Origin of the sequence: Anabaena sp. PCC 7108 (assembly GCF_000332135.1) — a bacterium.
Lineage (GTDB): Bacteria > Cyanobacteriota > Cyanobacteriia > Cyanobacteriales > Nostocaceae > Anabaena.
In genome coordinates, this window is the sequence record NZ_KB235896.1 from 1,147,136 (window position 1) to 1,204,806 (window position 57,671).

The 57,671-nt window shown below is 40.1% G+C and carries 47 protein-coding genes, 3 tRNA genes and 2 pseudogenes (2 of these 52 running past the window's edge); 19 read left to right on the plus strand and 33 right to left on the minus strand.

What is annotated here, in order from left to right; genetic code table 11:
* Both ANA7108_RS0105970 and ANA7108_RS0105975 read left to right on the plus strand, forming a co-directional pair.
* On the plus strand, positions 1-123 hold the end of the coding sequence (locus tag ANA7108_RS0105970) for a murein hydrolase activator EnvC (RefSeq protein WP_016949861.1). It extends 1,074 nt beyond the left edge of the window; only the last 123 of its 1,197 coding nucleotides appear in the window; the start codon falls outside the window, past its left edge; it ends in the stop codon at positions 121-123.
* Between the two features lie 42 nt (positions 124-165).
* Positions 166-238 (plus strand) — tRNA-Arg (locus ANA7108_RS0105975).
* An 87-nt stretch (positions 239-325) separates the two neighbouring features.
* On the opposite strand, the pseudogene ANA7108_RS28595 reads toward ANA7108_RS0105975, so the two are convergent.
* From ANA7108_RS28595 to ANA7108_RS0106000, 6 genes and pseudogenes are all read right to left on the minus strand, one after another.
* Positions 326-584, minus strand: a pseudogene (locus ANA7108_RS28595) (IS701 family transposase); the annotation flags it as partial.
* An 84-nt stretch (positions 585-668) separates the two neighbouring features.
* Entirely contained in the window at positions 669-965 is a 297-nt protein-coding gene (locus tag ANA7108_RS26910; protein ID WP_016949862.1) for a KGK domain-containing protein, read from the minus strand.
* Between the two features lie 186 nt (positions 966-1,151).
* A tRNA-Phe gene (locus tag ANA7108_RS0105985) sits at positions 1,152-1,224 on the minus strand.
* 79 nt (positions 1,225-1,303) lie between these two features.
* Positions 1,304-2,173, minus strand: a complete 870-nt coding sequence (locus tag ANA7108_RS0105990) for a metal ABC transporter permease (protein ID WP_016949863.1) — start codon at positions 2,171-2,173, stop codon at positions 1,304-1,306.
* Between the two features lie 292 nt (positions 2,174-2,465).
* Positions 2,466-3,218, minus strand: coding sequence for a metal ABC transporter ATP-binding protein (locus ANA7108_RS0105995; RefSeq protein WP_016949864.1), 753 nt, complete (start codon positions 3,216-3,218; stop codon positions 2,466-2,468).
* A gap of 129 nt (positions 3,219-3,347) precedes the next feature.
* Positions 3,348-4,340 carry a metal ABC transporter substrate-binding protein gene (locus ANA7108_RS0106000; RefSeq protein ID WP_026104007.1) on the minus strand — a complete coding sequence of 331 codons (993 nt, stop codon included), beginning with the start codon at positions 4,338-4,340 and terminating at the stop codon, positions 3,348-3,350.
* A 309-nt stretch (positions 4,341-4,649) separates the two neighbouring features.
* Between ANA7108_RS0106000 and ANA7108_RS0106005 the strand changes: the two genes are divergently transcribed.
* Positions 4,650-6,236, plus strand: coding sequence for an iron uptake porin (locus tag ANA7108_RS0106005; RefSeq protein ID WP_016949867.1), 1,587 nt, complete (start codon positions 4,650-4,652; stop codon positions 6,234-6,236).
* A gap of 454 nt (positions 6,237-6,690) precedes the next feature.
* On the opposite strand, the gene ANA7108_RS0106015 is transcribed toward ANA7108_RS0106005, so the two are convergent.
* The 8 genes from ANA7108_RS0106015 to ANA7108_RS0106055 form a co-directional block, all read right to left on the minus strand.
* Positions 6,691-8,418 (minus strand): NFACT family protein, encoded by a 1,728-nt coding sequence (locus ANA7108_RS0106015; protein ID WP_016949869.1) that lies wholly within the window; start codon positions 8,416-8,418, stop codon positions 6,691-6,693.
* Between the two features lie 447 nt (positions 8,419-8,865).
* The gene (locus ANA7108_RS0106025) at positions 8,866-9,651 is read right to left on the minus strand and encodes a choice-of-anchor W domain-containing protein (RefSeq protein ID WP_016949871.1); all 786 of its coding nucleotides are present in this window, start codon (positions 9,649-9,651) and stop codon (positions 8,866-8,868) included.
* A gap of 261 nt (positions 9,652-9,912) precedes the next feature.
* On the minus strand, positions 9,913-10,185 hold the full coding sequence (locus tag ANA7108_RS0106030) for a hypothetical protein (protein WP_016949872.1): 273 nt from the start codon (positions 10,183-10,185) through the stop codon (positions 9,913-9,915).
* A gap of 29 nt (positions 10,186-10,214) precedes the next feature.
* Positions 10,215-11,483, minus strand: coding sequence for a glycosyltransferase family 1 protein (locus tag ANA7108_RS0106035; protein WP_016949873.1), 1,269 nt, complete (start codon positions 11,481-11,483; stop codon positions 10,215-10,217).
* Positions 11,484-12,429: 946 nt separating this feature from the next.
* The gene (locus ANA7108_RS0106040) at positions 12,430-12,924 is read right to left on the minus strand and encodes an RNA-binding protein (RefSeq protein WP_016949874.1); all 495 of its coding nucleotides are present in this window, start codon (positions 12,922-12,924) and stop codon (positions 12,430-12,432) included.
* Positions 12,925-13,522: 598 nt separating this feature from the next.
* Positions 13,523-15,712 carry a M48 family metalloprotease gene (locus tag ANA7108_RS0106045; RefSeq protein ID WP_016949875.1) on the minus strand — a complete coding sequence of 730 codons (2,190 nt, stop codon included), beginning with the start codon at positions 15,710-15,712 and terminating at the stop codon, positions 13,523-13,525.
* 233 nt (positions 15,713-15,945) lie between these two features.
* The gene (prfC, locus tag ANA7108_RS0106050) at positions 15,946-17,571 is read right to left on the minus strand and encodes a peptide chain release factor 3 (RefSeq protein WP_016949876.1); all 1,626 of its coding nucleotides are present in this window, start codon (positions 17,569-17,571) and stop codon (positions 15,946-15,948) included.
* 646 nt (positions 17,572-18,217) lie between these two features.
* Positions 18,218-19,582 carry a serine/threonine-protein kinase gene (locus ANA7108_RS0106055; protein ID WP_016949877.1) on the minus strand — a complete coding sequence of 455 codons (1,365 nt, stop codon included), beginning with the start codon at positions 19,580-19,582 and terminating at the stop codon, positions 18,218-18,220.
* 181 nt (positions 19,583-19,763) lie between these two features.
* On the opposite strand from ANA7108_RS0106055, the gene ANA7108_RS0106060 reads away from it, so the two are divergent.
* A complete protein-coding gene (locus ANA7108_RS0106060; RefSeq protein ID WP_016949878.1) occupies positions 19,764-20,123 on the plus strand; it encodes a DUF4870 domain-containing protein in 360 nt (119 codons plus the stop codon).
* A 269-nt stretch (positions 20,124-20,392) separates the two neighbouring features.
* Positions 20,393-21,370, plus strand: coding sequence for a porphobilinogen synthase (gene hemB, locus ANA7108_RS0106065; RefSeq protein ID WP_016949879.1), 978 nt, complete (start codon positions 20,393-20,395; stop codon positions 21,368-21,370).
* 311 nt (positions 21,371-21,681) lie between these two features.
* On the opposite strand, the gene ANA7108_RS0106070 is transcribed toward hemB, so the two are convergent.
* Positions 21,682-22,944, minus strand: coding sequence for a proton extrusion protein PcxA (locus ANA7108_RS0106070; RefSeq protein ID WP_016949880.1), 1,263 nt, complete (start codon positions 22,942-22,944; stop codon positions 21,682-21,684).
* Positions 22,945-23,466: 522 nt separating this feature from the next.
* Between ANA7108_RS0106070 and ANA7108_RS0106075 the strand changes: the two genes are divergently transcribed.
* Positions 23,467-25,509: a tetratricopeptide repeat protein gene (locus ANA7108_RS0106075; protein ID WP_016949881.1), complete on the plus strand. Its 2,043-nt coding sequence runs from the start codon at positions 23,467-23,469 to the stop codon at positions 25,507-25,509.
* A 127-nt stretch (positions 25,510-25,636) separates the two neighbouring features.
* On the opposite strand, the pseudogene ANA7108_RS30845 reads toward ANA7108_RS0106075, so the two are convergent.
* Positions 25,637-25,795, minus strand: a pseudogene (locus ANA7108_RS30845) (nucleotidyltransferase family protein); the annotation flags it as partial.
* Positions 25,796-25,874: 79 nt separating this feature from the next.
* On the opposite strand from ANA7108_RS30845, the gene ANA7108_RS0106080 reads away from it, so the two are divergent.
* Complete coding sequence (locus ANA7108_RS0106080; protein ID WP_016949882.1) at positions 25,875-26,717, plus strand: lysophospholipid acyltransferase family protein; 843 nt, start codon at positions 25,875-25,877, stop codon at positions 26,715-26,717.
* A gap of 273 nt (positions 26,718-26,990) precedes the next feature.
* Here ANA7108_RS0106080 and miaB read toward each other — a convergent pair whose 3' ends face one another.
* The 5 genes from miaB to ANA7108_RS0106105 form a co-directional block, all read right to left on the minus strand.
* The gene (gene miaB, locus ANA7108_RS0106085) at positions 26,991-28,355 is read right to left on the minus strand and encodes a tRNA (N6-isopentenyl adenosine(37)-C2)-methylthiotransferase MiaB (protein ID WP_026104008.1); all 1,365 of its coding nucleotides are present in this window, start codon (positions 28,353-28,355) and stop codon (positions 26,991-26,993) included.
* A 152-nt stretch (positions 28,356-28,507) separates the two neighbouring features.
* Positions 28,508-29,425, minus strand: coding sequence for a peptide chain release factor N(5)-glutamine methyltransferase (prmC, locus tag ANA7108_RS0106090; RefSeq protein ID WP_016949884.1), 918 nt, complete (start codon positions 29,423-29,425; stop codon positions 28,508-28,510).
* 8 nt (positions 29,426-29,433) lie between these two features.
* Positions 29,434-30,231 carry a Tic22 family protein gene (locus ANA7108_RS0106095; RefSeq protein WP_016949885.1) on the minus strand — a complete coding sequence of 266 codons (798 nt, stop codon included), beginning with the start codon at positions 30,229-30,231 and terminating at the stop codon, positions 29,434-29,436.
* A gap of 535 nt (positions 30,232-30,766) precedes the next feature.
* A tRNA-Pro gene (locus ANA7108_RS0106100) sits at positions 30,767-30,840 on the minus strand.
* Positions 30,841-31,086: 246 nt separating this feature from the next.
* Positions 31,087-31,614, minus strand: a complete 528-nt coding sequence (locus ANA7108_RS0106105; protein WP_016949886.1) for a GNAT family N-acetyltransferase — start codon at positions 31,612-31,614, stop codon at positions 31,087-31,089.
* Between the two features lie 645 nt (positions 31,615-32,259).
* Here ANA7108_RS0106105 and ANA7108_RS0106115 point away from each other — a divergent pair.
* Positions 32,260-32,979, plus strand: a complete 720-nt coding sequence (locus ANA7108_RS0106115; RefSeq protein WP_016949888.1) for a hypothetical protein — start codon at positions 32,260-32,262, stop codon at positions 32,977-32,979.
* 96 nt (positions 32,980-33,075) lie between these two features.
* Positions 33,076-33,993 carry an alpha/beta fold hydrolase gene (locus tag ANA7108_RS0106120; protein ID WP_016949889.1) on the plus strand — a complete coding sequence of 306 codons (918 nt, stop codon included), beginning with the start codon at positions 33,076-33,078 and terminating at the stop codon, positions 33,991-33,993.
* A gap of 222 nt (positions 33,994-34,215) precedes the next feature.
* Here ANA7108_RS0106120 and tsaD read toward each other — a convergent pair whose 3' ends face one another.
* Positions 34,216-35,259 carry a tRNA (adenosine(37)-N6)-threonylcarbamoyltransferase complex transferase subunit TsaD gene (gene tsaD / locus ANA7108_RS0106130; protein WP_016949891.1) on the minus strand — a complete coding sequence of 348 codons (1,044 nt, stop codon included), beginning with the start codon at positions 35,257-35,259 and terminating at the stop codon, positions 34,216-34,218.
* Positions 35,260-35,483: 224 nt separating this feature from the next.
* Between tsaD and ANA7108_RS0106135 the strand changes: the two genes are divergently transcribed.
* The 3 genes from ANA7108_RS0106135 to ANA7108_RS0106145 all read left to right on the plus strand — a co-directional run bounded on the left by ANA7108_RS0106135 (position 35,484) and on the right by ANA7108_RS0106145 (position 36,806).
* The gene (locus ANA7108_RS0106135; protein WP_016949892.1) at positions 35,484-35,978 is read left to right on the plus strand and encodes a photosystem I reaction center subunit III; all 495 of its coding nucleotides are present in this window, start codon (positions 35,484-35,486) and stop codon (positions 35,976-35,978) included.
* A gap of 39 nt (positions 35,979-36,017) precedes the next feature.
* Positions 36,018-36,167, plus strand: a complete 150-nt coding sequence (psaJ, locus tag ANA7108_RS0106140; RefSeq protein WP_016949893.1) for a photosystem I reaction center subunit IX — start codon at positions 36,018-36,020, stop codon at positions 36,165-36,167.
* 117 nt (positions 36,168-36,284) lie between these two features.
* Positions 36,285-36,806, plus strand: a complete 522-nt coding sequence (locus ANA7108_RS0106145) for a photosystem I reaction center protein subunit XI (RefSeq protein ID WP_016949894.1) — start codon at positions 36,285-36,287, stop codon at positions 36,804-36,806.
* A gap of 250 nt (positions 36,807-37,056) precedes the next feature.
* Here the strand turns inward: ANA7108_RS0106145 and gmk are convergent, their stop codons facing one another.
* The 5 genes from gmk to hetZ form a co-directional block, all read right to left on the minus strand.
* A complete protein-coding gene (gmk, locus tag ANA7108_RS0106150) occupies positions 37,057-37,653 on the minus strand; it encodes a guanylate kinase (RefSeq protein ID WP_016949895.1) in 597 nt (198 codons plus the stop codon).
* 170 nt (positions 37,654-37,823) lie between these two features.
* Positions 37,824-38,090, minus strand: coding sequence for an extracellular matrix/biofilm regulator RemA (remA, locus tag ANA7108_RS0106155; RefSeq protein WP_016949896.1), 267 nt, complete (start codon positions 38,088-38,090; stop codon positions 37,824-37,826).
* A 363-nt stretch (positions 38,091-38,453) separates the two neighbouring features.
* Positions 38,454-40,769, minus strand: a complete 2,316-nt coding sequence (locus ANA7108_RS0106160) for a DUF3488 and DUF4129 domain-containing transglutaminase family protein (protein ID WP_016949897.1) — start codon at positions 40,767-40,769, stop codon at positions 38,454-38,456.
* 300 nt (positions 40,770-41,069) lie between these two features.
* On the minus strand, positions 41,070-41,891 hold the full coding sequence (locus ANA7108_RS0106170) for a hypothetical protein (RefSeq protein ID WP_016949899.1): 822 nt from the start codon (positions 41,889-41,891) through the stop codon (positions 41,070-41,072).
* A gap of 144 nt (positions 41,892-42,035) precedes the next feature.
* Entirely contained in the window at positions 42,036-43,229 is a 1,194-nt protein-coding gene (gene hetZ / locus ANA7108_RS0106175; RefSeq protein ID WP_016949900.1) for a heterocyst differentiation protein HetZ, read from the minus strand.
* Between the two features lie 155 nt (positions 43,230-43,384).
* On the opposite strand from hetZ, the gene ANA7108_RS0106180 reads away from it, so the two are divergent.
* A complete protein-coding gene (locus ANA7108_RS0106180; RefSeq protein WP_016949901.1) occupies positions 43,385-43,861 on the plus strand; it encodes a hypothetical protein in 477 nt (158 codons plus the stop codon).
* A 64-nt stretch (positions 43,862-43,925) separates the two neighbouring features.
* On the opposite strand, the gene sds is transcribed toward ANA7108_RS0106180, so the two are convergent.
* On the minus strand, positions 43,926-44,897 hold the full coding sequence (sds, locus tag ANA7108_RS0106185) for a solanesyl diphosphate synthase (RefSeq protein ID WP_016949902.1): 972 nt from the start codon (positions 44,895-44,897) through the stop codon (positions 43,926-43,928).
* Between the two features lie 1,003 nt (positions 44,898-45,900).
* On the opposite strand from sds, the gene ANA7108_RS0106190 reads away from it, so the two are divergent.
* Complete coding sequence (locus ANA7108_RS0106190) at positions 45,901-46,098, plus strand: hypothetical protein (protein ID WP_016949903.1); 198 nt, start codon at positions 45,901-45,903, stop codon at positions 46,096-46,098.
* Between the two features lie 35 nt (positions 46,099-46,133).
* Here ANA7108_RS0106190 and murI read toward each other — a convergent pair whose 3' ends face one another.
* Both murI and ANA7108_RS0106205 read right to left on the minus strand, forming a co-directional pair.
* Positions 46,134-46,991 carry a glutamate racemase gene (gene murI, locus ANA7108_RS0106195; RefSeq protein ID WP_016949904.1) on the minus strand — a complete coding sequence of 286 codons (858 nt, stop codon included), beginning with the start codon at positions 46,989-46,991 and terminating at the stop codon, positions 46,134-46,136.
* A gap of 468 nt (positions 46,992-47,459) precedes the next feature.
* A complete protein-coding gene (locus tag ANA7108_RS0106205; protein ID WP_026104010.1) occupies positions 47,460-49,364 on the minus strand; it encodes an N-acetylmuramoyl-L-alanine amidase in 1,905 nt (634 codons plus the stop codon).
* Between ANA7108_RS0106205 and ANA7108_RS30455 the strand changes: the two genes are divergently transcribed.
* Positions 49,318-49,491: a hypothetical protein gene (locus ANA7108_RS30455; protein WP_192815428.1), complete on the plus strand. Its 174-nt coding sequence runs from the start codon at positions 49,318-49,320 to the stop codon at positions 49,489-49,491. The genes ANA7108_RS0106205 and ANA7108_RS30455 overlap by 47 nt on opposite strands.
* A gap of 211 nt (positions 49,492-49,702) precedes the next feature.
* On the opposite strand, the gene ANA7108_RS0106210 is transcribed toward ANA7108_RS30455, so the two are convergent.
* Both ANA7108_RS0106210 and ANA7108_RS0106215 read right to left on the minus strand, forming a co-directional pair.
* Positions 49,703-51,580 (minus strand): N-acetylmuramoyl-L-alanine amidase, encoded by a 1,878-nt coding sequence (locus tag ANA7108_RS0106210; RefSeq protein WP_016949907.1) that lies wholly within the window; start codon positions 51,578-51,580, stop codon positions 49,703-49,705.
* A gap of 698 nt (positions 51,581-52,278) precedes the next feature.
* The gene (locus ANA7108_RS0106215; RefSeq protein ID WP_016949908.1) at positions 52,279-53,691 is read right to left on the minus strand and encodes a cation:proton antiporter; all 1,413 of its coding nucleotides are present in this window, start codon (positions 53,689-53,691) and stop codon (positions 52,279-52,281) included.
* Between the two features lie 418 nt (positions 53,692-54,109).
* Between ANA7108_RS0106215 and ANA7108_RS0106220 the strand changes: the two genes are divergently transcribed.
* Complete coding sequence (locus tag ANA7108_RS0106220) at positions 54,110-54,853, plus strand: SIMPL domain-containing protein (RefSeq protein WP_016949909.1); 744 nt, start codon at positions 54,110-54,112, stop codon at positions 54,851-54,853.
* Between the two features lie 61 nt (positions 54,854-54,914).
* On the opposite strand, the gene ANA7108_RS0106225 is transcribed toward ANA7108_RS0106220, so the two are convergent.
* On the minus strand, positions 54,915-55,277 hold the full coding sequence (locus ANA7108_RS0106225) for a single-stranded DNA-binding protein (protein ID WP_016949910.1): 363 nt from the start codon (positions 55,275-55,277) through the stop codon (positions 54,915-54,917).
* A gap of 372 nt (positions 55,278-55,649) precedes the next feature.
* Between ANA7108_RS0106225 and ANA7108_RS0106230 the strand changes: the two genes are divergently transcribed.
* The 3 genes from ANA7108_RS0106230 to mreD all read left to right on the plus strand — a co-directional run.
* A complete protein-coding gene (locus ANA7108_RS0106230; protein ID WP_016949911.1) occupies positions 55,650-56,657 on the plus strand; it encodes a rod shape-determining protein in 1,008 nt (335 codons plus the stop codon).
* Between the two features lie 89 nt (positions 56,658-56,746).
* Entirely contained in the window at positions 56,747-57,556 is an 810-nt protein-coding gene (mreC, locus tag ANA7108_RS0106235; protein WP_016949912.1) for a rod shape-determining protein MreC, read from the plus strand.
* A gap of 23 nt (positions 57,557-57,579) precedes the next feature.
* A protein-coding gene (gene mreD, locus ANA7108_RS0106240) for a rod shape-determining protein MreD (RefSeq protein WP_016949913.1) crosses the window boundary here: on the plus strand, positions 57,580-57,671 show its start. Its footprint extends 526 nt past the window's final position; the window shows 92 of its 618 coding nt (coding positions 1-92); its start codon is at positions 57,580-57,582; its stop codon lies beyond the right edge, outside the window.

Consider the following 57,671-nt stretch of genomic DNA (forward strand, 5'->3'; position numbering starts at 1 on the left):
CAAACTGTCCAAAAAGGACAAGCGATCGCTGCTGTCGGTTCTACAGGCTTCTCTACTGGTCCTCACCTACATTTTGAAGTCCGTCGTGATGGTACACCCGTTGACCCAGCAAATTACTTGTAATTAAATTTAAAAAGTATGTTATGATCTAAAATAGATTGTCAAGGGCGCGTGGCTCAGTGGATAGAGCAACAGGTTCCGGTCCTGTGGGTCGGGGGTTCAAATCCCTCCGCGCTCGTTTTTTAATATACTACAAAATCAACAGAAAATTAACTTTTTCTGGGTTTTTATTCACGTGAACCGACTAACGGTACTTGAGAAAAAATTAAGCCCAAACATACCCCAAACTCGCTTTGTAAGCGATAAATACGTCAATATTATGGTTGAGCCAAGCAACAAAGCGATAAGATACTGCTGTACGGAAAGCTGTCTTTTGCTTCCACAAATGTGTTTAATGGTTTATTTGCCCAACGTCTTCTAAAACCGCCCGTTAACCGATGCCATTGAATAAATGTATAAGCACAAAATACTAAAATAAAATGTCTCATCAAACTGTTTTTATCTCGGACTTGGTATTCCGATAATCTCACTAAGACGAATTTACCAAAATTGGTAAACCGGTCTTTTTTTTGGTGCTTATTTGATGTGCCACTAGCGTAACTGGAACATTAAATATTTAGGTCAGAGCGTAGGTCATCTAGCTGCGATTCTGGTTCATCGGGGACGAATTCAAGCTCCATTTTTAATTTCAGCTTACCTTTGCGCCATCCACCACCATTAATGGATAAAAACTCGCAAGCAGCGCCCTCTCTCACCAGATAAGCGGCTAGCTGACCACCGTCCCGATGATTTGCAGCAGTATCTTCTATCTCTTTCAGTACAGCTTTCACCTTGCCTGTGGACAAATCCCACCCGTTTATGTTTTCTGAAAAATTTATAACGTCATCGTCACTCGGTTTAACCATTTGCCTGTGTTTACTCCAATCAACAACAAGGCAGATTAGCTGCAACTAACATGCCCTTACCTAGATGCCTAAGTCAGGAGGGTGACTTCCTGGCTTAGGCATCCAATTAAGTAGGCAAAAATAATGCCTATATTTCTTGAGCCAATAGTCAAAATCTAGGCAATATTGTTTGTTTTGTAGACATGATGCCAGGAACGAGACTTGAACTCGTGACACGAGGATTTTCAGTCCTCTGCTCTACCAACTGAGCTATCCCGGCGGAGGTTTTTTATGACCACCACGATTACTTAATTTAGCAAAGGAAGAAAGATTTGTCAAGTAGCTTACAGAAGAAACTTTTATGCTGCCTTGATCCCTAACTTTACCCAAGTGAAAACGAGGAGGAAGATGAGGAACTGTACCAGAACAATACTAGGTCCAGAAGCCAAGTTAAACATCCCTGAAACCATTATTCCTCCAATACTACTGCTAGAACCGACCAGCACCGACAGAATGAGAAAGCGGCTAAAATGGTGACTCATCAGTTTAGCAGTGGCAGCGGGAATCACTAAAAAGGCATTCACAAGTAAAACGCCAACAGCTTTAATAGCTACAGCAACGGCTAAAGACAGCAAAACAACAAACCCATAACGGTACAATTGTACCGGAACGCCTTGTACTTGGGCAACATCAGGATTAAGAGTTAACAAAATTTGCGATCGCAGAGTTGATAATAAAAAAATGCTGCTACCGACAAGTATCACCAGCGTCAAAATTAAATCGGTGATATCAATCGCGAGAATATCGCCAAACAGTACAGCCATCAAATTGCCACGATATCCTTTAATCATACTGGTGAGGATGACACCTATTGCTAATGCTCCTGATAAAACTATACTGAGAACGCTATCACTACCTAAATCTGTTTTGTCAATTAAGTAGAGAACAACAATCCCGAAAATCAAGGTAAAAGGTAACAACATCCAAGTAGGATTTGTGTTTAATAATACCCCTAATGCTACGCCTACTAAGGCTGCATGACCAACAGCATGGCTGAAAAATGACAACTGGCGCAAAGTCACAAAACTGCCCAATAAACCGCCTAGTATTCCCATTAATACAGCACCAATAATGGCACGTTGCATGAAAGGGAATTGTAATAAATCCACTAATTCTTGATTATTAGCAATAACTAACAAGTTGTGTGGATGTAAAATCAATAGATGCATATTTTAGTTTTTTTCTCTACATAAATTGATTTAACCACAACTCATGATTCAGTCTTTGTCTGACTGTTACTGAACTGTTAAAATTTAGAATGTTGAATTTATGACTTACGCACTATACAAATGAAACATGATCTGTATCAACCCAAATTAGTTATTTCCGTCCGGCATATTTAGTAGGGTGCGTCAGATGGCAAAATTTTGTTAATTATGGGAAAATCATCGGATCTGACGCACCATAAAATCCACAATTAATATTTGATTAACTTTGTTAATGCGTAAGTTCTAGAATTGTTTAGTGATTGTGTTGGTAACGGCTAAAACCAGGTCCATAAGTTGCTAAAAGATTTTGTGGTGAAAGGGCAATTTCTGGTTTACCAGTACAGACAAGGGTTTGATTAAGACAAAGAACGCTATCGCAATGACGGCTGACCATATCAATATCATGGGAAACCTGTAAAATTGTCCAGCCCTCTTCTCTTTTTAATTCATTTAGTAAAACATAAAAATCAGCCGCACCTTGCACATCTACCCCAGCAAAAGCTTCATCAAGTACCAAAAATTTGCGTGGAGTTACTAAACAATAAGCCAACAAAACCCGCTTGAGTTGACCACCACTAAGAGTTCCAATTGCTTGATTTCTCAGATGATATGCGTCAGTTCGCTGTAAAGCTGCGGTTATAGCTGCTGATTTTTGTCTGTGATTTTGCCAAAACGATAAATGTTTTCTTTCACCTATTCCTAGTCCCACCAATTCACTAACAGAAATCGGAAAACTACGATCAAAAATAAAGTTTTGTGGCATATAGCCTAACAGGTGATGTAAACTCCCCAATCTAGATATTGGACGACCAAATATTTCAATTGTACCAGCATTTCTGGGAATTAAATCTAAAATAGCTTTTACCAAGGTACTCTTACCTGCACCATTCGGTCCAACTATAGCTGTGTCTGTTCCTGCTAACAATTCAAAAGAAACATCGCGTACAGCCAAATAACTGCTTTGATAGACAGTTAATCCCTCTACTTTTAATATTGGTAATGTCATTATTTTTTCGTCGTCATTCAAAAGTTTATTTTTTTACGTTTTTTAAATTACTAATTAGCCAAGGATTAATAATTCCACATCAACAGACTAATAAAAATTAAGAGTTTAGTAGCCTGAATTTGTAAAGAATTATTTACAAGCTGTTGCTAAAGTCTGTAAATTGGATTTCATTGCTTTAAAATAATACTGTGGATTTGTCTCACCAGTTTCTAAAGAATCCAGGGTTCGCAAAGTTAAATTTAAGTCTTTAGCAAGGCTGGTAAATAGTTTATTATCTACCCCTGGTTCACTAAATAAAGCTTTTACTTTGTATTTTTTTACAGCATTAACAACTTTTTGTATATCTGTGGGTGAAAGTTGATCTTCTGGAATTTCTACAACAGCTAATTGTTTGAGTTTATAGCGTTTAGCTATGTAAGGAAAGGCATCATGAAAGGTAATAAAGGTGCAATTTGGAGTCTGCTGTAAAGTCTGTTGAAATTCATTATTTAAATTCTCTAATTCTTGGATATATGCTGCCGCATTGGCTTCATAAGTTGGTTTATTCACAGCATCAACAGCAATTAATCCATCTCGAATATTTACTACTTGCTGTTTCGCTAAAACGGGATCTAGCCAAACATGAGGATTTCCATCTCCATGTTCGTGGTTGTGATCTTTTTCTTCCTTTGCTATTTCCTCTATGGGAGAAATTTCCTTGATAGGCTTAATACCCTTGCTGGCATCAATTTCAACTAATTTGGTGTTTTGGGCATTTTTGATGGTATCGTCCAGAAATTCTTCTAACCCCAGCCCATTTTTTACTAATACATTCGCTGTTGCGATCGCTTTCACATTAGCCGGTGTAGCCTGATATTCATGTATCTCCGTACCGGGCTGGACTAAAATTTCTACATCTGCGGCATCTCCCGCTACTGCCTTAGTAAATAAATACACTGGTAAAAATGTTGTGACTACTTGAGTTTTTCCTGGCTTTGCTGGTTCTGATTGTTCTGTGGTTGTCTGTGTCACCTCTTTTGTCTCGGTACAGCCAGAAACCATTGATAAAATTAGCAACGCCATAAAAGACAATATTCTACCTCTAAGTCTGCCTGTTCTCCTGCTGACATAAGTCTTCATCATCATGTTTCCTTTCCTTCAGAATACTGTACTTAATTTTCATTATTATAATATAATCATTATCATTATCATATTTTTTGACGAAAATATCTGGTATTTTACGGAAAATATACTGGTATTCAGTCACGACAGATGATTTGGTTGAGAGGATGCTGCTTTATAGTGGCTTTCCTCATTCATGAAGATTTCTTGACTTTTTTAGTTACAAAAAATGCTACTTACTGCTAGTATGTTGAGATCAGTTTTTAATAATCTCTCATTTCGTACAAGCACATAATGTGCGGAATGTTAGTAAATAGGTGTGAGTAAAAAATGCAAAAATCATGGAAGTACTTGCTGGCTAGTCCAGTAGTTAGCGGCGCAACACTGTTAATGAGTGTGTCTGCATGGGCTGGGGAAGCACCAGCAACAATAGAGGCTAGTGAAACACTTGTAAATAAACAAGTTGAGAATAATTATGAACAAGATAATGTAATCTCACAAGTTACATCAGTGTCTCAATTGTCCGACGTGCAACCTACAGATTGGGCATTCCAAGCTTTACAATCTTTAGTAGAACGTTATGGTTGTATTGCTGGATATCCTAACGGTACTTATCGTGGTAATCGTGCCATGACGAGGTATGAGTTTGCAGCTGGTTTGAATGCTTGTTTAGATCGGGTAAATGAACTAATTGCTACCGCAACTGCCGACTCGTTGACAAAACAAGATTTAGCAACATTACAAAAACTGCGAGAAGATTTTTCCACAGAACTAGCTACCTTGCGAGGACGCGTAGATGCGCTGGAAGCAAGGGCTTCTGAATTAGAAGCTAATCAATTTTCTACTACCACCAAATTGCAAGGACAAGTTGTCGCAGTTGTCAGTGATGTTTTGTCTGGTGATAAGGTTAACGGAGCATCAATTACAGACAAAAATACTACCCTTGGGGCGCGGGCGCGTGTCGAATTTGTAACTAGTTTTACAGGTCAAGATACTCTGTTTACTAGAATTCAGAGTAATAATATCAACACTCCTGATATCGGTACACCAGAGGGAAACTTGTTTTTTGCTGGTGTTGATGGCACTAACAACGCTTTCCTAGATGCACTGTGGTACAAATTCCCTCTAGGAAAAAACACACAGGTAATCGCTATTGCTAATGCTGGTGCAGCAGATGATGTTACCAATACAGTCAATTTATTTGATGGTGATGGTGGATTTGGTGCTTTGTCCAGCTTTGGTACACGCAACCCGATTTATGCTCAAATTAGTGGTGCTGGTTTGGGAGTCAATCACCAGTTCGGTAAAAATTTGACATTAAGTCTAGCGTATTTAGCAGGTTCAGCTAATGACCCCAGTGCTAAAAATGGTTTGTTTGATGGTCCTTATGGTGCTTTGGCTCAGTTGACAGTTAAACCAAGCGATCGCATTTCCCTGGGTCTAACTTATATCAATTCCTACAAACAGCCATTATTCACAGGTAGTAATGCAGCCACATTTGATATCACCAGTGAAGCATTTTCTAGTAATTCTTACGGTGTTCAAGCATCAGTTGGCATCAGTGATAAATTTGTCCTAGGTGGTTGGGCTGGATATACCAACAGCAAAGTCTTGACAGGTACAAAGGGAGATGTTGACATTTGGAACTATGCTGTTACTCTTGGGTTCCCTGACTTGGGCAAAAAAGGTAACTTAGCTGGTGTTATCCTCGGTATGGAACCGAAAGTTACAAGTTCCAGTTTTGGTGGAGTAGCTGAAGATAAAGATACCTCATATCACATTGAGGCATTTTATCAATACAAAGTTAGCGACAATATCACCATTACCCCAGGTGTGATTTGGTTAACAGCCGCAGATCATAACGATAATAATGATGGTGTAGTCATTGGTGCTTTGAGAACCACCTTCAGTTTCTAAATTTCCAAATTACCATTTAACAAAAAGACCAGTCTTCCCACAGACTGGTCTAAAAAACGTTGTTCGCGTTGTCTTCTCAAGAGAGTCAAAACCAAATTGCGCGTTCCCAAAATTTAACGGGCAACTTTTCTTAACAAGATTGTAACAGCCAGTACACTTTTTTCGTAAAAATATCTTAAAAAATATCTATCTGCAGGTCAGTAGCATTTATTTCTGGGGGGAGATGGGGAGATGGGGAGACGCGGAGATGGGGAGACGCGGAGATGAGGACGCGGAGATGGGGGGACGCGGAGATGGGGGGACGCGGAGATGAGGACGCGGAGATGGGGGGACGCGGTGAGAAAGAGATGGGGAGATGGGGAGACGGGGTGAGAAAGAGAATTTTTTTTGATCAGCAATTAACCGGACTTGATATGACAGATGAGAGGTAACTCTTCTAATTACGAATTACGAATTACGAATTACGAATTATTTGCGGTTGTCCCCAAATGATGGTTTCTTGTTTATAAATTACAAGTCCTGGTTTAGTGCCTTTGGGTTTGTAGACGTGCTTGGGTTGGGTGTAAACTACTGGTACTTGGTCACTTTGACGGGCGCGACTGAAGTAAGCTGCAAGATTAGCAGTAAATTGTAAATCGGCTTCTTCCGGGACTTTACCAGGTTCCAGACGCAATAAAACATGACTACCAGGAATTTCTTGGGCGTGAAACCACAGATCATAATCTCCGGCTACACGAAATGTCAGTTGGTCATTTTGGTTATTATTGCGACCGATTAAGACTTCAAAACCGCTAGGAGTGCGGTAACGATGAAAATTAGTGCTGGGAGAGTCGGTAGTACTGCGGCTGCGATATTCCAGGGCTTCCAGATATTTTTGTCCAATTAGTTCATCACGAATTTCTTCTAAAGCTTGTAAATCTGCTGCTGTTTGGTAGTTGTCGAGTTGGGAAATTGCGGCTTCTACTTGTTCCAAATAGTCAATTTCGGCTTGGACTTCTAATAATAACGGTTCCACAGCAGCACGAGCGCGTTTGAGTTTTTGGTGCTGTTTATAAAGCTTCTGGGCGTTTTGGACGGCGTTTTTATCTGGAAGAAGTGCGATCGCAGTTGGTCTACCAGTTTCAAAATCTGCCAGGATAATTTCTTTCATCCCTGGTTCCCAGTTTTGCAGATACGCCATTAATAAATCAGCTTTTTGTCGATAATCTTCAGCCTGATCTGACTGCTGCAATTTCTCACTAAACGTTTGGGCTTTGGTGCGTAATTTGCCGAGAATATTATTCAGTTTCTGAATCAACTGATGGCGTAGTTGAGAAAATAACTGTTTATTTAACTCATCGCTGTAATATTTATTCAGTAACTCTTGGATATTTTTAACTGGTGCGACAACACCCCAACCCATGACAGTATAACCAGTTGCTGTCCAACCTGGTTGGAATTTACCAGATTCTAGCGCTTTTAACCATTCTTGCCAATGTGCAAATAGCCGCTGCCAATCATCAGTATTTAGTGTATCTGTGGTTTTTTCTGGTGCTATATCCGCTGCCAACAACATTGTATCTAGCAAAGCTGCACTCAAACCACGATAATTTTTGAGTAGTTGCCGTTTAATAGCGCCTGGTACTAAACTAACTCGTTCTTGCCAACGTGCTTGGGATTCGCTCAAACTGGGGATAGGACCAGTCTGCTTGGGTGGTATTTCATAAGGTTGTCCGGTTTGGATAGGACGAACGCTGGATTGTTGCTGACTAACTTGATGAGCAGCGGTGATAATAAAATTGTCGGCATCGGTGAGAATGGCGTTACTATATTTGCCCATCACTTCTACATACAAGTGATAGAGGGCGCTTTCACCGGGACGACGAGCAAATTGTAAATCAATGACACGTTCCCAAGGTGCGATCGCTTCAATTGCTACTAAGGCTAAACCACCCAATTGATGGATTAATTGCTGACTGAAGGTGAAAGTATCTGGTATGCGTGGTGGTGGTTCACCAATACAAATGCGGGTAGCTTGGGGATGCCAAGATACTTCTAGCCAAACCCGTTGTTTTAGGGTACGTAAGGCTATGGCAATAGTATAGCGATCGCGCTGGTAAACCTGCTCTATCCGCGAAGGTAGCCAGTCAGCCCGTAGTTCGCTACAAGCCGCAGTGAGGGTAGTAAAATCAACTGGTTGCAAAACGATTAGTCACAATAGGGGAGTTTTTCCATCAAGAAGCCAACAGCCAAAAACAAAACCGTTAAATACTCCGATTTCCTTCAGAATCATTCTAACGGTTAATATTGTGACGTACTCCACACACTCCCTTTCAGGTAAGTGTGGGCTTCTCAGTGACTCTTCTATGAAGACATTAACTGAGCTTTAAGACCGTGCGCCCCACGGTTCTTCGGTTTTGAGATTTGTTTTTTTGTTTTGTAGGCTGCATTTGGAGCATTTAATTGGACTACACCTACGCTCTCATAATAACATAAAATCAATATTTTGTACTCGCAGGGCGAGAAGCAAGCTACGTTTCGTCGCTGTAGCCTTAGAAAGTTTTCGCTACGCTCAAATACAATTTGTGCTACGCAACTCAACTCACGCGCATTCATCTCATCAGTAGGTGAGAGGCTTCTGCTTATTAAGCTAAACAGCTACTTTCTTTTTTTTACTCACAGCCGCGCCTATAGTAGCCGCCAAGAATATACCACCTAACATCCCAGGTTCTGGAACAGATTCTGATTGTGGTGAAGTTCCGACTTTAATTTGAAAAGCCAAGTTAGAACGAGATGGTGCAGCACCTACCCAACTTAATGCTGTTTTCCCAGTTAAAGTAAATGGTGAGGAAATATTACTCAAACCCAAGTAATCTACATCTTTACTGGTTGATGTACTCGCAGAAGCTAGACTACCAACAGATGTACCGTTGAATACTAAGTCAGTCAAAGAGACCGCATTTTGCAAATTACTAGTATTACCTTTATTAGCAAACGTGCGTAAATAAATCTGGTTAACAGGTCCGCTAAATTCTTGAGAGGTTAATGATATGGTTTGGTTCCCATCAAGAACTTTATAAGTTACCTTACTTCCATCGTATTCCAAGCTAAAATCCCATAGCTTCCCATTACCCCAGGTAAAATTACCTTGAGCTACAGGTGCGCCACCAATAGCTACATCTTTGTTGATACCTAATTCTCGCTCTCCATTTCCACCAGTACCATTATTCCCGATTCTTCCTTCAGCAACAAATAATTCTTTAAAATCCCCGTTGTTAAGCAAGAGATTAAAATCTGCATCATCAAACCCTGGGGTAGCATCTTGAGATGTTAAAGGCGTAAATGTCACTGCTTTTGCTTGATTTGGAGCGAGTCCTAACCCCAATGTTACCAATCCCAAAACCAGAAGAGGTTTATATTTATGTATAGATAGCATAGTTTTACGTAGTATTACTTAAATGATTAATTGCTCTACTAAATAAAATATTAGCAAGTTAAAACCTATGTTTTACGAGCTTTAAATAAACATTACCTGCTTTTCATCGAAATTTTATAATGTATAAATTATTGCGCTTATTTCTCTTTAGCACTGTTGTTATCTTCAGGTCTTTCACGTCATAAAAAGACGCAAAACCCAGAAATTGTGTTGAATTTCTGGGTTTAATCTAGTAAAAATTTCCGGCTTTTAGTTAATAGCTCATTGCCAGGGTGAAGGGATAGCTGTGGTTGAAATCACTGTTTCTGCCATCAGTCTTAAAGCTGTTCTACCACAACTGGGGCATTGAATTTCTAGGAACTGTGAAGATGATACGTCTACTTCACTCAACAGACCTTGTTTACAATGCCAACACTCAAAAATTACTCGACTAACTGGTTGGTTACAATCTAATATCTTGATATGTTGAGAAGTCGTTGCTTCAGTTTCTGGTTTTCTGGGCTTAGGAAATTTTTTGAGTTCTTGAACTTCCATCGTTTTACCTGTCTAACTCTCTTTTGAATTTACCCTAATGTAACTAATGCGGGTTCTTTCACTGGTTGCAAGAGTTGGGTGTACAACTCATCTAGCTGCATAGCTACACCATCCCAGCTAAACTTGCTCATAACCCGTCTATTACCAGCTTGACCTAGTTGTGTTCGCCATTCTGGATTGCTGAGAATACGGTCAATGGCGTTACTAAAAGCTGCGACATCTTGGGGTGGTACTAATAAACCAGTATTTTCATTAACGACGGTAAATTGAAGTCCTCCCACATCGCTGGCTATGACGGGTGTGCCACTGGCCATCGCTTCAACTGCTACTAATCCAAAGGGTTCGTAATGACTAGGAACAACGCACACATCAGCCGCAGCATAGTAATTTGGGAGGATTTCTGGACTGAGACGACCGGCGAAAACAGTACATTCACTCATCCCCAATTCGTTGACAATGCCCTCAATGCGATCGCGTTCTCTACCATCACTATTACCTGGAGTGCTGCCACCACCAATAATTAGTTTCAGGTCTTTTGATCCATAAAACTGAGACTGACGCACTGCCCGTACCAAGGTTTCTATGCCTTTGCGGGGGTCAAAACGACCTACATACAATATAACTTTGCTTTCAGGGTCAATACCTAATGCGGCTCTACCTGCTTCTCTTTTTACTGAACCAAAATGCCGAATATCTGTACCGCAGGGAATAATGTCAACGTCTCCTTTTTGGGAAACGAGCGATCGCATATGTTGTTTTTCTTGCGGACTTGTGGCCACAATTCTTTCCGCTGTTTCTAAAACTTCTTTTTCTACTGCTAGGCGTTGACTAGCAACCAGAGGAATACTTTCTATAGCGTTGTATTTGACTATTCCTAAAGAGTGATATGTATGAACCTGTTTACTTCCTTGAATTTGCTTCAACTGCAATCCTACCCAGCTAGATAGCCAGTAATTAGTATGAACCAACTCATATTTAATGCCATTTTCTTTTTGAAACTCAAGTAACTGTCCCACAAATTCGGGCAAGTATTTAAAACCATTATCCCGTGGGACAAATTCCACCGGACCCGCTGTTAAACGAATAGTTCGACAGTGCGAGTTATGTTGAACAATCGTTTCTTGGTCAGCACTCACTCTGCGGCTAAACATATCAACTTTCCATCCTAGCTGGGATAGTGCTTCACCCACTTGGCGTACGTAAACATTCTGTCCTCCAGCCTCCTCTTTCCCAATTTCAATCGCCGGATCACCATGGACTGAAATCAAGGCAATGCGTTTGTTAGTGGTAGAGTTCATAAGTTGTGTGTTGCTGATTGTCACAAGGTAGTATGCAGTTCCACGCTGGCGTTTATCACGCTTACCTGAAGTATTTAGGAACTTTGTTTAATACTTATTTTAAGTTAATTATGTCAAAAAATCATGATTTTACTATACCTAAAACTTCATATTTATATCTAATCCTTTCGATAGATTTAGTTCTATTTATTTTCAGATAATTCATTAATTTGCTTATTTATTTATATTAAAAATTCCATAAAAAATCCTACTGTTGCTGCTTATTAATACAACATCAACTCAATTTTAGATATTCTAATTCGACAGTTTTAACTCTTTATTCAATCAAAGCACCAATAATAAATTGAGCGGAAATTTACAGTCATTTATATAACAAAAATACGTCAAAATGAAAAAGCTTTTTTGACACAAATCTGTTTTTATTAACTGTAATAACTTATACTATTATTATGTTGTATATTTTTTTGTTAAATAAGATACGGTTTTGTAAAAATCTCATCCACTGAATCGCTAGTACTGTCTCTTTTTTATGGAAATCTAGCTTAATTTCTGATATTTTATGTTGCGTAAGCACAATAAATTTTGTGGAGTGAGCATCTCATCTGCTCTTTTGTACCTCACTCAGATAAAATTTCCTGTATAAAGTCAAATTGAGCAGTGAAAATAGCCTACTTTGGCTTTCATCACTGCTCAACAATTTTTTATTTGCACAGAGAGCAATCCCCGATTGGTGCTAATTATTTCCCTTGGAGACTAGCAGCCAAGCTAAGTTTTGTCTGAGTAGCGACTACAGATGGATGTTGAAACCAATAGAGAAGCCAACTCACTCAGATAAAATTAGTAAATTTAGCTACATTTTCTCTGATTAACAAGGGAACAATCAAAAATTAAATATCTTCAGTTAACTTTGCTGATGTTTAATTTTTAATTTCTGTTCCCTAGATGATCAGTTAGTGGTTTGTGCAGCTAACATTTGCTTCAGCTTTTCTAAATCAGCAGCCCAACGGGGGTCTGGGCGAATAGCGTCTGAATCAGCATTATTGCTGGTTGTTTCGCGTACACCGCCACCACGCCGAGACTTCTTAGCGCTTTTTTCACGACGGTTATTTTCTTTGTTGATGGTAGGTGTGGGAATGCTAGTAGCTTGACTAACAGGTTTAGGAGCTTGCTCCTCACCCTCTTCACCCTTGGTACGAGGTAATGCCTTTTCTAGTTTGATGGCGGTGTCTTTGAACAATTGACCATTATACTTTTCAATAATTTGGTCTGCTTGTTCGTCATTGTTTACCGTCAGAAAACCGAAACCACGGCACTTGCCTGTTTTACGGTCTTTGATTAACTTAGTGGTGACAGCATCGCCTTCAGCTGCAAAAACTGCTTGCAACTCTTGACGATCTATTTCTTCTTTTGGCAAATTACCTATATATAGGCGAACAGACATGAACTATACCTCCAGAGTTGAAATGAACTTATGTTGACAAAAACAATCACTTGGCTTTGGCTTTTAAATAGATGCTATTAACTAAAATCGCCATAAACCAATTTTTTTAATCCAAACTGTCAACCTATACAATACAGTTTTTTTGTTGGGATCAAGCTTATTTAAGACAAACGCGCCACCACGCTCAGTTAATAACACCTTAATTCTAAGAATTGTAAATTTAATAGCCCACCGTCCGCCACAGTAAATGAATTCTTCCTAGCTTTTATCGGCAGAGTCAAATACCATCCCTTAAGATTATCACGGTATTTTTTACGTAGCTAGTTCAGCACCTACATTTCTGCCAATAGTATTATCGCATCGTAGCATAAAATACATTTTTTTTGACAAAATTTAGAAATTGGAAACAAAAACCAGCCACCGGCTGGTTGATTTACTGCTGTGTTGGGGTATCAAAGGGGATAGGATAATACCAACAGCCAGACCAATCACCGAATTATGAAGATGAGTTATGTCAGTTGCTATTGATTTCATAAATAAATGTAACATTTTGAGAAGGATGATGCAACTTTCGTTTACATTCCTAGTAATCATTGGTTTAGATAGGTACAGACTGAGCGGTCAGCACAATGTATGCACCCCAAGCTAGGGCAGCAACTGCCAATACGGTAGACCAAATCGGATGGGGACTATTAATAGTTTTGCCAGTTTGAGTTTCTAAAGTTTGAATATCAATCCAAGGTGTTGCTCCTCGACGTAACCAACCTGTGACTATAATCTGTCTACCAATCCATTCTTGGGGGTTGATTGGCTGTCCCAGCCAAGGAATATGATTTAATTTCACTAGACCTGTGTTAGATTCAAGGGTTAGATCTTGTGCCAAAAAGTTACTTATGCCGCGACGGCCTAACAATTTACCAACAAGACGAACACTAACACTATCAATTGGTAAAACAGTGGGGTCACTTAAGAGGTTGGGTAGGTAGTAGTCAGTTTGCAAGGTTAAAGGTTTGATATCAGGAAAAAAGGCATTAATTCGCATGACTGTGCCGATGCTAAAGCCTATCATGAGGAAACCTGTGACGAAAGACCAATCATCATAGATCCACTTGAGGTTGAGCAAATGTAGGGCAAATGCTGTTTGCCAAATTATCCAAAACAGACCGGCTAAGACAAAACCGAGGGGAATTCCCAACCAAGGTGAAATTTGTAAGAGGAAGGACTGAGGCTTTACTGGACAGGACTCTTGACCAGTTAGATGTAGTTCGGTTTCTAGATGCCAATGACAAGCTATTTGGCAGAGACGTTGAATGCGATCGCCCATTAAGGGGTGGCTATTATTAATAGTAAACCATCGCCGATAGGGATTGAAGTTTTCCCACATGAAGAATGATTCAAAGGGAAGATGATTTGCCATACTTCCCAAAGACAGGCTTTGTTGATAGCTGATTGGGGCAAGGATATTGAGACTTTCCAATTGACGGCAAGTATGTTGTTGATTTTTGATATCATCAGCAACGCCAATAGCAATTTTGAGTAAAGCCCGAATTAGTCCATTGGGATTTCCTGTAATTTCAGCAGCGTTGCGATCGCTATAATAAAGCCGAAACCGGGAGTGCAGCAATGCTGTACCAGTCAGTAAACACCAAATTCCATAAAAAAGACAAGTCAAACCTGTGGCCATCCAGTTCCAGATCGGCTGTGATTCTTTGTTCCCCCATGCCGAGGCTTGCTGATATAATTCATAAAACGGTAGTGTCACCAGCAGCACCAAGGACATGACCATAAAATCCCATCTATCAATCTGCCCCAGTCCAAGGGCGTAAATAGTCGCTATTTCGTCATCAGCTAGTTGATCTAACAAACCCTGACTAACGACAATCCGGGCTGTATGAGGTAGATTGCCGTAGGTCAACATTATTGGTGCGGCCATTGGCAAAATTCGCAGTTTGACAACAGGCCAGTGTCGCTGTTGATAAGTCCGTTGAATGACACGGACTGCTTCACGACTGTGGGTGTTTAAGACTTCTTTGGACAACTGTTGTTGACCATAAAATGATGCTAGTAGCCAATCTAGCAACCAAGGAGACAGTCCGATTAAGACTAACAAACACACTAGTATAAGTGAACTAGGATCACTATATAAAAGTTGTAATGGCTTTAAATAGGGCAGTTTGTCTAAAATCAGGTTGATTAGACCCATTGAGAATCTGAGTATTGCTTGCAACACCCAAAACAGGGAGATAAATGTTCCTGCCGTCAGCAACATAGAAAGTGTTGACAGCATTAAGTTTGGCTTACGCAAAGGTTGCCATACCTTAGCGCGTCTAGCTTGCCGCCAATAAATGCTAGATGCTTCAGTTTTTCTACTTCCCCTAATACTCATGAAGCCTGTATTGGCTACGTATCTGTTATCAATATTCCTTTCTGGAATGGAATCTTGTGGCTTCTGTTGTGAGGAATTATTAACAGGGACAAATCCCGTCTCGGTGTTTTTGGCTTTTCTGTGCCGTTTCTGGCTTTTAATTAGGTGTTCGAGAGCGCGTTTTGCCCATTCTTGAACTTGCGAGTTACTACTCGATATCAGATTTTCACACAAAGCGATCGCTTTTAAGGATTCGCCTGTGCGTGCATAAGCCATCACCAACCCAACTTTGGCTTGCAGGCAAGTATTACTCTGATTCTGGCTACTAGCAATAGGTTCGAGTTGAGTGATTGCTGCGTAGTAATTTCCTTCCTTGAGGGCAACTAAACCAGCCTCCAAAGATGATTCGGGGTGTGAAGGCATACAAATTTTGGCAGGTAATTGGGAAAAAGGTAATTGGGAAAAAGGTAATTGTAAAAAAAACGCTCATCTATGACCCATAACCCATGACCGAGACAATTTTAGATTTTGGATTGTTAGTCAAAATCTGAAATCTCAAAAAGGTTTCCAGCCCCTAGTTTCAACTATGGAACAAATCGAAAATCGTCAATCCAAAATCGTCAATCCAAAATCCAAAATCGATTGACCATTCCTTGTCAAAGAACTGTGTTCTGACTAGAAAATACTGGGGCAATGGCGCTTAAGTTTAACTCTGGATGATCTCCCTCTAACTGTTGGCAATTCCATTCATTGCGGAATAACAGCACTGGTCGTCCCATGCTGTCTTTGACTGTTGTCGTGTTGAATAAACGTCCTACTTGATTCAACGCTTCCCAACCTCCTTCAACCCAACGGGCAACACTGTAGGGCAATAAATCTAATATGGTTTCCACTCCATATTCATTTTGTAGGCGAAACTGCACCACTTCAAATTGCAACTGACCGACTGCTGCTAAAATTGGATCTCGCTTGGCTTCATCAGTAGAGTACATAATTTGCACAGCACCCTCTTCCCTCAATTCGGAAACGCCTTTTTGAAACTGCTTAAATTTTGAGGGATTGGGGTTTCTCAGAGTGGCAAATAGTTCTGGCGAAAAGTAAGGAATTCCCTCATATTCAAGTTTTTGCCCTGTGTAAATTGTATCGCCAATTGCAAAAACGCCGGGATTATTTAAACCAATTACATCACCTGGATAAGCCACATCAATGGATTCCCGTTCTTGGGCAAAGAGTTTTTGTGGTCGAGATAGACGGACAACCTTGCCAGTGCGAGCATGATTCACTGTCATATCTTTTTCAAACTTACCTGTGCAGACCCGGACAAAAGCCACACGATCTCTGTGCTTGGGGTCCATGTTAGCTTGTAGTTTGAAGACAAACCCTGAAAATTCTGGATAGCTAGGGGGAACTTCACCGACACTGCTACTATGTGTACCTGGTTTGAGAGCATAGTCCAGGAAGTACTTCAAAAATAACTCGACTCCAAAGTTAGTCATGGCGCTACCAAAGAACACAGGAGTCATTTTTCCTTGATGGACTAACTCTAAATCTAAGTCTCCTCCTGCCCCTTCTAATAGCTCTAACTCGTCTTTAAGCTGATGGTAAAGGCTTTGTTCTAGTAATTCTTCAATTGAGCGATCGCCTAATTCGATGATGGTATCACGGGCTTCTTTGCTGCCGTGGGAGCTACGTTCAAAGAGATGGATTTGCTGTTGGTGGCGATCAAAAACACCTTTAAAGCGATCGCCCATTCCTATCGGCCAATTCACCGCATAAGTCTGTAATCCCAATTCTTGCTCAATCTCATCCAAAAGTTCTAAAGGTTCTCGTCCCGGACGGTCGAGTTTATTGACAAATGTAAAAATCGGAATACCTCTGAGTTTACACACTTCAAATAGTTTCCGGGTTTGAGGTTCCAATCCTTTCGCAGCATCTATCAGCATCACCGCATTATCAGCTGCTGCTAAAGTTCGATAGGTGTCTTCACTAAAATCTTGGTGTCCAGGAGTGTCTAGTAAATTAATTTGACAATTGCGGTAGACAAATTGCAATACAGTGGAAGTAATGGAAATACCCCGTTGTTGTTCCATTGCCATCCAGTCAGAAGTCGCCTTCCGCTGCGCTCTGCGTGCTTTCACTGCCCCTGCTTCGTGAATTGCACCTCCGTATAATAATAGCTTTTCAGTTAGGGTAGTTTTACCAGCATCAGGATGAGAAATAATCGCAAAATTGCGACGTAATTCCACTGCTTCTAACAATTCATTTTCAATTTCTGTGGACATGATTGTATTTTTCGTTACCTAACTTAATGTAATCTTTTTCAGGACTAGGAATCACATTTGTAAATTCTATTAATCTTCACATCTAACTTACTTAATTCCGAAATTAATCAGTGAGATAGTTGACAAATGCCCGATTTTTCATTATATTTTTATTATAGTGGGAATCTGTACGCGCATATATACTAAGAGTTAGATTTTCCCAACATCATTGATTGTCAGAATCACGATATCCAGGATTAAAGGATTTACAGGATTTTATTGAATGATTGTTTTTTGGAAGTTGGGGATTTTATTTGTCTGAATCAGGATGTCCAAGATTAAAGGATTTACAGGATATGATCATATTTAATAGTCAGATATTAGCATTTTATAAAGATACCATTTTTATAAATAGTATTCATACTTCTCAAAATCCCACATCCTACCAAAAATTATTCAACAACATCCTGGACATCCTTAAATCCTGGATATCCTGATTCTGACATTTGAGAGATTAATATAACCGAATTTTTAAATTCATCTTCTCATTTATCAACATTAATTCTCACAGAAGTCAGAAATTTTTGACCACAAAATAAAATCCTGTAAATCCTTAAATCCTGGACATCCTGATTCAGACTTAATAATTTTCTGTAACCTTTACAAACTACAATCTACAAGTCTCGACGCGAGAGAAGAAACCGACAACACGAATCAACATCCCCCCCCAAAAATCCTCCCCATACCACCCGCAAGGGAGGTGGCCTTCTGGTGCTTTCTTGTCAAAAGTAATATCTTTGTAGTACAACCAGCTTCCTCCTTTTCTCCATCCTACCTTGTCTCCGAACTTATCCCAGATGTCTAAGTCATATTCTCTCGTTCCACCTAAACCTTGATAAATTCGTTTCTGCACAGAAAAACCAAATTTACCATCACTGTATTTTACCCACAACTGGTCAATGGTGCGAAGGTCTTCACAGGGAAAATTATCAATATGTTCCTCATATAACCAACCTTCTTTTTCTCGCTTCGCAACTGCTAACATTACCTGTTTTGTTTCCTCGTCTACTTCCTTCCATTTCCCTTGTGCGAGTAAATCACGCAGTTTCCTGTAGTCCATTCCTACGGATGATTTTAGTCCCCCCTCTTCGCTTGCGGGGAGGGGGTTAGGGGGTGGGGTTCTTCTCGGTTGAACAACCAAACCCAAATTTTCCCGAAATTTCAAAACCGTCGGAGTCCGTTTTTCCGGTTCTATTTCCATACCCTGCAAAATAGCATCATTCACCCTTTGACTAATGCGAGAATTATAATGTTTTGGTTCGGGTAAAGGTTCATCATCATATTTCCGGTTTTGCGCGGGAACTGGAGTAACTTCACCCTCTTTTTTAAGTCCATCAGCAGTGAGGAGATAATATAAAGTGGCGGCTAAAGCATAAACATCTGTATAAGAACCAAAACTACCTTTGCGTCGATATTGTTCAATAGGTGCATAACCTTCTGTAAAAGAATTTGTCATGCTTTTGGTAGCAATACTGCGAGTTAAACCAAAGTCAATTAAAACCGCTTCTTGTTTATTTTGTCGCAAGAGAATGTTTTGAGGTTTAATATCGCGGTGTAACTGTGCTTTATCATGAATATATTCTAAAGCTCTACCTATTTGATCTATATATAAAAGTGCTTCTGATTCTGATAATTGTCCCTTATTCTGAGCATATTGAAATAAAGTTTCCCCATCAATATATTCCATCACCACACCAAAAAGTTGACCTTCTTGGATGACTTCATAGACTTTGAGAATATGCGGATAGTCAAAACCTTTAATTGTCAAGGCTTCGTTAATAAACTTAACCTGTTGTTCTGCAAAGTCCTCCCTGATTTGCATGGTTGAGTTCAGGGTTTTGATAGCGTATAATTTACCCGTGCTGGGTTCTAAAGCTTTGTAGGTGATACCAAAACCACCACTACCCAAGGCTTTACCTTGAATGATAAATCTACCGTTATTGATTTGTTGCCCTGGTTGCCAAATGATCATACCTTTGATAGTAGATATTGCGGAAATTAATTTAATATCTTGTAAAAATTATATCATTACAGCAATCCTATCCGATTTTCTCAAGTCCCAGACTTTTTAAAGAAGTTGTGTATTTTTTAGTCTGAAAATCGAGCCTTCTTTCTTGATATAATAAATAACCAGAACAGAATAGGAGATAAGAATGTACGACAGCGATAAACGTAAACTATTATCAGCCTTGTGTCACGGAGCTATTTTTTTCAGCACCACAATGGTATCTGTTGGTTTACCTATAGCTATATTATTTGTATCCGATGATCCTGTCGTTAAAGAAAATGCGAAAGAATCTATCAATTTCCATTTTAACGTTTGGTTTTATGGTGCAATTCTGGGAGCTTTATTTTTTCTAACTGGTTGGTTGGTTTTACCGCTAATCGTTTTGTTACCAATCGCAGGTTTAGGATATATCATCCACTGGGGACTAACAATCTGGGCGCTAATTGGTGTCTTTAGCAATCCTAATCGACCTTGCCATTATCCGTTCATTTTTCGAGTTTTTTAGAATAAGATTAGGTAGTTTGATTAATCCAAACCTTGGATTTAACAATTCGTCCAAAGTAATTGAATAAATTTTTAAGATTGTTTTTTGTAAATTTGTCCTAAGCAAATGTCAACCAGGCTGTAAAATACAAAATTGCCCCACAGGTTGATCAACAGTAGGGCAAAGACAGTTAAGCACTGTTTCTATTGTGTCTCAAAAAAGCAGGATAAAACCTGTCTTTTGTGACGCTTTCTTTTATGTCCATTGTGGTTTTTTCTTGATAAGAATTTATGTTTCCTACACATCGTCCCCGTCGTTTACGTACTCATCCTCAATTGCGTCGCATGGTACGCGAAACGGTTTTAACAACCAATGATTTGATTTATCCTTTGTTTGCTGTTCCCGGTGAAAGTGTTGCTAAAGAAGTTAAATCTATGCCTGGTGTCTACCAACTTTCGGTAGATAAAATTGTCGAAGAAGCAAAGGAAGTTTATGACTTAGGAATTCCCGCAATTATTTTATTTGGAATTCCAGCAGATAAAGACATAGATGCTACTGGTGCTTGGCATGATTGTGGTATTGTGCAAAAAGCAGCAACCGCAGTTAAAGAAGCAGTTCCTGATTTAATTGTTATGGCTGATACTTGTTTGTGTGAATATACAAGTCATGGTCATTGTGGTTATTTACAAACTGGTGATTTAACCGGAAGAGTTTTAAATGATCCAACTTTGGAATTATTGAAAAAAACCGCAGTTTCTCAAGCAAAAGCCGGTGCTGATATTATTGCACCTTCGGGAATGATGGATGGTTTTGTCCAAGCAATTCGTGAGGGTTTGGATGAAGCAGGATTTGAAGATATCCCGATTATGTCTTATGCTGCTAAATATGCTTCGGCTTATTATGGACCGTTTAGAGATGCAGCAGATTCTACACCGCAATTTGGTGATAGACGAACTTACCAAATGGACCCAGGTAATGCTCGTGAAGCGATAAAAGAAATTGAGTTGGATATTGCTGAAGGCGCTGATATGCTGATGGTGAAGCCAGCTTTGGCATATATGGATATTATCTGGCGCGTGAAGGAAGCTACTAATTTACCCGTTGCTGCTTACAATGTTTCTGGTGAGTATGCGATGGTGAAAGCTGCGGCTTTAAATGGTTGGATTGATGAACAGCGCGTTGTTATGGAAACTTTGACTGGTTTTAAACGGGCTGGTGCTGATTTGATTTTGACTTACCACGCTAAAGATGCGGCTCGGTGGTTGTAATTTAAGATATTATCTCACGCTCCAGACGCAGAGGCGCAAAGATGATTTTAAGTGTTTTGGGCGTGAGATTTTTTGTATTTTGATACTGTTTTTGCTTGTTTTGGGGCAAAAAATAGGCTAAAATTTTGGCAGTTTTTTTAAAAAAATAAATGATTTAACTAACTTTGATAAGTTTAGAAGAAGAATTTTACAAAAGAAGGGAACAGGGAACAGGGAACAAATAAAAAACTTTAGTTCTGAGTTTAAAGCTCAGTCAAAAAAAAGGATGTTTTTACTAATTTATCATATTTAGTCTGGAAGAGCCATGAAAATTACTCATCCATCTCTTTTAATGTTGCTAGTGCTGAAGGAGATAAACGACTGAGATAGCGAAAAATCCAATATTTAAATATAGTGTTTAAAATCACAGGAAATGTAGCTATAAATAGAAATATTCCACTTCTACTTGCTGGTAAACCCAAATGTTCTGCTAATCCTTCTAAAAGAATTTCCCACCCATGAGGTGAGTGGAAACCAACAAATATATCTGTAAATAAAATAATTAAAAATGCTTTAGCGCTATCACTTAAACCATAGATAATTTCATCTATTAAATATTTTAGAAAAACAATATCTTTTTTACTTAAAACAATAACAATAGCAAAAGCAACCAGTGAAACTAAATCAGCAAAAACATTACTGATAGCACCACTACTTTTATAACTAAATTCTGCTGCTATTTCCAGAGCTTTACTTTTAAGCTTCGTTTCAATTTGTTCTGGTGTGAGTTTAGGTGCTTGACGGAGAAGACTTTCAAATTTTAACTCTTTTTCAAAAGTCTTCAATTTTGCTAAAGCTTCCTCTTCCATTTCTGAATTTATAAAAATCTGTGTTTTATTTTCGACTTTAAAACTTTCAATTAGAGGAGTAAATAACAAAGATTTAGAAAAATGTTGAGTGAGTAGGGGTACTATTATTAATAGTAATAAAAATTTAATTGCCCTCCTCGTTTTATTTCTAGAAATTCGGTATTTTTTGACAAATTCTTCTTCTGCATTAGGAGCGAAATCCCTAGTAATTTTTGCAAGTGTTATACCAATTGATCTAGGAATTGCGCCTGTTTTTTGAGTTGCTGTTACAGAACCAAAAACATTTTTAGCTGGTGAATTTAATGATTTTTGTGCTTCACTAGGATTAATTGGCAGATTTTCAACAATTGATTCATATTGCGGAGTATACCTATCTATTATTTCATCAATAAATTTGAGCTTTTCTAATATACTAGAATCTGAAGTATTGATAAATGTACTTCCTAAATTAAATTCTGCTAACCTGATTTTGATGATGGTTAAATTCCTATTGAGATTTCCCTGCCAATAAGACATCACATTTTCTGTATAATTAGTTAATTCAGGAGAAATTTTTTGTCCATTAAATTGTTCTATTTCCATATTTTGGATAGCTTGAGCAGCTTCATAGGCATCTAAAATAGCTCTTTCTGGAGTATTGATAAACCATTGATTAAATAAATGCCAATATTCTGTAAATTTTCGGCGGATTAACTCAGTATTTTTAGCAAAAAAGGATAATTTCATGACAGATACTGTAAGGGTTAAATTTTATTTAACTGAATACCAAAAATTGAGGGTATGGTGATAAATTCCCATACTACGGAATAATCGTGTTATGGCAACAGACAGGGCGGTTAGGACACCAACTGATGATAAAACCTAGACACCAAAAGACTTTTTATACTGTCACCTGCTATACAAGCTATGAATCAGGAGATTTTGCTCAAGCCGGATGGCGTAATATCGAATTAAGATGAAATGAAACTGCATAGAATTAGGTTTCCAGAATAAGCAATTGCAGATGTACATAAATAAACATAGATGAGGTAGTTTGATGATTCTATGCAAATTCAGATGAACTTAGTATAAATGGATATCTGAGAAGTCATAAACTTTATTGCCATACCCCTCTGGTAAACCTCTCTTCACTTGTCATTTTTAGGATAACAGACAACTAGAGTTCGGTAATCTCACACCAATCATCTATTATAGAGGGCATATAGGCACACCGCTTCCAAAACTAATCAACGGATAGGGAAAGTTGTCATGAAGAGCAAAAACCCAATAGTCTTAGCTTTAGCTTTGAAAAGCGTGATTTTATGTTCACCCTTGCTGCTATCCACTGGCTTTATCAGTGGACAATCTGCTCTATCTGCACCAACTTCTCCGGTATTATCAAATCAGGAACGGGAAGAATTAACGCGACTGCGAGCAGAAACCAGAATTCAAAAGCAAGTACGTTCGGATTTGGATCGTGCTTTTACTCGCACAAACACTTTATTGAATGTTTGGTTAACTATCTTAAGTCTAGTTCCTGTGGCGTTGATTGCTGTCTTGTGGCTGTTACGTCGAGCAGCTATTCGGGAAATTGTTGATAGAGCAATGCAACAAATACAAGGAATAGAACAGTTACAAACTCAGCTAACTACTGTCAAGCAACAAGCAGAAAATATTATTGAAGAGGCTAATATTATAAATCAAGAATTAGTGCAAGAAGTTAAAGTTCTGAAACAAAAAATTAAAGCTGGTGAAGACAATTTAACTATTTTATTATCTGATTTACCTCAATCGAAACAAGAATTTTTATCAGTATTAGAAAGCGAAATAAACACGGTTCAGGAACATATAAAGGTTTTACAAGCTACATTAAATATTCACCTAGATGAATTTAATTCATTTGCTCAACTCCAAAGGAACATAATAACTGAAAATTTGCGTAAATTAGAATCTGATTTAGCTGATAAATTAGCAGAGTTTCAAGTAAGTGCTGAACAAGAAAAAGATGCAGTTATTAGTAATCTAGAAGCAACTCGTGCTGATTGTATATCTCAAATCCGAGGTCTATATTCAGAAACTGAACAGCATAAAGATTATACTCTTGCAAGTTTAACAAAATTACAATCAGAGTTTGCGATTCAATTATCTCAATTTCAGTTAGAGGCTGAAACTGAGAAAGATAAAATGATAGCACATTTAGGAAAATCAAATAATTTATTAAAATTACAGGTTTCTGAATTACAAAGTGATGCTCAAACTCAAAAAGATACAATGTTAGAGAGTTTAGCTAAGTTAAAAATTGAATTTACCAATCAACTTTTAGAATTACAAGTAGACGCTCAACAATATCAACAGCAAGTAATTGCCAATTTAGAAGAATCAGGTGGTGAATTGACTTCGCAATTTTCAGAATTACAAAGCGATATTCAACAACGAAAAAATCTAAGTTTTAAGAAATTAGAGAACTTAGAAAAAGAATTTATTAATCAACTTTCAGAATTAAAATTATATGCTCAACAGCAGCAAAATTCTCAGTTACAAGAATTAATAGAAATTCCATCTACATCTATTCTCGAACCAGAAAAAGTTCCCGAAGCACCTCAACCAAAAGTTGCTGTTGATGATGATATTAAAGAAGCAGATATTCTTTTTTCTGAAAAACGCTATGCAGATGCATTTGCTATTTATGAAAAAGTAGTAAAAGTCAAAAATAATGATCCTGAAATTTGGCTGAAGCATGGTATAATTTTAGGCAGACTAAACCGTTACAAAGAAGCAATATTTTCCTACAATCAAGCCATTAAAATTAAACCCGACTATCATCAAGCTTGGTGTGATATTGGTGTAGCTTGTGGAAATTTAAGCAAACACCAAGAAGCATTTAAATGTTTTGATAAAGCTATCCAAATTAAGCCTGACGATGGAGTGGCTTGGTTAAACCGTGGTTTATCTTTAGTAGAATTAGAACGTTATGAAGATGCAATTGTATCTTTTGATCAAGCGTTAAAATTTCAGCCCAATTCCCCTAAAATCTGGGATAAACGTGGTTACACTTTGGTGATGTTGGGAGAAGACGAGGAAGCAATTATCAACTTTGATAAAGCTTTAGAAATAAAGTCAGACTATGCTAGTGCTTATTACAATAAAGCAGCTTGTTATGCGCTACAAAGAGAAATTGAATTAGCTTTAGAAAATCTTCAAAAGGCTATTCAACTTAATCCCCTATTTCGGGAAGATGCTGCGAGTGATATAGATTTTGATGATATTAAAAAGGAACCAAAATTTCAAGAATTAATTAGAGAGCTAATTTGATGAAAAAATTACGTAATCTGAAGGAAATAATTCAAACTATCTTGGGCATATAAAATTATGATAATTCAATAAACCTTTAATTATTTAGACTTTCTTTTTTATCCCTCTCTTGCTTATTAACTATTTCTTAACCAGATATCAACCGCAGAAACAAACACTTTTGCAGAAATCCAGATGCTTTGTTATCCGCAGTTGGGTTGTGAGTATGGGCTGGAGTCGGTCAAATAATCCCAGCAAATAGGTCATCTAATCCATAGGGAGTGAAAAATTGCGATTTTCCTTGGCTATAGTCATAGCAGGTATCTATTATCCAACCATGACAGACCAGATTGTTTGCTCTTGAATAATCCTGATAAAATGTTTAGATGTTAAAAACACAACATCCTCAAAAAACAAAACCCGGTTGGTCTTTAGATGAGCGAGATCCAAAGTTCATCGAAACAATCATGCCCCTCTTAGGTTTTTTGTATAACTACTATTTTCGAGTTCAAACTAGTGGCTGGGAAAATATCCCAGATGAAAAAATCCTGATTGTCGGTTCCCACAACGGGGGACTTGCTTCTCCCGACACATCAATGATGATGTATGACTGGGTACGCCGATTTGGTGCTGAAAAACCAATTTACGGTTTAATGCATCCCAAAGCTTGGCAGGTTTTCCCAGCTTTAGCGGAAACAGCTATGAAGGGTGGGGCTGTTATGGCTCATCCACAAATGGCTTATCAGGCTTTACGGTCTGGAGCTAGTGTTTTAGTTTATCCTGGTGGTGCAGAAGATGTGTTCCGTCCCCATCAAATGCGGGACAAAATTTACTTTGCTGAACGACGTGGATTTATTAAGCTGGCCTTACGGGAAAATGTGCCAATTGTGCCGGCAATTTCTTGGGGGGCGCATGATACTCTATTTGTCTTGGCTGATTTGTACGAAGTTGTGGAGCAATTCCACAAGTGGGGTATGCCGTGGCTGTTTGGGGTTGATCCACTAGTCTTTCCTGTTTATCTGGGACTACCTTGGGGTTTAGCTATTGGACCTCTGCCAAATATTCCTTTGCCTGTGCCTATCCATACTAGGGTATGTCCACCAATTGTGTTTGAACGCTATGGAAAAGAAGCCGCAAGCGATCGCACTTATGTTAATGAATGCTATGAGTTAGTCAAAAGTCAGATGCAGCAGGAATTGGATAATTTAATCCAACAAGCTGGTAATTAATATAATGGGGCGGGTTTTCGCCCCTAGATATAGCAGGTGACTAAGATTGATACAAATGGACTGACGCGGGGACGCGGGGACGAGGGGACACGGGGACGCGGAGATTCATTTGTAACTTTACTTAAGTGAATTGATATAACCTCTTTGTCCGTTGCTATAATTACGAATCACCTCATGTTCACTTCATTACTTATCAAAAAAGACTGACCGCGTCACTGCGTCTCCCCATCTCCGCGCGGTTCCTTAATGATAAGTCTTTAACCGAACAGAATATTACACCGTTACGGCTTGTCGTACTTCCACTGCTTCCCCAGTTAAGCTAAAGGGGCGAACTTCGGTAATTTTAACTTTTACTATTTGCCCTTTGAGTTCGTTGATATCGCCAGTGAAGAAAGTCAGACGATTACCGCGAGTGCGTCCCATGACTTGGGTTTTGTCTTTGGTATTTTGGTCTTCAACTAGTACTTCTTCAATTCTGCCAAAATAACGTTGCGATCGCTCGGCGGCTTTGACATTGACGAGATGATTTAATCTTTGTAAGCGATCGCTTTTGACTTCTTCACTCAATTGATTATCCCACAAGGCCGCAGGTGTTCCCGGACGAGGTGAATAAGCAGCAGTATTCAACAAATCAAAACCAATATCATCTACCAATTTCAGCGTATTTTCAAACTGTTCTTCTGTCTCTCCCGGAAAACCCACAATTGCATCTCCACTAATAGACGCATCAGGCATATAGCGGCGGATAGTATCAATAATCCGGCGATATTTCTCTTGGGTATAACCTCGTGACATCGCCTTTAATAGCTCATTATCCCCAGATTGAAAAGGAATATGAAAATGTTCGCACACCTTGGGCAACTCTGCACAAGCCTTAATTAGCCGTTCTGTAAAATAACGGGGATGACTGGTGGCAAAACGCAGCCGTTCAATTCCTGGCACATCATGTACATAATACAGTAAATCTGTCAATGTGTGCAGGTGACGACCTTCAGGAGTTGCACCTGGTAAATCTCTGCCGTAAGCATCAATATTTTGACCGAGTAGGGTAATTTCTTTATAACCTTGTTGACCTAATTCTGTGATTTCCGCCCGAATAGCTTCCGGTGTTCGAGACTGTTCCACACCGCGCACGTTAGGAACTACACAATAAGTACAACGTTCGTTACAGCCATAAATCACATTTACCCAAGCTGTCACCTGACTATCTCGACGTGGTTGGGTGATATCTTCCATGATATGCACCTCTTCTGTAGCGACAACCTGATTGCCTTCAAAAACTGACTCTAGCAAATCTTTGAGGCGATTAGCGTGTTGAGGTCCCATCACCAAATCTAATTCTGGCACACGCCGTAATAAAGCTTCTCCTTCTTGTTGGGCAACGCAACCTGCTACAACTAAAGTTAAATCAGGCTGTTCATGTTTGCGCTTTGCCTGTCTACCAAGATAAGAATAAACTTTTTGCTCGGCATTATCCCGAATTGTACAAGTGTTATAGAGAATAACATCTGCATGATTTGGGTCTTCTGACCACTCAAAGCCCATGTCTTCTAAGATGCCTGCCATGCGCTCTGAGTCGGCTTTATTCATTTGGCAACCGAAGGTAGTAATGTGGTAGCGGCGGGATGAAGTGGTCATGGGGAATTACGCTTAGTCAGTTATTGTATTTTACGTCCATTTACCATTCTATCGAAAGCTATAGGTTACAGTGTAGATAGTTCATCTGCCTGAGCGCTGGACTAATAGGTTACAGAAACACTTCTGCTGTGTGAATTGAATTACATCCTAATTCAGGCATTTATATAAGCCACAGCAAAGCGTTCAATTCCCGCTAAATCAGCATGAATAGAAATATTACAATAATTACCATTATTTTCTAATAATTCTCGCACTATATCTGCTTGTCCCGCCATCATTTCAATTAACCACACTCCACCAGGACGCAAATACTGAGGAGAAATATCAATTAAATGACGAATAAAATCTAAACCATCAACACCACCATCTAAAGCCAGATGTGGTTCATGTTTAACAACTTCCGGTTGTAAATTCTGTACTGTATCACTAGGAATATAAGGCGGATTTGATACCATTCCGCTCAACTGACCTTTCAGGAATTCTAACGGTTCCCACCAAGAACCTTGATAAAATTTAATCCGTTCCCCAAAACCTAAATTTTCCGCATTGGTTTTAGCAACCGCTAAAGCTTCTCCACTAATATCAACAGCATGAATTCTGGTATTTGTCAATACTTCAGCTAGTCCCAGTGCGATCGCACCACTACCCGTCCCTAAATCAGCCCAATGTTGCTGTGTAGATGCGTTCCATGGCAAGTCTCTACATTGGTTAGCAGCGGACAAAGCCAAATCAATCAATATTTCTGTTTCTGGTCTAGGAATTAAAACAGCATTTGACACAGCGAGTTTAAACCTGCGCCAAGGTGTCACCCCAGCAATATATTGTACTGGCAAGCGGTCATATAATCGCCTTTGCCATAACTGGTCTAACTCTGTCAAAGACAACTGCGTTTGGATCTGACTACATATTTTAAAAGACTCCAAACGCAGTGATAAACGGTCTAGTCCTGCTATTTCCTGTAACAGCCAGTCTACTTCTATGGGTGAAATGTCATGAGCGATCGCGTCTTGAATAGCTTGATTTCGCCAATGCCAAATTTCTAAACCCGTAACTGGCTGTTGCTTACTCATGCTTAATGTTATTTAGAAGGTAAAGATTTTGGCTTAGGAGCATTTTCCTTGGGTAGAGTTCTGATATATTCTCTAGATTCTGGAGATGGAACCAAGACCACTTGGTTTAGCCATGAATCGTTTTTATCTTTTAAAGTTTTAATCACTCCATCTACATCTATAACTTGAATATCAGCCGTGGGAAACTTCGGCTTTACTTGGTTCAATAACCCTTGTGCATCTTGTTTACTCAAGAATAGAGGAATGGTTTGCTGTTTTTCACTACCCAGTTGAATGGGTACATACCCTTTATCAGCTGCAAATCTGACCGCGAAAACTGGCACGCTTTTAAATTGATCTATTTTTTGACCACTAGCACGCAGTAAGTCCAAAGCCCCTTTCAGTTCTTGTTCTACTGGCTTAAAAGCGAACATAAGGCGATTGGGCTGGCTTTTGGTTTGTTGCAATTGTTGATAAATTACACCTAAAGGCACAGCAGTTACTTGTAGTTTTTTGGCCATATCCTCCAGTTTTGGGTCTTTATTTTTGACATTCCGCAGTTCCTTGATAAAAGCCAAAGCTTCTTGTCGGCTCATATATACACCCGTTACTGAACCGCCTTTTTGCCCATTCTGACCATCGGGTAAATTACGACTTAGGGGTAAACCTTTATCATTAGTAATCAAGTAAACAGGTACTGAGTCTAATTTATCTTTGATTTGTTGTTCTGATAATGCTAGTACGGGAACACTCATACCGAAGACAGTTACCAGCAATGTACTTCCTACTAGACCTAATGTTGCGCCCCAACGAACCAATGATTTCATAACTACTCCTCACTTCAATATCAATAGTTGAATTAACTTAGACAGTCGGAAAAACATGAGAATTTATACAGCAATAACTAGTTTCACCTATCTATTAAGCTATTTTATAGGTAAATAACTAGTAGATTTAGCTAAATTATGTTTAATTGCCTTGTCATTCACTACTAAATGCTGTATGCGCCTATTATATTTCTTCTCAAGGACGGAGTTATGTCCCGGACTCTTGATCAGAACAATGCTATTTTATTGTTTTTCTCAGTTATAGGTGACGCTATGAATAAATAAATCGTTCCAACTGCGATCGCTCAATGTATAGGAAAACGGCGTTGCTGAATAAGGGGATGATTGAGGCTGACGCGGGGACGCGGTGATTATATATTGATGCAGATTCTCAAATTATCCCGCAATTATGCAACACCAGGAAAACTAAGCATTATTACTTTAAATCAAGTATGACATTTTTCCATCTTGATCAACAAAAACCACTGTTCATATTACAGAAAATTTCTAGTTTAATAATATTTATGTTGATAAATCGGGATGACAGGATTCGAACCTGCGGCATCCTGCTCCCAAAGCAGGCGCGCTACCAAGCTGCGCTACATCCCGAAAAAATTGCTCTAACTTTTGGATTACATAACTTTCATTATGTTTGACTCAAGCATTTTCACCATCATATCATACTTAAAGCTGATTGCGAAGCCTCTTACCCAGGAAAAATAATATTCCTTCCTAAATAAGAGTTTTCATGTTGACCAGCTACACGACTGAACTTTGGCTCAACCAACCCATAGTATCACATATTAGGCATCGTAGCTGAATTTTACAATCACAAGCATTTTTTTGAATTAGGGATTAGTGAGGATACCAAAACATCCCTTTAATGCCTTCTGGGTCAGGCATAAACCCCATAGTCCGGTAAAAATCTACCACATGGGGGTCAGCGAAGAGAGTCACATTGCTAATTTCTTCACTCCTCAACTTTTTGAGGACATATTTCATCAATGTTTTTCCCAGACCTTGACCTTGGAAGTCTGGGTGAACTACCACATCCCAGATAGTGGCATTAAAAGCATGATCTGAGGTAGCACGAGCAAAACCAATCAACCTTTTTTGATTTCCTCGTACTTGCCACATGGACGCGACAAGGAAACTATGCTCAATGGCTTTTTTTACTTTTCTCAGAGGACGACGCGACCAACCAACTGCATCACAAAGTTCTTCTAGTTCATACAGGTCAATATCTCGCTCGGTGCTGAAAACAATGTTGTCGTTACCGGCGCTAGAGTTGCCTCTATTTTCTCCTGTATTGTCTTCAAAAGCAGTTGTTTTATTTGTCGCTACAGATTCAGAAGCACTAAACCAAGTTTTCCAAAAACCCATGCCAACGTGGTTCGGTTAAGATGACTGAATTGGTTTCCACTCATTGAGAATGTTGATTCATATTGAAAACAACTGTTACTACTTTTGTCCCTAGACACTTAAAATTTTTTGAGCGTTTCGGGCATTGGAAATGTTAACAGCCGCTTACTGTATGTTTCACACCAATCATTTTTAACTTTAGCATTTTGTTTTCACACTCCCCTAGCTAAAGCACGGGAGATTTTGAGCGAAGATGCACTGCCTTTCGGCTACTGGTTTTTTTTAGGTGGCTGATTTCTTTATCCACTAAAATCAAGATACTATATTTTGACACCGTCCACTCTAAATAAACGGGGATTTTCAAAGAGTTTAGAATGCTTACATAAATTATGTAGAATATGTAGAATTCTCGGTTGTAGCTGGTATGATACCTAACTTCATCCAATATTCTGATGATTATGTAAAGCTGATGTTCAAGCCGCCAAAACGTGAGAATCCAAGAGATTTTAGGTTGCAGGAGGTACAAAATTTAAGCACAAAACCTTATGCTAGAAGACTTTCAAACCTGTTACCTGTTCCCTATTCCCGGCTGTATGACACAGAAGTGGTAGATAATACAGTTTTTAGCTTTAGTTTTAACAAAGCAAGTAAGTCTTACCGCCAACAATGACTTCTGGTTTAAAATCCTCGACACTGGAACTTCTAAAGCGCTTTAACCGAGCGTTTCCCCAATTTTATGAGCAATTTGTTAGCAGTGAGATTCAACTGCAAAATTTGCGCCTAGCATATCGTCTATATAAAACTAGACGCGCAGTTATAGAGATGAAACCGGAGGGCAATAAAAGCGCTCTGCATTTCGCGTACCGGAATCAGTCATTTCTCCTCAGCGATATTTTTGGTGTGTTGGCTGCCTATGGCTTGACTATTCACGGTCTGAGTTTATATGGTCAGATTCGACCACCGATGTTAGTGTTTATCAAACTGCTAGTGTCTCGTGGCAGCAAAGCCTTGACTGAAAAAACAGCCGAGAATGTTTGTCGAGCCATTCGTGAGGCCTTGGGAAGTCGGTTTGAAGTAGAAGAAATGCTGGCAGTTGAATTTAACCTCAATGCCGGCTTAGAGCAAGTACAAACCGAATTCTATGTTGATCCAGTTTTTCATCTTCCGGCTTTAGTGATTGAAGCCGATAATCAACCAGGATTATTTTATAAAGTCATGTACGGCATCTGGCAAGAAGACTTACTGGTAGTCAATGCCAATTTGCTAGTTTGGCGCGGACGGACAAGACTGATACTCTACCTGTTGGGGCCAAATGAAAGCCTGATTCCTGAATATCTGGGCAACAAAATTGCTGAAGGAGTGCGACAGAGGTTACTTGGTCGATGAGTAGAGCAAATTCAAATTCAGAATTTTGAATTTTGAAGAATTACTCTTTACCTATCCGTATTTAGTCGCGCCCGCTCTTAAGGGTACGATATAGGTATGGCAACAATAGAAATCCTAGGCGTTCCACACGCATACGAGCTAACGGCTCCCACCTCTTGCCCCCATGCTTTAGTCTTTATCCACGGTTGGCTAAATAGTCGTGGATACTGGCAACCTGTGATTTCTCGCCTATCAGTTGATTTGCAATGCTTGTCTTATGATTTGCGAGGGTTTGGTGAATCTTCGTCTCAGGCGAAATTAGATTTTAATCGAGCAGAAACTGATTTGAACCTGAATTCCACAGATCCTAGTGTGGTTAGTTCTCCCTTCGATTTTTTATATTCGCCTTCTGCTTATGCTCAGGATTTAGCCGTTCTCTTGGCACAACTGAATATTTCCAGTGTTTGGCTAATTGGTCATTCTCTAGGAGGTACTATTGCCCTGTGGACGGCGGCTCAACTACCTGATTGTGTCCAGGGAGTCATTTGTATTAATGCTGGTGGTGGGATTTATCTTAAAGAGGCATTTGAGCAGTTCCGGTCTGCTGGTCAGAAATTCTTACAAGTTCGCCCACGTTGGCTTTCCCAAGTTCCTTTGATTGATTTGCTGTTTACGAGAGCGAGTGTAGCACGTCCTTTGGAGCGCATTTGGGCGAGACAACGGGTAATTGATTTTCTTGTGGCTGACCCAGAAGCTTCTTTGGGAACACTTTTAGAATCTACTACTGAAGAAGAAGTTAACCGATTACCACAGCTAGTGTCACAACTAAAACAGCCAGTTTATTTTTTAGCTGGTGCTGATGATAAGGTAATAGAACCTAAGTATGTACGTCATTTAGCGAGTTTTCATCCACTTTTTCAATCCGTTGGCGATAATGTCATTGAAATCCCTGATTGTGGACACCTGGCGATGTTAGAGCAGCCGGATACAGTTGCTCGTCACATTCGGTCATTGGTGACAGGGAATAGGGAATAAATAGGCAGGGGGCAGGGTGCAGGGGGCAGGGAGACAGAGGGTTTTACTCTACTGAATTGCTGATCAAATCAAACAAACTCTCCGCGTCCCACCGTCTCCGCGTCCCACCGTCTCCGCGTCTTCCCCTCCCCGCGTCTCTCCATCTCCCCATCTCCCCATCTCCCCATCTCCCCATCTCCGCGTCCCCGCGTCTCCCCATCACCGCGTCTTCTTTCATTGCCATTAATGTCCATATAAATTCATAACTTGGCTTAGGGGTAGACGAGAATGAACCCCTAATGTCAGGGCAGAGGTGTGATCACGGGATAGATGATCCGATGCCGCGCATCCTATCATGGCCGCGTTGTCAGTACAGTATTTTAAGGGGGGGAAAAGCACGCGGATATTATGCTGGGCAGCAGCAGCTTGTAAGTATTTTCTCAGCCCGCTATTAGCTGCCACACCACCACCCACAGCAATTGTATTTAGACCATAGTCACGGGCGCAGGCGATCGCTCTTTTGGTTAGCGATCGCGCTATAGTTTCCTGAAAGCTGGCCGCTACATCTGCCAATGGTACTTGCTCACCGTTTTTCTCTAACTGCTGTACTACACGCAGTACCGCTGTTTTTAATCCACTAAAACTCCCATCATAGGGATGATAACCGCCACCTGGGAGAGAAATTTTCCCTTCTGGTAGTGCAAATGCTTGGGGATTTCCTGTTTGTGCGAGTTTGTCAATTACTGGACCGCCTGGATAACCCAGCTTTAACAACCTTGCCACTTTATCAAAAGCTTCACCCGCAGCATCATCACGGGTTTCTCCCAGGGTTTCGTAATTACCACAATCCTTTACATAAATCAAGCTTGTATGTCCGCCTGAAACGAGTAAGCTAAGAAATGGGGGGTCTAAAGTTGACTCACTCAAGTAAGTCGCGTAAATATGGCCTTCGAGATGATGAACCCCCAAAAAAGGTTTTTTATGTACCATTGCCAAGGTTTTGGCAGCTGTTAAACCCACCAACAGCGCTCCTACTAGACCAGGCGCACAAGTGGCAGCGATGCCATCAATTTGCCCCCAATCTCTATGGCTTTGCTCCATTGCTTGCGCTATTTCTTGATTGAGCGTTTCTAAATGCTGGCGGGATGCTACCTCTGGTACAACTCCACCATACTGTTGATGGACGGGAATTTGCGAGGCTATGATACTGCTGTAGACCTGACGATTGTTTACAATTGCGACGGCAGTTTCATCACAACTGGTTTCGATTGCTAAAACGGTTGGCATAGGGACTGGGGATTAGGGAGTGGTGAAAAGTAATATATTTTAACTCTTGCCTGTTGCCTGTTCCCTATCTTTTCGTTGAGAAGCTTTAACTTTTATTTACTTAAACTTTACTCGGTTCCCGGCCAAGAGTATGATGACTTGCTAGTTATCCAAATTAAACACTGTACAAGCCGCTTCGTTTTGTACAAAGAACTTCTTGTTTTGTAATAAAAGGAAACAACTCTATGCGACGATTGTTTGCTTTGATTTTAGCGATTGGTCTGTGGTTCAATTTTGCTCCTCAAGCTCAAGCCTTAGGAGCTAACCTTGTACCTTGCAAAGACTCTCCCGCATTTCAAGCACTAGCACAAAATGCCCGTAACACCACTGCTGACCCTGAATCAGGGAAAAAGCGGTTTGAGCGCTATTCTCAAGCTCTGTGTGGACCAGAAGGTTATCCTCACTTGATTGTTGATGGTCGCCTTGATCGTGCTGGGGACTTTTTGATCCCCAGTATCCTGTTCCTCTATATTGCTGGTTGGATAGGTTGGGTTGGTCGCGCTTATTTGCAAGCGGTCAGCAAGGGATCTGATTCTGAACAAAAGGAAATTCAAATCGATCTTGGTATCGCCCTACCCATTATTTCTTCAGGCTTTGCTTGGCCTGCAGCTGCACTTAAAGAATTTCTCTCAGGTGAATTAACAGCTAAGGATTCAGAAATTACTGTTTCTCCCCGCTAATTCATCTGTACTCATTCACTTGTTTTGGAGACTAAATTCATGGCTGAAAAAAGCGATCAATCCACATATTTCGTTAAGTTTCTGTCTACAGCACCTGTAGCAGCAACAATCTGGTTGACAATCACAGCAGGCATTTTGATTGAATTTAACCGCTTTTTCCCTGACTTACTTTTCCACCCACTACCATAGGGTGAAAATGTGATTCCAATCAGTAAACAGTTAATCGTAAACACTCTGCTAACTGAATAACTGTTTACTGAGAACTCAAATAAATGCCAAGATTCTCATTTAGAGGCAACATAAAATATGGCACAAGCAGTAAATGCATCAAAAAATCTCCCTAGTGATCCTAGAAACCGGGAGACAGTTAGACCTGCTGGACGTGATCCACAGGATGGCAATCTAGAAACCCCAATTAATTCTTCTCCTTTGGTGAAGTGGTTTATCGGCAATTTGCCTGCTTATCGTCTAGGTCTCACTCCTTTTAGACGGGGACTAGAAGTTGGCATGGCTCATGGTTACTTGCTGTTTGGTCCATTTGCTAAATTGGGTCCACTGCGGGATGCACCTAATGCTAATTTAGCGGGTTTATTGGGCAGTATTGGCTTGGTTGTGATTCTCACCGCCTGCCTCTCTTTGTATGCTAATAGCAATCCAGCAAAAGCACTTGCAAGCGTGACTGTACCTAATCCTCCTGTCGATGCTTTTAACTCCAAGGAAAGCTGGAATAACTTTGCTAGTTCTTTCTTGATTGGTGGTATTGGTGGTGCGGTAGTTGCTTACTTTTTAACTGGCAATTTGGGCATCATTCAAGGTCTAGTCGGTTAGTTTGATTTCTGAATTATGGGTAATAGGTAATTAGTTATTTTTTGCTTCGACCTATTACCCATAACTAAAATAAATCAGCCAAAAGAAATCACACTATGTTAAGTAAAATAACAAATATTGAAATTAGCTCGTAATGAGGGCTTTAGACCTCAAACTATAGCTGTTCACGAAGCATTCCCCCAGGGTAGCCCTCACTGCAAACCTTTCGTTATTTACATTGCTATACTTGGATTTGTTGTTAAACTGCTAATTATCCAAATAATACCGTTTCAATTTCATTGACAGCGGTTTCAAAATCGTTGTTGACGATTTGAATATCAAATTCATCTGCGGCTATAATTTCCGTTTGGGCGCGGTGCAGACGACGAGCTATAGCTTCTTCCGAATCTTGGCCTCGTCCCCGTATCCGTTTCTCCAATTCTGAAAATGTTGGTGGCAGAATAAAAATGCTGAGGGCGCTAGGAAAGGAAGCACGAATTTGTCTTGCCCCTTCTAGCTCAATTTCTAGAACTACCAACTTACCAGAATGAATGTGGTCAAGCACATTTGCACGAGGAGTACCGTAATAGTTACCCGCAAATTCTGCCCATTCTAAGAATTCCCCTTGAGCAACTAATTGTTCAAACTTACTACGGCTAATAAAGTAATAGTTTTTGCCATTGGTTTCTCCAGGGCGTGGAGAACGAGTCGTTATAGATACTGAATAATACAGTTCTGGATGACGCTGGAGGAGCGTTTGCATTAAAGTACCTTTGCCGACTCCACTAGGACCTGTCAAAACAATCAGCTTGCCCAGAGGTTGGCATTCTTTCGTAGTAGCACCACTATTTATCGGTAAAACTTGCATTATCCGTTCAACTTGTGAATTAATCAATAGATGTTATTTACGAGTCTTATGTTAGTTGCGAGGGCAAACTGGTATAAGAAATTTGTAGCACTGGTGACAGAAGATTTTTCTAATTCACATGGTACGGCCGATGTTGAGTAAATAGGGGTGGGTTGATCACCCACCTGCAATTAATTATCTACTGTCTGATGGTCACGGGAAATAACAAAGCGATTTGCTACCGTTTCCGGCTGAATCGCTGATAAGATTACGTGGCTGGAATCAGTTATAATTACAGCCCTAGTCCGGCGACCATAGGTTGCGTCAACCAGTTGACCTCTATCTCTGGCATCGGTAATAATTCGCTTAATTGGGGCAGACTCTGGACTGACAATGGCAACTACTCGATTGGCGGAGACAATGTTGCCAAAACCTATGTTGATTAACTGAATGTCCATAAAAAACTGACGCTAAATGCGCTAGAAAAAGCTTGTTAGAAACTTATTCCCATGTTATACCTAAAGAATCGTAGTTACAACGCTTAAAGTCTTGCTAAATTGAGTTTTTTAATAACAACTGCTTTTTTTTAGCTATTTATCAGCCAAATTTACTAAAAATCTTTCTAAAGATATATGCGAAATTATACTCATACACGCTAGTTCCAGAAGGAATCAAGAAAGCTTAAAGCAGAATTTAGGGGTTAGAAGTGAAAGCCACTTGATATTTGATAGCGCAGTGTCTCGTAGGGAAGCGGTACTAGTCCGATGACGTGGGGAGAGGTGACTTTGCTTTTCTCCCCTTCAGTATATGTCTATCTATGCCTATGATTTTTGCTTTTGTCGAGTTTTAGCTGTTTTTTTGACTGTTTGCCATCTTTGTTGTAATTGTTTCCAGTTAGGACTGTTACCTCCATAACGCCAACTTACATAAGCTTGGCAAATTTCATCTATGATCTCAGCAGTGGCCTGAGGATGTTGTTGATATGACACTTGAGCGTATTCCAGAGGTGTCTGGGCTGGATGTTTACCCAAACCCTTTTGTGTTGTCCATTGTAGCATTTGTTGATACAGGCTTTCCATTGGTGGTAACTTTTTCAACCACCTACGGTTAATCCATTTTTGCCATTCTACCCAACCCAGCCAACCAAAGAAAGCGGTGGTTGTAGCTACAATTAAGGCAGTGAATACCCCTAACCAACCTTGAGAAAATAAAGCTAAAAACCAAGCGATCGCTCTAAAGAACCAGCTAAATATTGTCCCAAATACATTATTCAGCAACCCTGTGACAGGTGAAGGTAGCCAGCCAGCCACCCAATTCCAAAACTGACGTAAAACACTAAAAGTCTGATCTTCCTCAATTGAAGGAGGAATTAAAGGATGATTAGGAATTGGATCAAAACTGAACCAGCCATATTTAGGAAAATAAACTTCTGTCATCGCATAAGCATCAGTGTTACGGACAACATACATTCCTGTAAATGGATTAAACTCTCCTGGAGCAAATCCTGCTACTAACCGTGCGGGAATGCCTATGGAACGCAACATCACAGTCAGTACAGTCGAAAAGTGGTCTGGATAGCCTCCTTGATTTTTGAACAAAAAGGATTCTACCAAGTCATCTTTTGTGCCTAAATAAGGTAATCCGAAGGGATTTTCTGGGATAGAGTACTTTTGCTTGAGATATTGAGCTAGGTAAAGTGCTTTTTCGTAAACTGAATCTAGTTTTCTAGTGTCTTCAGTTCGAGAAACCCGTTCATGATTATAATCAGCCAGAATAGCTTCGGTTTTTTGCCTGACTTTTTCAGCAATTTCTGGGGGGATTTGCAGGTAATAATTCTTGATATCGGGGGGATATTTGGTCGGGGCTGTACCTAACAAAGTGCGATCGCGGGAGGGGACTTGCGAAACTATTGTGTATGTCATCCCTTCTGATAATTGCACAGGCGATCGCAAACCCCCTTCGGTATCAACTGCGATCACAGGTCCGGGAAAATAGATTTCTTGGGGATAAGAGAGAGTGGGAATCAGGTTAGGTAAATCTGATACCACGTTATAAGTTTGTACGACTTCTTTGGTTGGAGTTGTGATGATTGGCAGATCAAGGGAAATTTTGTACGACCAAGGCGATTGCTTAAGAGTCCTAACTTGATCATTACGAGAAATTTCCCATCCCTTACCTGTGTAGCGATCAAAAGCCAGAACTCGCCAAAAACCTTCTGCTTGGGATCTAACCCGGATCACCACCTTGGGTTTCATTTCTCCCCGCAGGTTTTGGTTCATCTGGCTATTAAAACCGTAATAAAAATTATTATCTATCTTTCCAGCTTCACCAGTCCTTCCTTCTCCCGTGCCGCTACCATTACCTTGAGCATTACCTTGGCGAACATAACCGGGATTATTGATATTGCGACCTGTAAACGAGCCTTTTAATTCAATTGGCGCACTTACAGGAAATGAACGTAGTTGATAGCCAGGAACTCTTGGTAAAACTGCAAAAATTCCCAGTCCCAGCCCTAAAATTATCAAAAAATTTACAACTAAAAATTTAAAACTGAAGCTTGTAGTATTTTTTTGGGAAATTTTTGCTTTTTTTAACGGCTTTAAGCCCAAGCGTGAGCGATAGTCTAGGACTAAAGTTGGCAAAGCCACACCTAAAAATAACAGCAACACAGGTGCAAACGCCATGGTTTGACTTAATGTTGCAGCTACACCTAATAATATTAAGCCGATCACAATCGAATAACCCAAGTCTTTCCGCCGAGGCGTATCGTAGCTGTGCAGCACCTGAAGTTGAATTAATAATTGTGCCAAACTCAGCCTTGTATCATTCCACTCACCGATAAAACGCCCAAAAAAAGCACCTAGTGCCACCAACATTCCTATAGCAATACAGAACTTGATAGGAATATTAGCGTTTCGGCGACGGTAGTGACTCCAAATAGCACCCACAATACTTAGAGGCACTGCCCAAAGACTAAAGGTAGTCTCCGATGCAATATCCGTCGCCACCGTCCCTAAAATTACCAGCGCTAGCACTAGCACCCTTAAGGGGATTGAATCTTCCACTTCTGTTAAAGACGACCTATGTCTAGTTTGTCGCCAGTAATCACCTACAGGTAAGCGCCAAAACCGATTCATCCTGGATAAATTTAACATTTTGAAGTAAGTAAAACTATGACGTAGACGCTACGGACACAATGCTAGAGACGAAAACTGATTACCTTGTCTTCAATCTTAGCCCTACCCCATCGTAGCTTTAGACTCCCTTTGGGCATCTCAGGAAATCTACGCATTTCCGCAAGTGTCTCGCTCATAGTTACTTCCTAATAGATGCCCTAACTAATGTTTTTGGCAAAGAGGAGTAAGCTTGAAAACCAGGATTATTATCTTTTGCTATCGCTGTTTATCAATTGAGAGTGCTAGCAGTAGTAATTTGAACTACATCATCAGATTAATAGCCAATAGTAGTGGTTGTTGTTCTAGCTCTGGACATTCAACTGCTAGAGTATAAGTTTGGCTGGTACGTTCGCAGTATAGTTCTACACTAACTTTATTTGAATCCTCAGATTGTGAGACGGCTTGATTCCCATTGCCTTGAAGCTTCAAAACCCCTTGAGTAGGTAATTCACCGTGAACACGTAATTTCGTTAGCTTGCCCAGCAACTGTAATTCTACTCTGATATTTAGAGTTCCAGTGGTAGTTTGCCATTGTTTTTCTATCACCGGATTGGTGAATGAAATTGGCAGAGTCAGATTTTCTAGCAGTTGTTTAGCTGCCATTAACGACAACGCCATTTGTTGACGTGGTTGTAAATCTGAGTAATCCCTCTGAATATTGGGTATTGTCTCTAGAGCATCTACAGAACGATAGGAAGTTCTGAGTACCATCCCAGCTACATCATTGATTAACTGGTAATCTTCAGGAAAAAAGCTCTCTACAGCCTGAACCAGTTTAGGTCCTAAAGGTAGAGAAGATGTCAATAATAACTGACACTTTTCCATCAATTGCTGGAAAATCTTTTCTGGTAAAGAAACTGGCAGATTGAGCTTTGATTGCTGTGCCAACCACCCCCAGGCAGGAACTAAGGCAATCGATGGCTCTTCCACAAATTCGGGATACTCTATTAATTGACTTTCCCAAGGGAATAAAGGTGGGTGGTTTTGGATTTCGACTTGTAACCGACGCTTGAGGACGGCTTGAAAACGTTCTTGCACAGTAGGAATTTCTCCTAGTTGAAAGGTTTGGGGCTGTCCTCCCAACTTTGGCTCACCACATTACGTAGCGGCTTCCTTGAGAGGGTCTTCTACCCCATCAATTTTCTCACACTCTACCGAGGGATACTCGCCGGTTTGACATTATCTGCCAACAACTAATCGAGTAACTGGTATTGTAAGGGTTGTGAGTCAATATTCATGGGTAGATGCACTAGATCCGGACACTAATGAGTTACGAATTTCCCAAGCTTGTTCCAAAATCTTAAACCAGCGTTTTTGCAGTTGTGCCATTGACAAATCTAAGGTTTTGGCAATTATTTCGTCGGGTTCTCCTTGTTGCTTTAAATCCAGTAAACACCGATGTTGATCATCCAACTTTGCTGTGTAGACTTGCCATTGATGAGGAGTTAAGCCTAAATTAGTAGGTAAAGAAACTTCTAACCATTCATGAACTAATTCCCAACGATGCAAAAGTGCAAACCGAATTAAATGATATTTAAAGCGCTGCTGCAAGTAATCTCGCTGACGCGGGGTTAAACCCAAAATTGACTCAATTTCCGGCGCAGATAAATCCTGGAGACGGAGGGAGAAATAATCAGCACAGTCTGATTGTTGCCTTTGTTCTAAATAATCCATTAATTCGGTAATCACAACTGAACGCAGGGTGTCTTCTTCAAGTTCTGGTTCTGGTTGCATTGCCATCGCTGATCTTAATTGTTGTATGGCTGGCTCTTCCCAAGATCCATCAAACTCACCACTACTGCCTTCAGAAGCTTTTTCTATATCTATAGAAGTTTCTGGAGGTTGTTGTTGTGAGAAGGTTTGCGCTCGCAAAATGATGAGTTGTTGTTGTCTTCCTGGTAAGGGAATACGGCGTTTACCATAGCGCTCAGTAAATGCCATGTACTCGGCTAATTCTAGTAGGCTCTGGGGGCGATAGGTAGTTTCTTGTTGATTTTCTCTACGAAAAGCATTCAATGCCTCCAGATAAAAACTCTGAAGAAAATCTTCTATAATAGTCAGCCGCCCTTGATAGCTCAATTGCTTCTGAGGAGGATTAATATACCGATAGATAATTGCACTGAGAGTACTATGTAACTCGACTCTACCCCGATTAGAACCCAATTGATAGTACCGGAGACATTGTTGCAGCCGATGTCTGGCTAGAGTCATTGCAGAGCTTTCTATTTCACCGGAAGCTTGAATGCGTTTACTCTCATTACAAATCCTAAGTACTTCGCCAGCAATTCGCAATGACACACTGCGACAATTTTTTTCTGTAGCCTTGGTTGACTGCTGTAGTTCTTTCAATAGGAATTGAAATATAACCTCCACGCCGATAGACTTGTCTCCCTGAGTAGTTGCGGTTGCGGCTGAATTCATAGTCTGAATTTTAAAAAGACCCTAACATACTTAAACACAACCTGTAAGGTTATGGGTGTTAGCTGGATAGGCTTTGCATATAGGTTGTCAGTTTTCACTGTTCCCTGTTCCCTGATTTAATGTTTTGGAGATGACTCAGGAGCTATTGATAAGTCATGACAAATTTAGAAGCACAAATTCAATTGTTGATTGACAATGCACCTCAGGATGGTATGACACCAGAAATTGTGGCCACAATTGCCCCTGCGCTGAGAGCGATCGCTCAAAAGTTACGTTACCCCCACTACTATATTCTCCAAAATTTGCAGGAAAATTGGATTTTAACTACATTAAGTAACAAAAAAAAGCCAAAATTAGAGAGACGCGTGGTTTACGCTTTTCCTAGATTACAGGATGTCTCTTTGTTTACATCTGTTGGGATTAACCCTCAAGTAGTAGCTAAAACCATTCCTGTCATTCACATTCTGTTTCAATTGGTTGCATTAGAGCCAGTAGATAGTATAGTTTTTTTTGAGACTCCTGGCACAACCAGCAACGCCATTGAAGTCGAGCGAACTGACCTACAAAACCTAATTCAGCAGAATCTACAACAATATAGAACTAGTAAACAAGTTCCTCCAGATATTGCCTGAATCAATTTTAGATTTTAGATTTTGAATTTTAGATTCAATCCAAAATCTAAAATCCACCCATGGGCTAATAGAGACGGCTTAGTACATAATCAGTCATGTTAATTAATGCTTGTCGTGATTCTGAGGATTCTAGAGTGGCAATATTTTCAGCAGCTAACTTAGCATGGTGAGCAGCTAATTCTCTAGCTCGCTGTATACCTTGGCTATCTGTAATCAACCCCAGTGCCTGATCTAAATCACCAGCTTGGGCAAACTCTCTTTCAATCAGCACTTCTAGGTAAGGTTGTTCCTCTAAGGCGAATAACACTGGGGCTGTTAGATTACCACTTTTGAGATCCGATCCGGCTGGTTTCCCTAAGATATCTGTAGAACCAGTGAAATCTAAGATATCGTCTACTATTTGGAAAGCTAGACCAAGATGCTTACCGTAGTTATACAAATTGTCAGCACTTTCTGGGGAAACTTCACTGAGTAATCCAGCTGCTTTAGAACTGTTAGCAATTAAGGAAGCTGTTTTGTAATAGCTCTTTTTGAGATAAGTTCCCGTAGAGAGATTAGTATCAAAACGATTCAGTCCTTGTTGGATTTCCCCAGCCGCCAAATCCATAATTACTTCTGAAAGTAGTTTGACTACATCCAAATTGTCTAGATTTGCTAAATACCAGGACGACTGAGCAAAGAGAAAATCTCCTGCTAGTATGGCAATACGATTACCAAATAAACTATGAACCGTAGGTACACCACGGCGTACATTTGACTCATCCACTACATCATCATGTACTAAGCTGGCTGTGTGGATCATTTCCGTAATCTCTGCCAAGCGGCGATGACGGGGCGTAATATCTTGTTCTAGCATGGTTGCCCGCGATATTAGCAGCACAATTGCTGGTCTGAGACGCTTGCCCCCAGCACCAAATAAATGTTCGGCGGCTGCATAGAGAATGGGGTGGCGATTTCCAACTAGCTGTGTGAGGTTATCTGCTAGTATTTGCAGGTCTGCTTCCACAGGGGTAAACAGGGAGGTGGCTGGGGTCATGGATGGGCGGACTCTGACTTAGGTTACGAAAGTTTACATATCCTTTACTCATTTTAAGATAACCCAATGCCAGCGCAAAGTTTTCCTCAGGGAATCCCATACTCCATGATCTGCAAAAAAGCAGAAAAAAGTTTGCTATTTTGAACTACTTGTGATAGGAAAATATGACAATTGACAGTGTCGAAAGTCTTTTGCTGTCCTAACCACCTTAGCCGTTGTCATAGTTCTTGGGTCAAAAACCGAATTATTTATTAAAACTGCTGATTTTGGACATCGGATGCTCCCTCTTTTCTCACAGTGGGGTTAAACCTTTATTTTTCGTGGGCTGTAACCTTGAAAATTCGTAGATTTATCCAATAGTGATGAAAGAGGTTTATTTTCACGTCTTGTTAATTTATTTCCCATGCAAATTGCTTGATATGAAGCTTGTGTGTAAACATCTAGAAAATTTGAAATTTAGTCTGGAAGTTATCTTAAAATCCCGTTAGGTTATGTTACGCTAAATTATAGGAGTTTTAAATTTTTTAAGATATTCACCTCCAAAAAAGCAAATCACCACTAAGTGATTTTACTCATTGGTGCTGTGAGTCTAAAATATTAGGTCGCCTACAAAATAAAGGGAATAATTCCTGAATCTTTTTACGTGACCAAAAGGCCTTTTGGGTTAGATAATGCGCCTCCTATTCGGGAAGCCACTACACTCATTCAGCACAAGTTGAGCATTAGTGTAGCTCTAAATCGATTGGTGTGAGGGTAAATAACGCAGACTGGGTAGACTGCTGAAGAGCGCAGTTGATTTGCTAAATGACAAATTAACTACTGTCGGATGTGTGGTCTGCGGCAAAATAAATAAAATCATAAATTCGTTAACCGAAGAGAATTAACACTCTACTGGGTGATTTTTCATAGCTAACTACAGTAATCAAGTACATTCTTGATTGACTGAAGTTCTACTTTTTTGTATGCAATTTTATATTCCCTTGAGAGCGGGGCTGGTAGAACAATGATTTACGTAAATATGCCTATGTTGATATTTATTTTAGCTGCTGGATATTTATTCACCGTCTACTTATTATTAGCACTAGCAAAGCGAACAGGCAAAAAAGGTGTTCTTAAAAGTGGAGCTTCAGCTATACAGGATCAGCACAATCAGGAAAGAGGACTAAGGACAAAAGTAACTGAGGTAGTCAATAGTCAATAAAAAAGTACTGAGTACTGAGTACTCGGTACTCGGTACTAGGATACTGTGGCATCAGAAAGAAATACCTGTTCTACCAGAGGAGTATAGCCCAACCACTGTAAACCAGACTGAGCAAATTGTTGGGGACAACCGCTGACAGCAAAGCGAGTAGGCATTGGTAGGTAAGTATTTCTGATGGTTAATAAGTCTAACTCTTGAGTACAAGCTGCCACAACATGAACAGCTGGATCAACCAGCTTGACTTGTGAAGGGAGGAGCGATCGCAATACTGGTGCTAAATGGGGATAATGGGTACAGCCATAGACCAAGGTATCAATTTCCTGTTTGATTAAAGGCTCTAGATATGATCTAGCCACTTCTGTTGTATAAGGGTCATGAATGCGATTTTTTTCAATAAGTGGCACAAATTCTGGACAACTGACTTGCCAGACTTGGACATCAGGTTGTATTTCTATAATAGCCTGACGATAGGCATTACTTTTGGCAGTTGCTGGGGTAGCTATGACACCAATACGCTTACCTTGCTGTACAGCAGCTTTTGCTCCTGGTAGGATGACTCCGAGAATAGGGAAATTAAATTCTTGACGGACATTTTCTAGAGCTAGGGCTGAACTGGTATTACAAGCCATAATCACCATTTTCACCCGTTGCTGTTGCATCCAGATTAGGATTTCTCTGACATATTGTAAAATTTCTGCTTGTGAACGAATACCGTAAGGAAGATGGGCTGTATCCCCAAAGTAAATAATTGATTCATTGGGAAGTTGCTTGTAGAGTTGTCGTAGTACCGTCAGCCCACCTACACCGCTGTCAAACACACCAATAGGGGCGCGTTGAGGTTCTTTCTCAGAGAAATTATTAAGATTACCTTCAAAAATGGAAGATGAATACACAGGTAAATTGTTGATTGAGATTTTGCTATTTAAAATACAGAATTTAGCAGACAATTCTCTGATTGACCAGGAATTTTAGATTTTAGATTTTAGATTAAAAAAAATGGCTTTCCTAGACTAGTTATAGAAAATTAATACTTGATATCAGGTTAAGTCCTTACATAGTAGGGTATTCAAGAATCAGAAAGCATATTTTTATTAAATCTTTGATTCTATTTTAGCAAAACCTAGTTATGTCAGGTGTTTTAGGGGTTTTTTAGTATTAATTTATCAAACGAAGTCTAGGAGAGCCAAAAAAATTTGGTATGGGTTTCCTGTTCTAAAGGACGGCAAAATACTCGCTGCGCTGCGTACGCTTCGCTAACGTAAATCCAAAATCGAGTGACCACTAAATTCCGTACCTCAAATAAGTCTACATACTGACTTTATAATTAGTAATGTGTGTTACATTGTAAAAGTACTGTATTCTCATCGTTGCTGTAGATACTTGAGGATACCACGAGCGATCGCATCAGCCATGCGATTTTGGTACTCTGGAGAGCCTAACCGGGGGTTATCCTCACGACCAGTCATATAACCCGTTTCGACTAAAATAGCGGGCATAGGATTTTTCCTAAGCACATAAAATCTAGCCTTACGGGTTCCTCGGTCTTTGATCGTACCGATATCCTGAAGAATAGTTTTGCGAACAGTTTCTGCCAGACCATAACCACTGTCGTAATAATATACCTCTAACCCATTCACATCAGGACGACTATCTACTGAATTAGCGTGAATGCTGACAAACAAAGTCGCATTTACTCGCTTGGCTATATCTACTCGTCCTTGTAATTCTACAAAAAAGTCAGCATCTCGCGTCATCACAGCTTGGACACCATTTTGCTCTAGAATCGAAGCCACCCTTTTACCAATTGGCAGGATGACATCCTTTTCTAACAAACCGCCCAAACCGGGAGCGCCTGAATCTTTACCACCATGTCCGGGGTCAATAACCACTAATAGTTTTCCTCTAGGAACAGAGAAACGCGGTTGTGGCTGAGTACGTATTTGAGAACTATCTGTAGTTGGGTCTGGTAGTTGCCTGCTATTGATTGATGATAAAGGAGGTAAATTAATTGGAGGTGCTACCTGCCGAGAGCGTTCTAACTGTAAAGCTAACAGCTTTTCTCCTACTTGGTTAAGTTCTCCAATTTGCACACCAGAGGCGGGTTGAACAAAGACAACTACACTGTTAACTTGAGGTTGTAGACGTACCCTAAGAACAGGACTATTAGCATTAAAAGCGGGACCTTGTACTTTACTAGCTAACTTAGCATTAGGAATAGTGATGCGAAATAAACCAGAGGTTCTATCCCAGCCACCAGTAGCAGATATAGCTTGGTCGGCTCTAATCAGTAGCTGTGTACCATTACTAGCCAGTTCTACAGACCCAATTGTGGCTGGGGCGTTGGGAACAATTGCTGTAGAGGGTCGATTTTCTGGCAATCTCACTAGACGATTAGGCAGTAAAACAAAACCCTCATTATTGCCAGTTGTAGCTTGCCAATCGGGGCTATTGCCATCTACCCGCAAAGTCATGCGGACAGTAGGCGTTTTACTTGACAGTTGGGTCAATTGAATACGGCTGACACCATAGCGATTAATCAACAAATCCCTCTGTCCAAATTTTGGTGATAATGCAGCGCCAGCAATTTCAATATTAATTATGCGCTTATCTTCGCTACGATCAAATTGAATTTGGGGACTACCACCACTAGTACGAACGAAAAAACCATCCCCTGTTACCCGCAAGTTTTCAATTTGGACTACTCCCCTGATAGTGTTGAGGGCTATGTCACGGTTAGGAAGGGTGACAGGAGTTCTTGTCACCATGTTGTAAGTATTTCCAGGAGAGGCTGTGGGTGTGAATGGTGATTGAGGGGGTATGAATTTAGGTGTTTCTGTTGCTTGCTCACCTACATAGCCAGAAGATGGTGGTGCTTGGGCTTCTAACTGTGGTAGTTGTACTATCCAGCGACTGCTACTAGCCCCAGTGAATTTGACGAGGGTGGGGTCTAGGGTATAACCAGAAGTAAGTTCTACAACTAGGCGCGTTGTTTGTTCATCAAACTGCCCAATGCGAATAGCACGAATTGCTCCACCTATCGGTTGGGTTAACTGAGGACGACCAAAGGTAGTACCTGGTAAGTCAATTACCAACCGAGTTGGGTTAAAGATTAGTTGTGCTTGGGGCTGAACAGGACCTGATGTGTTAATTTCTAGGCGGTTTTGATTGGGATCAAAGCGCCAAGATTCTAATTTCGCGGCCATTGCTGGCGACGATAGCATGAATATAGTTCCAAAAGTGCTGGGTATTAACCAGTGTAGTTTCACAGTCCTTTCTCCTGATTCGCATTCATGGGAGTCGTCAATATGTATCTTGGCAAATCCTCACACCTTTACCGCCCAAAATTTAGCTTGGCGCTGGTATCGATACACAGCTAATGGCGTAACACTATAGCATAGGTTTTAAATTTTGCCATGCTGTGAGCGTAAATCAATTTAAGCTGCAAAGCATCAGATTACACCAAAAAGAGCTATCAAAATTAACCGTAATCATAAAAATCCCATTTTTTTAAGCAGAGCTTTTAGTAGTCTGTCAAGAATCAATTGTTGGGTAAATAAATGTTGATGGTCAAATTTGACGAGTGATACAAACGAATTTACAGTTTTTATCTTTGCTTTAAATACTGGAGAATTCCTTGGGCGATCGCTTCGGCCATCTGATTTTGATAAGCTGAGGTTCTGAGCTTGGCAGCATCTTCCCGACCAGTTACAAAACCAGTTTCTACTAAAATTGAGGGCATAGAACTTTTTCTGAGAACATAAAACCTGGCTTTACGGACTTTTCGGTCTCTGACATTGAGACTTTGAAGAATTTTGTTATGGACAATACGAGCTAAAGTCAGACCACTGTCGTAATAATACGTTTCTAAACCACTAACCTCCGGACGACTTGCTCCGGCGGAATTAGCATGAATGCTGACAAATACATCAGCATTAGCTCTTTCTGACATATTTACCCGTCCGGGTAAGCTAACGAAATAATCAGAATCTCTTGTCATCACTGCTTGCACACCGTTTTGCTGCAAAATCTCTGCTACCCTTTTGCCAATGGGCAAGATGATATTTTTTTCTTGTACTCCACCAATACCAACAGCTCCTGAATCTTTACCACCATGTCCAGGGTCAATGATAACTAATAATTTCCCTTTGGGAACTGAGGCACGGGGTCGGGGCTGAGGAGTCCTGATATTTGGGTTTGGCAATTGTCCACTGTTGGCTGATGGTAAGGGAGGTAAGCTGATTAGGGGTCTTACTTGACGATATCTTTGTAATTCTAGAGCCAAAATCTGGTTACTAACTTGATTAAGCGCTCCAACTTGTACACCAGATGCAGGCTGAACAAACATAACTACACTGTTGGGTGTTTGCTGTTGCATACGTACCCGGAGAACAGAGCTATTAGTATTGAAAGTAGGAGTTGTGACTGTAGGTGCTAACTTAGCATTGGGAATTGTGATGCGAAATAGTCCACTAGACTTATCCCAAGCACCGGTAGCAGATAGAGTTTGGTCGGCTCTAATTAGTAGTTGTGTACCATTAGCAGCTAGTTCTACAGATTGAATAGTAGCTGGGGAGTTAGTAACAGGGAGGTTGCTGGTTGAGGGAATAAGTGTGGATTGATGATTATTTCCAGGTAAGCGAACCACACCCTTAGTCGGTAGTAGAACTAAGCCACCAACGCTGCTGATACTAGCCCTCCAGTCGGGACTATTTTTATCGACCCGCAATGTGAGACGGACAGAGGCTGGTTTTGTTTGCAGTTGAGTGAATTCGATGCGGCTGACACCATGCTGATTTACTAGTACATTCCTTGGTGCTAAACCAGGTGATAAAGTAGCGGCTGAGATATCCATGAAAATAGTTGTGCGATCTGCGCTTCGCAGCAGCGCTTCGCTATCGCGGCTACGATTTACCTGAATTCGGGGATTACCACCACTGGTACGAATAAAAAAACCATCTCCTGTGGTTTGTATTTTCTGAATTTGAGTTGTTCCGGCTGTAGTGTTAGTTGCTGTTGAAAACTCTGGTTTAGGCTGAGAGTCTATCGTCACTAAACTATAAGTATTAGTGTTGCTAGAAACTGGAACTTTCTCAACTTCTAGCTTTGGTAATTGGACTGTCCAACGACTGCCAGTTGTGCTAACAAATTTAATTAAATTAGGATCTACAGTATAACCAGGAGTGAAATCTACAACTATGCGTGCTGTTTGAGGGTCAAACTGTCCTACCCGAATTGAGCGAATAGCACCACCTACGGGTTGAGTTAATTGAGATTGCCCAAATTTAGTTCCTGGTAAATCAATTACTAAACGTGTAGGGTTAAAAATTAGTTGTGCTTGGGGTTGTACAGCCCCAGAAGTATTAATTTCTAGTCGATTTTGATTTTTATCAAACTGCCAAGATTCTAATTTTGCGGCTAAAGTTGGCGAAGATAGTAAGAAAATAGTTCCAATAGTACCGGGTAGTAATGAGTATATTTTCAAATTGCTTGCTCCTAATTTACATTTTTGGATTTACGGTTAAAATTCCTGACTATAGCCAGCCTAAATCATATTTTTAAAATATATTAAATAGCTATTATTAACTGCTCAAACCATAACAGATGATGGGTAATAAGGGTATATATCTGTACTGAGCCTTGTAAGTGCAAGGCGCTGGCTACGCCAACAAAAATCAAATAGGATTCCTATAGATAAACCTAGTCCAAGTTGAGAACTGTAGTTTTTTAAAAGGGAACAGGGAACAGGGAACAGGGAACAGGGAACAGGGAACAGGGAACAGGGAACAGGGAACAGGGAACAGGGAACAGGGAACAGGGAACAGGGAAGAGTATAGAATTTGAGAATAAAACCCGATTAAAAAAACTATGGGTTTCAAAATAGACGCGGTTTAGTTCAAAAATCTTAGATGAATCCTTACACTCGTACCAAGTTGGGATTTTAGATTGTGGATTGTAAAAGACTTACTGTATTAGATTTGTAATTTTTCATCTGCCGCCATTATTTGCAAATTTACTATCACAGCAGACGGTGATTGCAACAGATAAGTTTCCTTTAAATAATATTACAGCAGTTATGGTAAAAGCAGAAAGAAAACAGGCTTTATATCCATCAAAATATACTTGTCCATAGTTAATTATGGACAAGTAAAAATCAGAAAATAATCACTGATTCAGACTCTCCTATGAATCTGAGTTATCTTCCAAAGTTACACCATTATTTGCTGTTGCTATTGCACCATCTAGAGTAGCTGTGGTGGTTGATTCGGGAAATACGAATCTTAATAGAGGGGGAGCTAAAAAAGTAGTGAGAATTACCATCATAATAATTGCTGCTCCTAATGGTTTTGAGAGAACGCCACTAGCAGCGCCAACACCAGCAAATACTAAGCCTACCTCTCCTCTGGGAATCATCCCCACACCAATAGCCAAACGATTGATGTTGGGTTGTCCAAACACGGCTAAACCTGTGATCACTTTACCGATAATGGCGACTGTAATCAGGAAAGTTGCCATAATTAAGCCTTCTCGATTACTGGGGATTGCTGGATTTAATACTCCAAAATCAGTTTTTGCCCCAACAGTAACAAAAAATATCGGTACTAGCATATCAGCAATGGGAATAACTTGCTTTTGCAGTTCCTTGCGTTTGTCGGTTTCTTCTAGAACTAAACCTGCTGCGAAAGCGCCAAGAATTGCTTCTAAGTGGATGACGGCAGCTAAATAGGCCATAATAAAGGCAAAAATGAAGGCAGGTATGACCAATTCACCGCGGGTTTTGAGTTTATCTGCGATCGCTACAAAGGATTTGTTAAATACATTACCCAAAACAATCGCACCAACAAGAAAACTAGTAGCGCTGATAATTAAATAGATGACATTGCCTACATCGACTACGCCATCTTTCGCTAAACTAGCAACTACCGCCAGGACAATGATTCCCAGTACGTCATCTAATACAGCCGCACCCAGAATAATCTGCCCTTCTTTAGAATTCAAGCGTCCTAGTTCTGAGAGGACTTTGGAAGTAATACCAATACTAGTAGCAGTTAAAGCTGCCCCCGCAAAAATTGCGGGTATAGCACTAATACCAAACAAAGTCATTAGCCCTACGGTCCCCGCAGCAAAGGGTACTACCACACCCACTACTGCCACAAGTACGGCTTGGATACCAACTTCCATTAAGTCTTTTAAGTTTGATTCCAAGCCAATTTCAAATAGCAGGATAATCACACCCAGTTCTGCTAAAACAGAAACGACCTCTGACTGAGCGGCAAATACCTGTGGTGTAGCTTCTGGAGTTAAACCAGCAGTGATTTGCAGGAAGGTCATAATTAAAGAATTAGAACTGTCTGTCCCACCTTCGGGAAATACTAACAGATGAAGTACAGAGACACCGATGATTACACCACCAACAAGTTCACCCAAGACTGGAGGTAAACCAATTCTGTTTGATAATTCCCCTCCTACTTTGCTGGCGAAGTAAATTACTACTAGACTCAGTAGCACCGAGGCGATTACCATTGAACTGTCTACGGTTTCTGTAGTACTAGCCAACAGGGGAACAGTAAAATTGATTGCACTGAAAAACTGCATTGGTTCTGTGAATATCCTTCTCTTTATTTTTACCTTGTTATTGAAACTATTTCATAGCCATAGACTTATACTCGCTACTTACAGTAACCATAGTTTTTTCATATACAGCAGGTAAGAGACCATAATCAAACCTCTAGAAATTTTAGTGTTATGACAGGTGATAGGGAACAGGTGAGAGGTGACAGTCTGAAAAGTCTTTTGGTGTCTAGGTTTTATCATCAGTTGGTTTCCTAGCCGCCCTGTCTGTTGCTATATTTTTTCAGTTGCCAAAAATGTAACCAAGCAACTTTTGGATTTAGGCAGTGTCAAAGTATAAATATCCAAATCAAACAATTGCGTTTTAGTTGTGAATATCCTTTGGTAAACGCTGCCTAAAACCTGGAAAATCCCTATAAATTTTTTGAGGAGTGTAAATCTAATGTATAAAGCTAATTTATCCAGTTCTGGTTTTCAGCAGGGTGAGTTTTGGAAAGGACTTTGTTTAACTTTGCTTTTATTGATGATTTTTACATTACCGGCATCGGCACAAGAAAAAGAAAAATTATGGCGCACTTTGACTGTGAGTGGTCGTGGGGTGGAAACAATTCCTACAACCTTGTCGCAAGTTAATTTAGGTGTGGAGGTGCAAGGTAAAACAGCCGAGGAGGTACAAAAAGAAGCAGCCCGCAGGTCATCAGCTGTAGTCAATCTGCTCAAAAACCGCAATGTAGAAAAATTAGAAACTACAGGTGTTCGCCTTAATCCAGTATATAGCTACAACAATAATGTACAAAAAATTACGGGTTATGCTGCCAGCAATATGGTGAGTTTTCGTGTTCCTACTGATAAAGCTGGTACATTGTTAGACGAAGCTATCAAAACTGGAGCGACACAAATTAGCGGTGTGAGTTTTGTAGCTAGTGATGATGCGATCGCCAATGCCCAAAAACAAGCACTTAAAAAAGCGACCCAGAATGCTCAACAGCAAGCAGAGGCAGTTCTTGATTCATTGGGGTTGAAGTCGAAAGAAATAGTTAGTATTCAAGTTAATGGTGCAAGTGCGCCACCTCCACCCATGCTTTACCGGGCTGAAGCTAAGTTAACTAATGCTGATGCTTCTACCCCTATAGTTGGAGGTGAACAAGAAGTACAAGCATCAGTAACGTTGCAAATTAGTTACTAGTTATTATTTATTTAGTCATTAGTCATTAGTCATTAAGAATACCAATGACCAATGACTAAATTTAGAAATTATCTGGAGACATATCAGACATCCCTCCTTCGCCATCACGCTTAGAACCTAGCAATTCTAGTTGTTCTACATGAATAACTGGACTAGAACGGTTGACTCCAGTTTGGCGATCATTCCAGGAATCAAACTTCAAAGAACCTTTAACCCCGATTAAGCTGCCTTTGCGTACATAGTTACCTGCAACTTCAGCTGTTTTCCCCCAGAGTTCTAGATTAAACCAGTCTGGTTTATCGTTGTTACGCGATCGCCGATTAACTGCTAGTGTTAATCTACATTTAACCGTACCAGACTCAAAATACTTCATATCCGGGTCGCCGCCGACACGACCGACAAGAGTGACAACATTAATGCTCATAAGTGTGACCTTTTAGTACAAGAGTACTTGATACTTTGGGAAGTATATAATATTTAATTGTAAAAACATTTAAAATATGTTAAGTAATTAGCAATATCATTAATTCCACACAATGATTCAAAAATGACTTGGCATTATTGCCAAAATTATACGGTTATACTGAGTGACTTGGGAATAGAGAAAATAAGATGGATGAAACTTCCATCAAGATTGACAAAATTTATGGAAAAAAATAGTCTGTTTGACTGGAGTCAGGCGAAAAAACATAATAGAATCCAGCACAATTAATTCTGACGTTATATTCATAAGTAGCGCAAATAGGGGGCTTAGAGACGCGTGGGTCTTTTCAGGAACTTTCGCTCATCATGGGATATGGGTATCGACCTCGGTACAGCCAACACCCTAGTTTATGTATCTGGTAAAGGAATTGTACTCCAAGAGCCTTCGGTAGTGGCCATTGATCAAAATGAAAAAATAGCGCTGGCAGTTGGAGAAGATGCCAAAAAAATGCTAGGTCGGACACCAGGTAATGTAATTGCCGTCCGTCCCCTGCGTGATGGAGTCATTGCTGATTTCGATACCGCTGAATTAATGCTAAAAAGCTTTATTCAGCGAGTAAATGAAGGCAGATCATTAATTCTACCTCGGATTGTCATTGGTATTCCCAGCGGGGTAACAGGAGTTGAAAGACGGGCTGTCATGGATGCAGCTACTCAAGCAGGAGCTAGGGAAGTATATTTGATTGATGAGCCAGTAGCAGCAGCAATTGGCGCAGGACTACCTGTTGCTGAACCCACTGGTAACATGATCATTGATATTGGTGGTGGCACAACAGAAGTAGCAGTGCTGAGTCTTCAGGGTACTGTAATCAGTGAATCAGTCCGAATCGCGGGAGATGAGTTAACTGAAGCAATTATTCACTACATGAAGAAAGTTCATAACTTAGTCATTGGGGAAAGAACTGCTGAAGATATCAAAATTCGGATTGGCTCTGCCTATCCTACCAATGATGACGGTGATGCTATTATGGAAGTCCGAGGCTTGCATTTGCTCTCTGGATTACCTCGAACTGTTACCATTAAAGGCCCGGAAATTCGGGAAAGTATGTTGGAACCTCTCTCGGTAATTATAGAAGCAGTCAAGCGAACACTAGAACGTACACCGCCAGAACTGGCAGCAGATATTATTGATCGAGGTATTATGCTGGCAGGTGGTGGCGCATTACTCAAAGGCTTAGATACCCTGATTAGTCATGAGACAGGTATTGTAACACACATTGCGGCCGATCCCTTAAGCTGCGTTGTCTTGGGAACTGGTCGTGTGTTAGAAAACTTTAAGCAGCTAGAACGAGTCTTCAGTGGTCGTTCTCGCAATATGTAGCAAAAAATGTAAGCTGGATACTGGGTTCTGTCAATGTGAGTTATGGAATCCAATATCCTTGATAACTTATAGAATATATACAGGTATAAATGTTTACTGCACGCCGTTGGTGGGAACATAAAGGTTTACAAATAGGTTTGTTAGCTTTAGTAGTTGGTAGTGCTTGGACACTGCGACAGACTCAAGGCACACTACTGTTGGAAATATATCAAGGTATTACCCGTCCGTTACAGATATTGCAGCCAGGAATAAGTCCTGAAGAACGTATTCGTGACGCTCGGTTTATGGAGTTACAAACCCGCATAGTCGATTTGGAAAGTCAAAATCAAAAACTTCAAAGTTTATTAGGTTATGTAGAAAAGGAGCAGGAATCAGTCAAACCAGTTCTATCGAGAGTAGTAGGACGCAGTGCGGATCACTGGTGGCAACAAGTGACTCTAAATCGTGGGACAAACGCTGGTATTCAAGAAGGTTTTGTTGTTAAAGCTGATGGTGGATTAGTTGGTTTAGTAGAAAGTGTTACTCCCAATACTAGCCGTGTGTTGTTAGTTAGCGATCTAAAAAGTCATGTAGGTGTTACTATTAGCCGCACAGCAGCCAAGGGGGTTTTACGTGGAGATTCTTCTGCCGAAGGGGTGCTAGAGTTTTACGAAAAAGTTCCTAATGTTAAAGTGGGGGATTTAATTTCTACTTCCACTTATAGTCAGAAATTCCCGGCTGGCTTACCGGTAGGACGAGTTAAATCTCTGGATTTAAAGAAACTTCCAGCATCAGTGGCAAAAGTTGAGCTATTCCCACCAATTAAATATTTAGATTGGGTAACTGTATATCCTAAGCCAGAAAACACAAATCCGGAAAAACCTAATGTGATCAATCAACAGTCACAAAAATCTAATTAAATAGTTGACAATTTGGCAAAACAATGAAAATTCCTGGATTTCCTGGCAAGAGACAGAGAACAGCACCATCGCCAGACCGAAAATCCACATTCTTGCTCCCAGCATTGAGACATTG

Bases quoted from the DNA above. Each gene is read 5' to 3' on its own strand.
- ANA7108_RS26910 (WP_016949862.1), bottom strand. From the start codon at position 965: ATGGTTAAACCGAGTGACGATGACGTTATAAATTTTTCAGAAAACATA.
- ANA7108_RS0105990 (WP_016949863.1), bottom strand. From the start codon at position 2,173: ATGCATCTATTGATTTTACATCCACACAACTTGTTAGTTATTGCTAAT.
- ANA7108_RS0105995 (WP_016949864.1), bottom strand. From the start codon at position 3,218: ATGACATTACCAATATTAAAAGTAGAGGGATTAACTGTCTATCAAAGC.
- ANA7108_RS0106000 (WP_026104007.1), bottom strand. From the start codon at position 4,340: ATGATGAAGACTTATGTCAGCAGGAGAACAGGCAGACTTAGAGGTAGA.
- ANA7108_RS0106005 (WP_016949867.1), top strand. From the start codon at position 4,650: ATGCAAAAATCATGGAAGTACTTGCTGGCTAGTCCAGTAGTTAGCGGC.
- ANA7108_RS0106025 (WP_016949871.1), bottom strand. From the start codon at position 9,651: ATGCTATCTATACATAAATATAAACCTCTTCTGGTTTTGGGATTGGTA.
- ANA7108_RS0106030 (WP_016949872.1), bottom strand. From the start codon at position 10,185: ATGGAAGTTCAAGAACTCAAAAAATTTCCTAAGCCCAGAAAACCAGAA.
- ANA7108_RS0106035 (WP_016949873.1), bottom strand. From the start codon at position 11,483: ATGAACTCTACCACTAACAAACGCATTGCCTTGATTTCAGTCCATGGT.
- ANA7108_RS0106040 (WP_016949874.1), bottom strand. From the start codon at position 12,924: ATGTCTGTTCGCCTATATATAGGTAATTTGCCAAAAGAAGAAATAGAT.
- ANA7108_RS0106045 (WP_016949875.1), bottom strand. From the start codon at position 15,712: ATGCCTTCACACCCCGAATCATCTTTGGAGGCTGGTTTAGTTGCCCTC.
- prfC (WP_016949876.1), bottom strand. From the start codon at position 17,571: ATGTCCACAGAAATTGAAAATGAATTGTTAGAAGCAGTGGAATTACGT.
- ANA7108_RS0106055 (WP_016949877.1), bottom strand. From the start codon at position 19,582: ATGATCATTTGGCAACCAGGGCAACAAATCAATAACGGTAGATTTATC.
- ANA7108_RS0106060 (WP_016949878.1), top strand. From the start codon at position 19,764: ATGTACGACAGCGATAAACGTAAACTATTATCAGCCTTGTGTCACGGA.
- hemB (WP_016949879.1), top strand. From the start codon at position 20,393: ATGTTTCCTACACATCGTCCCCGTCGTTTACGTACTCATCCTCAATTG.
- ANA7108_RS0106070 (WP_016949880.1), bottom strand. From the start codon at position 22,944: ATGAAATTATCCTTTTTTGCTAAAAATACTGAGTTAATCCGCCGAAAA.
- ANA7108_RS0106075 (WP_016949881.1), top strand. From the start codon at position 23,467: ATGAAGAGCAAAAACCCAATAGTCTTAGCTTTAGCTTTGAAAAGCGTG.
- ANA7108_RS0106080 (WP_016949882.1), top strand. From the start codon at position 25,875: ATGTTAAAAACACAACATCCTCAAAAAACAAAACCCGGTTGGTCTTTA.
- miaB (WP_026104008.1), bottom strand. From the start codon at position 28,355: ATGACCACTTCATCCCGCCGCTACCACATTACTACCTTCGGTTGCCAA.
- prmC (WP_016949884.1), bottom strand. From the start codon at position 29,425: ATGAGTAAGCAACAGCCAGTTACGGGTTTAGAAATTTGGCATTGGCGA.
- ANA7108_RS0106095 (WP_016949885.1), bottom strand. From the start codon at position 30,231: ATGAAATCATTGGTTCGTTGGGGCGCAACATTAGGTCTAGTAGGAAGT.
- ANA7108_RS0106105 (WP_016949886.1), bottom strand. From the start codon at position 31,614: ATGGGTTTTTGGAAAACTTGGTTTAGTGCTTCTGAATCTGTAGCGACA.
- ANA7108_RS0106115 (WP_016949888.1), top strand. From the start codon at position 32,260: ATGACTTCTGGTTTAAAATCCTCGACACTGGAACTTCTAAAGCGCTTT.
- ANA7108_RS0106120 (WP_016949889.1), top strand. From the start codon at position 33,076: ATGGCAACAATAGAAATCCTAGGCGTTCCACACGCATACGAGCTAACG.
- tsaD (WP_016949891.1), bottom strand. From the start codon at position 35,259: ATGCCAACCGTTTTAGCAATCGAAACCAGTTGTGATGAAACTGCCGTC.
- ANA7108_RS0106135 (WP_016949892.1), top strand. From the start codon at position 35,484: ATGCGACGATTGTTTGCTTTGATTTTAGCGATTGGTCTGTGGTTCAAT.
- psaJ (WP_016949893.1), top strand. From the start codon at position 36,018: ATGGCTGAAAAAAGCGATCAATCCACATATTTCGTTAAGTTTCTGTCT.
- ANA7108_RS0106145 (WP_016949894.1), top strand. From the start codon at position 36,285: ATGGCACAAGCAGTAAATGCATCAAAAAATCTCCCTAGTGATCCTAGA.
- gmk (WP_016949895.1), bottom strand. From the start codon at position 37,653: ATGCAAGTTTTACCGATAAATAGTGGTGCTACTACGAAAGAATGCCAA.
- remA (WP_016949896.1), bottom strand. From the start codon at position 38,090: ATGGACATTCAGTTAATCAACATAGGTTTTGGCAACATTGTCTCCGCC.
- ANA7108_RS0106160 (WP_016949897.1), bottom strand. From the start codon at position 40,769: ATGAATCGGTTTTGGCGCTTACCTGTAGGTGATTACTGGCGACAAACT.
- hetZ (WP_016949900.1), bottom strand. From the start codon at position 43,229: ATGAATTCAGCCGCAACCGCAACTACTCAGGGAGACAAGTCTATCGGC.
- ANA7108_RS0106180 (WP_016949901.1), top strand. From the start codon at position 43,385: ATGACAAATTTAGAAGCACAAATTCAATTGTTGATTGACAATGCACCT.
- sds (WP_016949902.1), bottom strand. From the start codon at position 44,897: ATGACCCCAGCCACCTCCCTGTTTACCCCTGTGGAAGCAGACCTGCAA.
- ANA7108_RS0106190 (WP_016949903.1), top strand. From the start codon at position 45,901: ATGATTTACGTAAATATGCCTATGTTGATATTTATTTTAGCTGCTGGA.
- ANA7108_RS30455 (WP_192815428.1), top strand. From the start codon at position 49,318: ATGAATATAGTTCCAAAAGTGCTGGGTATTAACCAGTGTAGTTTCACA.
- ANA7108_RS0106215 (WP_016949908.1), bottom strand. From the start codon at position 53,691: ATGCAGTTTTTCAGTGCAATCAATTTTACTGTTCCCCTGTTGGCTAGT.
- ANA7108_RS0106220 (WP_016949909.1), top strand. From the start codon at position 54,110: ATGTATAAAGCTAATTTATCCAGTTCTGGTTTTCAGCAGGGTGAGTTT.
- ANA7108_RS0106225 (WP_016949910.1), bottom strand. From the start codon at position 55,277: ATGAGCATTAATGTTGTCACTCTTGTCGGTCGTGTCGGCGGCGACCCG.
- ANA7108_RS0106230 (WP_016949911.1), top strand. From the start codon at position 55,650: ATGGGTATCGACCTCGGTACAGCCAACACCCTAGTTTATGTATCTGGT.
- mreC (WP_016949912.1), top strand. From the start codon at position 56,747: ATGTTTACTGCACGCCGTTGGTGGGAACATAAAGGTTTACAAATAGGT.